Source organism: Paenibacillus andongensis, assembly GCF_025369935.1.
GTDB classification, from domain to species: Bacteria; Bacillota; Bacilli; order Paenibacillales; family NBRC-103111; genus Paenibacillus_E; species Paenibacillus_E andongensis.
In genome coordinates this window covers 6,395,269-6,452,939 of record NZ_CP104467.1, presented here as the reverse complement: position 1 = coordinate 6,452,939, position 57,671 = coordinate 6,395,269, and the positions used below count along the sequence as shown (strand labels likewise).

Genomic DNA, 57,671 nt, shown 5'->3' with positions numbered 1-57,671 from the left:
TTACTCGATGGGTGCCATGCTTGGTGGCCTAGCCGGTTCCATCTTTGCTGTCAAGATGACGGCGATCGCGCCGGAAAGCTTCAGCTTCATGCAATCGACGATGATTTTGCTCGCCGTAATTCTCGGCGGAGTCGGCCGCGTATCCGGTGTTATTATCGGAGCCGTCCTTGTTATCGCCATCCCGGAATTGCTTCGGGATTTCGACAAAGTTGTTCATTTGAACATCGGTGTCGATCGTTACCGTTACCTCGTATTTGGTGTCGCTCTCGTAATTCTAATGATTTTTCGTCCTAAAGGGCTCGTCCCCGACAAAGAAGATACTGAACAGTAACCGGAGGTGAATCCCTTTATGTCGATTATCCAAGTCAAAAATTTGCATCTGCAGTTCGGCGGATTGACAGCCGTGAACAATTTGAGTTTCGACATTCCGCATGAAACCGTGATGAGCGTAATCGGACCGAACGGTGCCGGTAAAACCTCGCTGTTCAACATGATCTCCGGCTTTTACCGGCCGACGCGCGGGGAAATTGTATTTAACGGGACGAATATCGTCGGAAAGCAGCCGCATCAGATTACAGCGCAAGGCATGGCGCGAACGTTCCAAAACCTCAGGGTATTCCCGAATCTGACGGTTCTCGAGAACGTCATGGCAGGGATGCATTCTCGAACGAAGCAGGGCCTTTACGGCGCTTTGTTTCATACGAAAGCGCAGCGGTTGGAAGAAGAAACGATCTTGAGTGTCGCGGAAGAATGTATCCGGTTCGTCGGCATTGAGAAGTACAGAAACCGCCGAGCCAAAAACCTGCCATACGGGGCGCAGCGATATTTGGAAATTGCTCGGGCGCTAGCCATTCAGCCGAAAGTCCTATTCCTGGACGAACCTGCCGCAGGCTTCAACTTTACCGAGAAGCAGGATTTGATCGATTTAATCGGACGAATACGCCGAGCTTACAAGATTTCTGTGGTCCTGATCGAGCACGATATGGGGCTTATCAATAAAGTATCCGAGCGGGTTCTCGTTCTTAACTATGGAGAAAAGCTCGCAGAAGGAACGCCGGACGAGGTATTAAATAACCCGCTTGTTATCGAAGCCTACCTCGGAAAGGAGGATGAAGCCGGATGAATCTGCTTGAAGTGAACGACCTGAAGACATACTATGGCAAAATCCAGGCGGTTAAGGGCGTATCCCTAACCGTAAAACAAGGTGAAATCGTTGCTCTGCTTGGCGCTAATGGAGCTGGTAAGAGCACGATTCTAAAAACGATTTCCGGACTTATCCATCCTACCGAAGGCACGGTTTCGTTTGACGGCGAGAACATTACGACGACTGATGCGCATAGCATCGTGGAAAAAGGCTTGATCCATGTTCCGGAAGGCAGACGGGTTTTTGCCGCACTGACGGTGACGGAAAACTTGGAGCTCGGCGCGTTTACCAAAAAAGGCGCCAAATCCAAGACGGCGCAAAAAATCGCCATGGTTTTCGACATGTTCCCCCGCTTGGCGGAGCGTCACAAGCAAATGGCGGGAACTTTAAGCGGCGGCGAGCAGCAGATGCTCGCGATCGGTAGGGCGCTGATGGCCGAGCCGAAGCTGCTAATGCTCGACGAGCCATCGATGGGGCTAGCCCCCATTATCGTCATTGAAATCATGAAGATCATTAAAAACATTAACGAACAGAACAAGACTACAATCTTGCTGGTAGAGCAGAATGCCAAAGCTGCACTCAAACTAGCTCACCGAGGTTATGTCTTGGAAACCGGTAATATTACAATGGAAGAAAGCTCGGAAGCACTTCGCAGCAATGACAACATCGTCAAAGCCTACCTCGGCGCACATTAAGCCAAATTTTTAGGCAGCGCCGTTTTGTAGGAACGATTTATTTCAAGTATTAGCAGGGGCTGTCCCAAAAGTCATCTATCTATGACATTTGGGACAGCTCCTACTGCTTATAAAATTAATTTTTTGAGATCAAAAAACGTATATAGAGAAGCAAAATCGTTCATGTTCATCAGGTCTCCATATATTATAATAATTATTATATAGTATCCGATCTAATTATTGACTTTCATCTAGTCGAATGTTACCATTTTATACGAATAAGATAGATTTTGAGGAGGAATCATACCCATGGCAGAGCGTTTAGTTGGTAAACAAGCTCCTGATTTTACAATGGAGACCGCTACAGGTGACGGTAAAGAATTTGGTAAAGTTTCTTTGTCTGATTACAAAGGAAAATGGTTAGTATTGTTCTTCTACCCATTGGACTTCACATTCGTTTGTCCTACAGAAATCACAGCACTTAGTCATGCTGCTGGCCAGTTCAAAGAACTGGACACTGAGATTCTTGGTGTTTCCATCGACAGTATCCACACACACAAAGCTTGGATTAATACTCCAATCAATGATAACGGTCTTGGCAAATTGGAATTCCCGCTTGCTGCTGACATCACGAAATCCGTAGCACGTGACTACGGCGTTCTGATCGAAGAAGAAGGTATCGCGCTTCGCGGTCTGTTCATCATCGATCCAGAAGGTGAATTGAAATACGAAGTTGTTAACCACAACGACGTAGGCCGCAGCGTAGAAGAAACACTTCGTGTGCTTCAAGCGCTTCAATCCGGCGGATTGTGCCCAATGAACTGGAAACCAGGCGACAAAAACCTGGTTGTAAAATAAGTTTAATATCAAGATGACGAAGCTCCTCTTGCCCTCATGCGAATGCGGGCGGAGGAGCTTTTTCTTAAGGTTTGGAGGAATTGGGCGTGACAGTGCCAGTGCAAATCAAATATACAAGAGATCACTACTGGATTCGGCTCGACGGGGAAAAAGCTGTTGTCGGGTTAACGGAATACGGCATCAGCGAGCTGGGTATGCTTGTTTTTATCGAGCTCCCGGATCAGGATACGTATGTGAGAAAAGGGGAATTCATTGGTTCTGTTGAGACTGTGGCGGATGAGGAACACGATCTGCTAGCCCCTTTATCCGGCAAAGTTACATCCGTCAATCGGCTGCTGGAAAGAGCAGTGATGCTGATTCACGAATCCCCCTATGACAAAGGCTGGCTATTCACGATTCAGTGGAGTCAAGAATCTGAGCTGGAGCAGCTATGGGAAGAGGAAACTTATGATCGGGAGTTTTCGCTAGCAGACTGAGTGCTGGACCTTAAATGTAAAGAATGTAAGACCACTTCATTGGGGTCCTGCATTCTTTTTTTTATTTAGCATATAAGCTAATTAGAAAAGCAAGTTTCCGATTTTAGAGTCATTCAGCTTTCGATAAGGAAGAGTTCAACTCGGATCTGGCTCTGTTTCAAGCTGAACCCAGGAGGTCTGGTTCATATCTTGCATGAAGCTAGTGATAAGCCTCAGTTGTTCAGGGGGATATTTGTTCATAAATCGGATAGCACTGGCTTCTATATGTTGATCAAGACGAGTATGAAGGTGGAACAGTTCCTGTCCCAAGGGAGTCATCCGGAAGATGATTTCCTTCTTGTTGCCTGGAAGAGCTTCGGTCCGGATAAGCTGCTTGGCAGCTAATTTCTTAGTGACTTTGGAAATGGTGCCTTTGGGGAAGCCAAATTGCTTGGAGATGGTGATGCCATTGACGGGTTCTAACTTTCCGATGGCATCCAGCACATGCAGCATCATGGCCGATATGTCCTGCAGAATAACGGTGAGGACTGGATTGGTACAATGCGCCAGAAGCCATTGCTGCTCTTCATCATTTTCAGCTTGAATCCGATGGGCCAGCTGCGTAAAGGATTCGATGACTTCTCGGATAAGGGGGTCGTTATGCTCATAGCTCATTAGCAGATACCTGCCTTTCTGTTGAAATAAGTATAACAAATTTCATTGCAAGAATAAAGTTTCCGTGAAACAATATTGACGTAAAACGAGATCTTTGTTATTATTGTTTCCAGGAAACAAAAATGAACGCAGGGAGATACCCCAAATCAAAGGAGTGTAGTGATCTATGAATGAAGTCATTGCTACCATGATGAACCACCGATCAGTCAGATGCTTTAAGGATGAATTACTGACAGATGAGCAAATCGTAAAGATTGTAGAAGCTGCGCAAATGGCGTCTTCATCCAGCTTCATGCAATCGTATTCCATTATTGGCATAACAGATAAGCAAGTGAAAGATGAACTGGGCGCGATAACTGGGTTGCCATACGTTGCTAATAATGGGCACCTGTTCATCTTTTGCGCCGATTTGCATCGAGTAACGGTGATGGGCTCCGAGGCGGAGCGAGAAGAGATGAAGTCGATGCTGGAGAGCTCCGCATTTTACCAAATCGCTGTCACGGATACAGCGTTAGCTGCTCAAAATGCGCTGCTTGCCGCCGAGTCAATGGGGCTTGGAGGCGTCATGCTAGGTGCAATTGCCAGAAATTTGACACGACTGGATGAGCTGCTGCAGCTGCCCCAATACGTCGTACCGTTGTTTGGGATGGCAGTTGGTGTACCTGATCAGCAGACGGATACGAAGCCGCGACTGCCTGTCCCTGCTGTTTATTTTGAAAACCACTATAGTACAAACTTGGAAGAGCAGCGTGAAAGAATTGAGGAGTACGATGAACGAATGCGTGCGTATTATTTGAACCGAAGTGAAAATGTGCGTGATGATACGTGGTCAAAGAAACATATCGCGGTTCTTCAGAGCAAGGCACCTGTTCAGCATTTTACGAGATATATTCAAAGTAAGGGACTTAACAGGAAGTAATCGAAGAAGGACGTGAGCCTCGCTGAAGTGAGTTCTTACGTCTTTTTTGCAATCGTAAAGAGAAAGTGAAAAGGACGACGCTTCCATAAAAAATTTTGGTATGATGGGAGGTGATTGAACTATGAACTGTCCAACAGGGAGGAAATGTGAAAAAACCAACAAAGCTGCCCAAATTGTACGTTTTTCAAAAAGTCATTATCGTATTCACCGCATTGATTATTCCTGTCTACCTGGTGAATCTGTTGATGAATATGATGGGGCAATCATTTATCAAACAGGAATTTTCGAATTCAATCCAGTCCAAAGTACAATTTTACTCGAGCCAGTTAGATGACCAAATTTCATTCATCCGAAACCAGCAGCTGCAGGTTATCAACGATTCTGATCTCCAGAAGCTAAACTTTTTATCAGGCACACTTGATGACTATGAAGAAATCCAACTCGTTAAAAGAGTAAAGGAACGATTGTCCACCATACAGAATTCCAGTGAATATTTGGTCAATACGGGAGTATATTTGAAATCCTTTGGAAGAACGATCTCTACGCAAGGCGGAATTAATAAACTGCCGAATCAGGAGTATGAGATGATTGAACCGTTTTTTAATGATTCGCCCAAACCAGCCTTATACTACAGCAATGGCCGATTGTTTTTTATCGAGTTTGCTAACAATTCAAGTGTCATCGTCTATTTGGAGCTATCTGTTAACAAATTGGAAAAGACACTGAACCAACTAGTCGGAAATTATGGTGATGCCGGTGCTGTTCTCACCAATGAAACGTTTAGTTTTGATATAGCACCTAAGCATGAAGATGCCATTGTAAATAGTATATACACTATTGTTTCAAAAGAGCAGAATTACAAAACCTTGGACAGTCATGTCCTTAAAGTCAGAGATCAAAGTTACTGGGTCGCCTACAACCGAATAAGTACGCTCGGATTAACACTTTTCTCCTATGTAAACCAAAATGAACTCACAGGGTCTCTCAAGAAATTCAATGTATGGTTAATTATTATGTCTTTGGTCTCGATGGCCATCATTCTTGTTTTTTCATTTTCAGTCAAACTGATGATTCACAATCCGCTGAGAGAGTTGATTGCAGCGTTCAAAACGCTGGAAACGGATAACCTGAACATTTCGATAAGACCGAAAAATGACATTGAGTTCGGTTACCTGTATAGAAGCTTTGACAAGATGATAGACAAGCTTAAGCAATCGATTCAGCAAAATTATGAACAAAAAATAGCGCTGCAGCATTCCGAATTAAAGCAGTTGCAGTCGCAGATCAATCCGCACTTCCTATACAATGGATTTTTCAATATTTACATGATGTGTAAGGCCAAAGACTACGAAACGGTTGCCACATTTGCTCAGAAGCTGGGCAGCTATTATCAGTTTGTTACAAGAAGTGGAGAGGATGAAGTACCGTTCGCCAAGGAATATCGACATGCTATGGATTATGTGGAAATCCAGCGTATTCGATTCTCTAATCGGATTCAAGTCATAGCGGATGAAATTCCCGATGCGTGCAAACATCTCATGGTCCCGCGTCTAATCCTGCAGCCCATCATCGAAAACACATTTGAGCATGCTTTTGAGAACGAACGCAAAGGCGGCAGTATCCATATCAAAGTTACGTGTGAGAATTATCGATTGTGCATATGCGTGGAAGATGATGGCAACAAAATCACGGATGAGTTTATTCATTCCCTTGAAGAGAGACTCGCTAATTCCTTCCATGTGCTTGAAAAGACAGGCATCATCAATGTTTGTAATCGAATCCGACTGAAATATGGCGAACACAGCGGGCTATTCGTATCCCGAAGTGAATATGGAGGGCTTAAAGCAGAAATCATCATTCAATTCAATTATGGGGGCGGCAGCGATGCATAGACTTTTAATTGTTGACGACGAGCCGGCAATTGTCGAAGGACTTGTACAGATGTTTCAGGAAAGAGAGGAGCTTGATCTCGACATATGTAAGGCTTATTCCGCGTTCGAGGCGATTGAAATTATCAAAAAAACGAAGATTGATGTCGTTCTCAGCGATATTCGCATGCCGGAGAAGAACGGTTTGCAGTTGATGGACGAGATATTATTTTACTGGCCTTCCTGCAAAATTATATTTTTAACAGGTCATAACGAGTTTGATTATGTGTACACGGCCATTCAAAAAAATGTGGAAAGCTACATTCTGAAAACCGAAGAAGATAAGGTTGTCATCGGTGCAGTTACTAATGCGTTAAAGAAAATAGAGGATGAACTTAAGAACAATGATCTTGTTGCTAAGGCTCGGAAGCAAATGCAGGTCATGGCACCGCTATTGAATAAGGAAATGTTCGAGGCTTTGCTTTTAGGCGAAAATGCAGCCGATCTTTTATCCGAAGACCTATTTGCTGGACCAGAATTAAAGCTGAAGGGGGATGCCCCAGTATTGATCCTTGTTGGCAAAATGGACTGTTGGCCGGAAGGCATGTCGTATGCCAATAAACGAAACGCGCTTTACTCCGTTAGGAACTTAGTTGAGCAAATCTTGCCTAGCACGATGATAAATGAAGATATCGTTTATGAAAATTCGACCATTGTTTGGTTCATCCAGCTGAATTCCGAAACGGACAGGTTTCGAAGTGAAGACGATGCCATCGATTGGGGAAGTCTTGTCACCTATTTAAAAGGAATACTGGAATCGGTTCAAAATGCGTGCCGCGATCTGCTTCAAATGGACGTTTCTTTCATCATATCAAGGGGAGCCGTCGAATGGGACGGCATTCATAAGGAATTTGAACTTATGAAAGCCATGATGAAGAAAAGATCCGCTGCTGGGCTCAAAATGACGATCATGGACCTCGGCATGACGAACGGATATTTCAAAGTGGAACCTGCGAAAGTTTCCGCTTACTCGGACGATTTTAACAAAAAACTGCGATTGCTTGAAAAAAGGTTGGATGAAGGGGACGAGCAGCAAGCTGAAATCGTCTGCAGGGATCTGATCAGCAGTTTGAAACAGGATATGGCTCAAAATTACCTTGTCGGTCTAGAGAGGTACTACATGTTTGTACTTGTCTTCTTAGCCTATATCAATGGTCAAAATAGTAGTGAAAGAATCAAGGATCATAGGCATTTCGAGAATTTTGCCATGATGGACATTCCCGGTGATTGGCTAATTACTGAAGCCTTTTACATAGAGCTTGGCAAACAGATATGTATGGAGAAAAAAGAGCAAGTTGACAAGGGCGAGAATTTGTTAGTTGAGCGAATTCACAGGTTTATCAACGAAAACTTAGGTGGAGACCTTTCCCTTGCGAGAATCGCTGAAGTGGTCTATTTTAATCCATCGTATCTTTCGCGTTTCTATAAGCAGCTTACTGGGAGGAATCTTTCCGACTATATCAATACAGCCAAAGCGGAAGCGGCGGTGAGCATGCTGGAGGACATGCAGGTGAAAATTAATGAAATTGCTTTGAAGCTGGGATTTGAATCTCCTTCTTACTTCACAGCATTTTTTCGGAAAATGAAAGAATTGTCACCACAGGAATTTAGGGATACTATCCTTCATAAAACGAGGAAGTAAACAAAACAGAACGATGTAAATAGTTTATTATAGCGATTATTCGCCCCCCAGCATTACAATAAATAGTGTAAAGCTCGAGCCTTTACCATAGATCATTAACAACCTAGTTCTCAATTTGCGAAAATATGGGGGGTAAAACATGAAAAGAAAGCTTGTCAGTTCCGTTCTCATGACTACACTGATGGTTACATCGTTAGCGGCTTGCAGCAGCAAGAATGAAAGCGCTTCAAGCACTACAAGTACGCCGCAGCATTCTACCAATACCCAAAAAAACGAAACCGTAGATCCGTTGGGCAAATATGCTCAACCGGTCACCGTTACCGAAGTACTAGGTTATCGTCCTCCAGAAGACCCGAAAACGCCAAAGGGAATTACGCCCGATCAGAATGCCTATCTGAAAGATTTGAAAGAAATGCTGAATATTGATCTGAAATACTTGTGGAGCGTACCGACAGAACAATACGAGCAAAAGTTTTCTCTTGCTGTTGCTTCCGCAGATTTGCCTGACATCTTGGATTTGGATGCGCTGCAATTTGAGAAATTGAAAAGTCAGGGCATGCTTGCAGATCTGACGGATGCTTATAGCAAATACGCATCTCCCGCTTTGAAGACCTATATGCAGGTGGACGGCGGGTTTGCTATGAAAACCACGACGACCGATGGCAAACTGTTGGGTATTCCTGGTTTCGAGGATCCGTACTTATCGACACAGCTATTGTGGATTCGGAAGGATTGGCTGAACAATCTCAACCTGCAGCCTCCGAAAACAATTGATGATCTGGAAAAAATAGCGGATGCCTTTGTCAAGAATGACCCTGGCAAAACCGGCAAAAATGATCGGTATGGCATTGCGATGCAGAAAGCCCTCATTGGTTGGGGATTTGATGCGAGAGGTGTTTTCAATGGCTATGGTACGGCTCCAAAAGCTTGGATTAAAGGGAAAGACGGCAAGCTTGCAGCGGGTGAAATCCAGCCTGAAACGAAAAATGCTTTGGCCAAGCTGCAGTCTTGGTATCAAAAAGGGCTTATTGATAAGGAATTTGCGCTGAAAGACGAGAACAAGGTTGTGGAAGATATTGTTGCCGGCAGGGTCGGTATTTCATACGGTGAATGGTGGTACCCGAACTGGCCGCTCAATATTAACAAGGATAAGGATCCAAATGCGGAGTGGGAAGCTTATCAAATTCCATCGCTGGATGGTCAGCCAGGGAAATCGATGGTGGGCAAGGTGCGGATGAGCCACATTATTGCTGTAAACAAAAAAACGAAAAATCCGGAAGCTGCGATTAAGATGATTAACTTCTACCTCGAAATGGGCAAAAAACAGTATTTGGAGAAAAACAAAGCGGAAAACGGGTATGTTTACAATTGGTTCGTACCTAGAATCTACAACCCTGCTCAAATTGAAACCATCTATACTGAGGTTAATAAGGCCTTGGATGCCAAGCAAGAGGCGATTACGCTTGATGATGATAACTACAAAAATGTCGCGGACGTGTTTAAGGCAACTAAGGAGTTCCTTGCTGGCGATACCAAGAACGCAACAAAAGGTTCAAACTGGGGGCAATACTACAGCCGTGCAGCCAAAAATGGCGGTTGGGGCATAACGCGCCAAATTCGTGACAGCAAGCAAGTGTTCTTCAACGAATTCTACGGTGTTCCGACGGAAACACAGGTCGAAAAGGGAGCGCAGCTGGATAAACTTCTCGACGAAACCTATACCAAAATCATTATGGGCGCACCTATAAGCGAATTCGACAAATATGTGGAGAGCTGGAAGAAGCTTGGCGGAGACGATATTACGAAGGAAGTCAACGAGTGGTACACGAAGAATGCCGTAAAATAAGGTGAACCATAGAACGGGGGAGAGGAGTGTCTTACAATCTCTCCCCCCTTTCATTAAAATGGGACGTTTAAATTTGTGTGTGATTGGAGGCTTCACAGTTGAGAATAAAAACAGAAATGCCGCTGCATCTGATGCTGCTGCCCGGCGTGTTGGTTACACTTGTATATGCTTACGGCCCCATACTGGGAGTCGTGATGGCTTTTCAAAAGTTTGAACCGGTGCTTGGTTTTTTTAAATCGAAATGGGTCGGGTTCAAAAACTTTAAATATGTATTCAATCTGCCGGACTTTCATCAGGTCATGTGGAATACGATACTCATTTCATCTTTAAAAATTGCCTTTTCCTTACTCGTTCCGCTTGTTTTGGCGCTTTTGCTGAATGAAATTACAAAAAAATGGTTTCAGAGAATGATCCAGACGAGCATTTTTTTACCGTTTTTTCTTGCGTGGACTGTGTTGGGCGGGGTCATTCTTGAGTTATTTTCTTTGCGGGGACCGATTAACGAGCTGATTTCAAGCTTTGGTCTGGAACCGATCATGTTCATGGGCAGCAATAATTGGTTTCGAGCCATCATGATCGGTTCTGATGTTTGGAAAGGTATGGGCTATAATATGATTATTTTTCTGGCTGCCATCACAGGCATCAACGCAAGTCTTTATGAGGCTGCAGAAGTAGATGGCGCTGGCAAATGGAAACAAATGATCCATATCACATTGCCGGGCATGATGCCTATCATTATTCTAATGAGCACATTAAGTTTGGGAAATATATTGAACGCAGGATTTGATCAAATCTTGATCATGTATAATCCAACCGTTTATCAGGGTGCTGATATTATTGACACGTTCACTTACAGATTAGGTCTATTCAGCCAACAGTTTGCGCCAGCAGCGGCAGTGGGGTTGTTTAAGTCATGCATATCCGTCGGATTGGTGTCGTTATCGTACTACCTTGCGTACAAATTCAGCAATTACCGAATATTTTAGACGGCTGGGGGACTTCATATGGTTTATAAACCATCGTTTAGCAGAAAGCTATTTGTCGTGATGAATGCCTTGGTACTGACATTCATTACTGTTATAGGTATTGTGCCTTTCATTCACCTTTTGGCTATATCGTTAAGTTCCAATACGGCGGCAATGGCCGGTGAAGTTAAGCTGCTGCCGATCGGATTTACACTCGATGCTTACGTTTATCTCGGACATAAGGTGGAGTTTATTCGATCTCTGCGTGTTTCACTGGAAAGGGTCGTGCTCGGAACGGCAATCAACATGTTTCTAGTTTTCATTACTGCTTATCCGCTTGCCAAAGAAACGGAGCAGTTTCGCTCCCGAACGGTGTATGTGTGGTTTTTTGCGATTACGATTTTTTTGGGCGGTGGACTTATTCCGACGTACATGATCGTGAAATCGACTGGGTTGATTAATACGATCTGGGCGCTTATTTTACCTGGAGCACTGAATGTATGGAATATGATTATGATGCTGAACTTCTTCCGAGGCATTCCGAAGGAAATGGAAGAGGCGGCTACGATCGACGGAGCCAATCATTGGACGCTGCTGTGGAAAATATATTTGCCTGTATCGTTGCCAGCGATTGCAACCATTGGGCTTTTTACCATAATTGGACACTGGAATTCTTGGTTTGACGGCATCCTCTACATGAACTCGCCGGACAAATATCCGCTGCAAACGTACCTCTCCACCTTAATAACAGCCATGAACGCACAAATGCAGTCCGTTAATGTCGAGCAGCTCAAACAGCTGGAGAATCTCAGTGAGAAAACGCTCCGAACTGCGCAGATTTTCATGGGTGCACTGCCGATTCTCATGGTTTACCCGTTCGTGCAAAGATATTTTATCAAAGGTATGACCGTAGGCAGTGTGAAGGAATAACAATAAGGCGGGATAGACAATGGGGACAATAACAATTGCATTAATCGGAGCTGGACAAAGAGGCGTTAATTATATGGGGTATGCGCTTGAACATCCGGATGAGCTGCAGGTAGTTGCCGTTGCGGAACCGAACCAGCAGAGAAGCCAGAAGTTTAAATCGATTCACGGAATACCTGATGAGATGTGTTTTGCGAGCTGGGAGGATTTATTGGCTAGACCTAAACTGGCGGATGCCGTGCTTATTTGTACGCAGGACAACATGCATTATGCACCGACGATGAAAGCGTTGGAAGCGGGATATCACGTGCTGCTCGAAAAGCCGATGTCCCCCGATCCGCTGGAATGTATCCGTATGGGTGAGCGTTCGGAACAATATGAGCGAGTATTTTCGATTTGTCATGTTTTACGCTATACGGGTTTTTTCCGCACAATCAAAACGTTGTTGAATGACGGAGCGATTGGCCAGCTCATGTCTATTGCGCATAATGAGAATGTAGCCTATTGGCATCAGGCGCACAGCTTTGTCAGAGGCAATTGGCGCAAAACCGCCGAATCGAGTCCGATGATTTTGGCCAAATCCTGTCATGACTTGGATATTATCCTTTGGTTGGCAGGGGCGGATTGCACCCATGTGTCATCTTTCGGATCGTTGTCTCATTTTAAAAAGGAAAATGCCCCGAAGGGAGCACCGCAGCGATGCTTGGACGGATGCCCTGTCTCGGATACATGTTTATATTATGCGCCAAAAGTGTACCTTACGGACGATATCGAATGGCCTACTTCTGCGATCAGTGATGATACTAGCTTAGAAGCCCGTACGAAAGCGCTGCAAGAGGGGCCGTATGGAAGATGTGTATACCATTGTGATAACGATGTCGTTGACCATCAAGTTGTCAATTTGGAGTTTGCCAACGAAGTGACGGCTGCTTTTACGATGAGCGCATTTACGTATGACTGCAGTCGAACCCTCAAGCTGATGGGAACGAAAGGCGAAATTCGCGCCGCCATGGAGAAAAATGAGATTGAAGTGATTGATTTTGAAACAGGTACGACAAAACAAATCTCACTTGAAACACCGGGAGGGCACATTGGGCATGGAGGCGGTGACTTCGGCCTGATCCGCGATTTTGTTAAGCTGGTTCGGCAGGGCGGACAAGGAAATGGGTTAACTTCAGCAGCTCACTCGGTGCAGAGCCATCTGATGGCATTTGCAGCGGAGCGGTCAAGGGTAGATCGAAGAGTGGTCAATATGAGAGAATTTAAACAGGACTGACTATAGGGGGGGAAGACGATGAAAAAACGACTAAAATTTCGAGACGATGGTACGTTTGTCATCGTACAATTTTCCGATGTGGAATTTCTCGATGAATTTGATTTTGACCCGGAAACACCTAAGTATGATTCAGAGACTAGAGCGCTTATGGAACGAATCATCGAAGCCGAAAAGCCTGATCTCATTGTGTTTGCCGGTGATGTAATTGCGAGTAACCGGGCGAGAGATCCGATTCATTCGTTCCGCCAAGCCGTTAAAGCAGCAGAGATGAGCTGCACGCCATGGGCGGCCGTGTTCGGCAATCACGACTCGGAGGGCGAAGTGCCGAGGAAAACGATGCATGAGCTGCAATTGCAGCATGAATATTGCGTGGCGGAACCGGATCCAGAAGGCGTTAACGGGGCCGGGAACTTTGTCGTAACCGTGGCGGGCAAGGACGAAGACACGGCGGCGGCGATATACTTTTTGGATAGCGGCGACTACTCTGCCATCGGCGATCGGGTTGGCGGCTATGACTGGATTCGCAGAGATCAAATCAATTGGTATGTGGGCAAGTCGCGAGAGCTGACAAGGCGAATCGATGAACAACCGCTGCCTGCGCTTGCCTTCTTCCACATTCCTCTACCGGAGTACAATGACGTGTGGGATTATCAAGTATGCTACGGGCATCGTTATGACTCTTGCTGCTCTTCTCCTGAAATTAATTCTGGTATGTTTGCGGCAATGGTGGAGATGGGCGATGTGATGGGGACGTTCGTCGGTCATGACCACGGCAACGATTTTTGGGGAACGCTTCATGGTATTCGTCTTTGCTACGGACGTTCGACGAGATATGTAAGCTACGTGGATGGTGTGCGTCACGACTTAGTGCCTACAGGAGCGAGAGTCATTCGACTAAAAGAGGGTGAGCGTCGGTTCGATACATGGATTCGTCAGAATGACGGAACTGTTGTGGAAGAGCAGCCGGAGCATCTGCCTGAGGGCAGGAAAGCCTAAAGAGTACCTGCTATTAATGAACTTCTAAGAGTGGCTGTTCCGGACTTTACACGTCCGGAACAGCCACTCTTTTATCTAATAACTAGTGTTAGCCGTTAGAAAGCTTATCAACAAAACCAGCAAGCAGCACATCCAACCCGAACGAAAACTCTTCTTCCCAGTTCACAGAAGTCGTATAAGCGGCTAGGCGGATAAAGTGGGGATATCGCTCCTTGGGTAATGCCTCAATCTCTTTGAATTTTGTCTCCGATTCTTTCTGGTTATCCTCCGAAAACTTCGCACGATCCCGCAAGCGGCATTCTTCATCGACGAAGCCGTAGATAAAGTTCTTGAGCATGGATGCAAGCCACGGCACTTGGTCATCCTTAAATCCAGCTTCGACGAGCGCACGAAACAGAAATTCGATATGCGCCAAACGGTTAGGGCTTGCCGCATGCGTCGCGTTCATGATGTGCACGGCGTCTGGGTATTGCAGCAGACTTCGGCGGAAGCTCATTGACCACTGGTGCAGCTGCATTTTCCAATCCAAACTGCTATCGGGAAAATCAATCTTGGTGCTGATCTCTTCTGCCAAGAGATGAAGCAGCTGTTCTTTGTCCTTCACATGGTAGTACAAAGATGAGGCCTTCACGCCTAGTGAGTCGGCGATTTTGCGCATGCTGATGCCATCTAAGCCCTCGGCTTTGAGCAGTTCCAGCATGATCCCGACAATCCGGGCTCGATCGAGAGGCGTGTGAAGCGGCTCACTCCGATTCGTTTCCTCATTTGTTGTTAAGGGATGAATTCGTCTTCTTGCCATGTCAGTTCACCTTCCATTTTATCTCTTGACAAGTATAACACAAGAGTTTAATCTAACGGTATTATATTATTATTTATCACTGTTAGATTAAATGAAAAGGAGTGCATAAACATGCAAACGACCACAATTGAATCTATTGCCCGTACCGCCGAGGACATTTTATCCCAAGCGTGGAAAGCCGTCTATGACGAAGAGAAGGAGGAACTGACCGAGATGTTCAAGAAGTTCGGTGACCGCGCCTACGGCGCGTGGATTCAACACTTTATGGCGCCGGTCGCAGAGCGTCTTGCCGCTGAAGGATTCATTATCAGAGGCGGATTCAACTTAAAGGATTCCATTGAGAACTGGGGACCGCCTGAAGAAAGGGAACGCTGCGTATGGTATGTCGTGAAGACATCGGAAGGTGAAGAGCTGGGCACATTGGTGCTGCAGGTCTATCATTCGCACCGCTCGTTCTTCATGCCAAGAGCACCGCGGCTGCTGGCACTTGAAGTTACGGATCGGGAGGCAATTCTCGCCGCACTCTCGGATGCTTCAACCCGAATCCGCTGGGATTTAAGGGAAGAACGAATCCCTCAGCCGCAATTACAATCCTTCCCAATTCAGCAATTCGAGTACGCGGCAGATACTTCAATCGGAGATGGACTAAAGCCCGCAGCAGACGGTCAGCTGTACAGCTGGAATTTAGACGATGCGCTGGGCCATTGGGGGCGATACGGCTGGGAACTTGTAACCGTCGTTCCAACTGGAGACAAAGTGATTGCGTACTTCAAACGCCCGCTGAGTGACTAAATCAAAAAAGAGAGTGCATTTAGAACGTGTGTTCTGATATAATGATTAAGCTACTGGAAGCAGAAAGGAAGGATGCTCATGAATGCTATTGAAATAATAGTATTGAATTTCGAAGAAGTTCGCCGTAGAAGTATAAAAGTGTGGGAAAGCATTCCTGAGATAAGTCTAGACTGGAAACCTGACCTCAATGCTTTAAGTATGAAAGATATGATCCGTCATGTTTTGGACAGTGAGCATTATTATCATCTTGCATTGCTTAACAAAGGAAGCTTAACTTCTTACGATTCGCCATTTGAAAAGCGTATATTTACAACAGTTAAAGATGAGCTAGCCTTTGCTCAAACATATAGAACACAATTTATTAATACGGTGAAGTCGTTTTCTGAAGAAGATCTATCAAATGTAAAGATTAATCGAAGCGATGCGGGGTATATTCGTACTTTAGGAGATATGTTGATGAGGATTGCTTATCACGAATCTGTTCACACCGGTCAACTACTGGATTATATGAGAACAGCTGGCATAGAACGTCCAAAGGTATGGGACTAGTTTTCGGCCGAACTGCGTATACAGAAACGATAGTTACATAACAAAGATCAAGCAGGCTGCCGGAGATAAACTCGGTGGCCTGCTGCACAGCATTTAGTTAGACCTTCCATACTGCTTGGAAAAAGACAAAATACGACGATACATGCTTTTATCCTTCATGTGCTTTAAAGGGTAAAACTGGGGTCTAGTGTTAACCTCAAGGATCCAAGGTTTTCCTTTAACATCTAAAGCAACATCCAAGCCTAATTCTCTAAAGCCGTTTTTATAACTATCGAAATGATTTCCTACAGTACATCCCAACCGTTCTAGTTTTGCTTCCTTTCTTCGGATAAATGCGCTTTTATATCCTGCGCCGGCCATTGTTTGAAAGAAATAACCAAGTTTTCCGCCTTGATGATAGTTCGTAGCGACCTTACCCGGCCTGCCTATTTTTGTGAATGTAGCGCTGCTTACCCATTTTCCTTTTCTCGTCTTCTGAACCATAACACGTACGTCAAATGGTCTCCCCTTCGTCGTGGCCAAGACTATACCCTGCTGAAGCAAAAATGATCTTCTTTTTGAAAATTGGCGAAGCTTGATGTATAAACCTTCCTTGCTTGAGTAGTACGATTTAACGGATTTAAGTTGAATTTGATACCCGCTATCTTTTCTTTTGATCCGAATAATGTCTGTTCCGCCTGTACCGTCGGTAGGTTTGAAATATAGGGTAGAAAAAGCCGACAGCATCAAATTAAGATTTTTTCTGTTGAATAGCATGGTTCGTGGGATGAATTTTTTTAGCTTTCTATGCTTAACTAACCATGTAGTTTTAATCCATTTGCTTTTAATTGATAGGCTCCTGTATTTCATTGCGATAACCTCCCATGTCACAGAATACGCTTTAAGATAATTGCTTGTCACTGCATTGGCCTAGACATGATTGGCACAACCCTTGAGTTTGTGAAATGGAAAAAGCATTCTGGCAAGGCAGGGCATATCCTCTAATCTATGATCTCCGCAAAATAATAGGCATTTGTTTGATACCAAACATCATCCAACTATCGATTCTCTCCAACACATGGGAGCGATCAAGGTGGAACTCAGGGAATCGATTAAGCAGCGTTTGAATAGCAATTTTACTTTCCAAACGAGCTAATTGCGCTCCTAAGCAGAAGTGAATGCCGTGACCAAAAGCTAGATGGGGATTAGGATTCCGGTGGATGTTGAAGATATCAGGGCGCTCGAATATGTCTTCGTCATGGTTGGCCGAGCCAATCCAGATGTTGACCATTTGTCCGGGAGTTAGTGTTTGCCCGCGTAGAACGGTGGTCTTTTTTACCGTTCGAATCATCGTTTGGACAGGTGAACAATAACGAAGAACTTCCTCAAGAGCCTGTGGAACCAAGGAGCGATCCGCCAAAAGCTGCTCTTTTACTTCTGCATGGCTATCGATGAGGAGCAGTGCCGAGGAAATCAGGTTGGTTGTGGTTTCATTTCCCGCTACAAGCAGAAGGATGCAGAACCCGATCACTTCCAGATCACTTAATTGTTCGCCATCTCCCTTCGCGAGGACGAGACGGCTAATCAGGTCATCCTGCGGTTCAAGCCGTCTCCGATCTGCAATAGCAGTAAAATAGACACTCATCTCTTGTTGACATTGATAATAACGCTCGGAGTTGTTACCGACCAGCGCATCCGACCATTCTTTGAAACGCTCTCGATCTTCCTGAGGAATACCGAGCATTTCGGCAATGACGATAATCGGTAGCGGACTTGCAAAATCATGAAGCCCATCCATCTTACCGCTTGCTTCCATCTGGTCACACAACGCACTCGCTATCGCCTCAATCTTTGGCGTCAGTCCTTCGATGACCCGAGGAACAAAAGCTTGAGAAACGAGCATCCGCAGTTGCCGATGTTTAGGCGGATCCTGTCTTAAAACACTCGCCTCAATCGGATCTTTCATCGTTTCTACACCTTGTGAAGAATAGTGCTCATGATCGGAAAAGATCGCTTTGACGTCTTCGTATTTGAAAACATCCCAGGAGTCGTACTCCTTTTTATACGATACGGGGGAGGAGGCGCGCATTTCTTTAAAATAAGACAAAGGGATCAATTCATTAACCGTTCTCCAATCCATATGGTTCACCATCGCTTCCCATCTTCATTGATTTGAACTGACTAGTCAGTTCGGTGACTTCAAAAAAAGAGGCGGTTACTCACCGCTTGTCATAAACAAACCTGACGTAATGATCGTATAAAAGAATTGTTCAATCTGATCACGAGACCCTTCATTGCTGTTGTTCAAAAAATAGTTACATGCACTGTCTAGCATGCCAACGATCCCCGCCGCGGCCAAATTGCAGTTAACATTGCGAAGCACGCCTTCTTGCTTTCCTTCCTCTAAGACGCTGGCAAGAAAATGAATGTAGTCAATCCTTAGTTTCTTCAGTTCTTCCAGCACTTCCTGATCAATGCTGTTAGATAGTTCATTGAAAACGATATGCGCTAAATGGCTTGATTCCAAAAACAGATCGAGATTGTGCCTGATGATCCTTTTGATTTGTTCTTCCAAAGTAAGATTGGCTTTAAGATCTGCTTGAACGTTATTAATAATTTCTTGAAGACCATCCTTAACAAGCGTCTTAAACAATTGGGCTTTTCCGGGAAAGTGATAGTACAGCGTACCTTTGGCGACATTTGCTCTCAAGGCAATTTCATCCATACTCGCCCGATGGTAACCGTTTTCTGAAAATACTTCAACTGCTGTTTGGATAATTTTCTCTTTACTCAAGGAGATCCGCCTTTCGATGCTCAACTTAAAACTGACTGGTCAGTACAACGAAAGTGTAACATATTGGAAAAAGAGATGTCAACATGAGAACTGAAAACGAGAACTGAGATCGAGAGGAGATTGTGCTCTTTTTGCTCTCAAAATGAAATGAAAAAAACCTCCCGGAATGAACATGTGTTCAATTCCATGGGAGGTTGAAATACGATACAACACCTTACTTGGTAAGCTGTTTATATTTGTTCAAGTACTTCACGACGGTCAGCACATAAGTGGCGTGGGACCAAGTGAGCGGAGCAACAGATACCGGTTCACCTGAGAAAGGGTCTAATTGTTCCGATAGAACGCCGCTTTCCATTGCATGTTTGACGACCCATTCAAGCGTTCGGCGCGGTGCTTCGAGATCCGCCAGTGACTTGGCGTACTCGATTTCCCATTCGGCAATCCACAATGTACAGATGATCCATGGGTTACCTGGTACGTTCTCAATATCCGTGGAGCGTTGGAAGTAATAGTCGTGATGATAACGAGCGGAACCTCCGACTTCGGTTTTGATCATGAGTCCAGCTTTGTTGGCTTTCATCGTGCTCACCACACGCTCATCGTCAGCAGGCAGAACGCCGAATTCAAAGATGCCGTAAACGGAGCTTTCGAGTGTCATATCCTTCACCCATTCGCCATCTTCCATATACAAGCCGCGAACGAATCGTTGTTCTCCTTCGTCCCATAGATGCTTGAGGATACCGGATTTGATTTTCTCCGCTGTATGCTTGTAACGATTGCTTCGTTCTTCGTCCCCGAACAGGTTGCTGAAATTGGAAGCGGCAATAAGTCCGCCATAAACCGCTGAAGCTGTAAACGTGAATATCCCGTAACGCTCTTCCCACAGATCATAACTTGGCTTCGGCAAGTTCAATTCCTGATCAATGTAAGTGGACATGAATCTGGCTGCTCTGCGAATGAGATTGCGATAGAGGGATTGGGCGAATTCAAGGCTTCCATTTTTCTGGAAATCCTGCCAAAGGGCATATAACACAAGGGCAGTCTCATCTTCTTGAATAGGAAGTTGTACCCGTCCGGAATGAATGTATGGATGCCAACTGGAGCCTACGGTGCCGTCCGGATTGTATTTATGATGCAAGTAACCTTCGGGTGACAGCACGTTCGCACAGAAGTTAAAGAAAGGAATAATCATACCTTGGTAGCCAGCCATGGACATGGAATAAGCAATTAAAGCACCGTCACGTGGCCACATATAACTGTAATGATCTCGGTTGCTTTGCATGATATCGGAATCGTTCGCAGCGATGATCGCACCGTTTACATCCGTTTGAGTCCTGACAAGCAGTAGACTTTGTTTGAAAAGCCGTTGGACTTCGAGCGGCAGATCGCCGTAATCGCGTTCAATTTTGTTTGCCCATCTTTGCCAGTACACAGTTACGCGGTCAAGGAGTTTACCAGGGTGGCTGTCTTTGACATAGGCATCGAGCTTCTTGACTTCCTCCAGCGTTTTGCCTGCACCCATCCAATAATAGAGCGTTTGGTGGGCGTTCGGTGGTACGAAGAGTCGGAAAGAAATGGTACTATCGACGGAGCCTTGAGCAATGGCATTGCCCATCAAATGTCCATCTTCCGCGTCGCGCCAAGTTCCTTCGGCATTATAGAACCTTTTGACACCTGTAGAGTATTGATAAATGCCTTCGGTTCCTGTACTGCCGTTAAACATAAAATATCTGTCTTTCTTATAATGGAATACCGTATTATTCGCTGGATAGTAAGCGGCTGTATCCCCAACTTCTGTCTCATTAATGAGCAAGTCTTGATTGAAGAACATCCGTACTTCGCTAACGGTACTTTTGTGATTCGTAATTCGGATACGTTTGAGGTAGATATCCTCGCGCTGATGAACCCCGTCATTCATGAGCAGAGTGACACCAAGACCGGGATGTGTAGCTGTCACTTCGGTGACGAGCGAATCCTCCACGTAGGCAAGTTTAAATTGCCATTCAGGGGCATTCAGCCAAGCGAAGGAACCATCTACCCATATACCAACTCTGCATTGATAACCGCCAATATGGTTAAGCTGGCCTACGAAAGGATAATACAGATCTCGCATGTAGGAATGCTGATCGAGGTTAATAAGAAATTTTCCGTTTCCGATGACCAGATGTCTAGGCAATAAAATCACTTCCCCACTCGTTTGTTTGATCGCGCGATTCAGAACCCGTCCTTGAGGTATCCAGCATGGGATATCGCGTCCTCGATTCGCTAGTGACTAGGACATAGTTAGCACAGGGCTTGCCAATAGGTTACCTAATTATTACCAAGGAATCAATGATTGTTTGAAAAAATTCTGAAAATTCCCACTGGTCACGCTTACAAACTGGCATAGTTATCCATATTATTTCATTATTTCCTTATGGTTGGGGAATATACCTGACCTCTGCGGGTGAAGGTGAATCAATTTTTCGTAAGTTTCTGTTGTCAACTTGCTAATAGGGTCCCAGTGAAAGGTCTCACTGACTTTGTTCAAAGCGGCCGCAGCGAGTTCGCTTGCGTAGTCGGGCTTTTCAAATAAATGGGCAATCTGAAAAGCGAGTGCATTAGCATCTCCGGGGGGCACTTTGCAGCCGTTAATGCCATGATCCACAATCTCAGCAAGACCACCCGTATCCGATACGATAAGTGGCGTGCCGCTTGCCATTGCTTCCAAGGCGACAAGACCGAAAGGCTCATAAAGGCTTGGAATTACACAAAGCTCCGCGGAAAGCAAAAGCTGATTTTTGTCGGTCTCATCTAGGAATCCTGTAAAGTTGACCCGGTCACCAAGCGGCGCGGCCAATCGCTCTAATCCTTCAAGCTCAGGTCCTGTACCTGCGATAATCAGCTTAGCTTCGGGGTAACGTTTGAGCACAAGCCGCATGGCGGCTATGAGGATATGCACGCCCTTTTCATAAACAAGCCTCCCGAGGAAAGCAATAATTCGATTCTGTTCATGACTACAAAGAGCATTAGAAAGAAGCGGATTAACATTCGCAAGGGAAACAGCAGTTGCGCGAAAAGGAATAACACCATTAGGTATATGTGCCGTTTTGTAGATAGGTACATGAAATAGGCGAATGACCTCTTGCTGCATATAAAGGCTGCAGACAACGAGCTGATCGGCTTCGTCGGCTAACTTATTTTCTATGGTATGGATCCGTTGCTGCACCGGGGTATCCAGCTTCCCTTGATTGCGGCCATATTCGGTGGCATGGATTGTTGCAAGGAGCGGGAGATGAAGCTCATTTTTGGATTCTTTGGCTGCATAAAAGACAAGCCAATCATGAGCATGAATAATATCGAATTGCATGCCTTGCAAAGTTAAGCGTTGGATGGCATCGATGAAAGCCATGTTCATTTGAAATACCCAATCTAGGAAGTGAACGGCTCCAGTGGACTGGAGAACTTCTACTCGATGAATATGCACCCCATCAGACCACTCATAAGGAAGACAATCGGGAGCAAGACACGTAATGACATGAACTTCATGGCCGAAGGCAGCCAGATGCTTAGATAAGTCGCAAACAGCTCTGGCGAGACCACCGATGACACGCGGCGGATATTCCCATGCGAGCATAAGAATACGCAGAGGTGTGGACTTGGGATTGGATGAGAAATTTAAAGAAGTACTATTTAAAGAGCGATTCAAACTTATGGAAGGGCTAGTTTGGAAAAGACGGTAGTGGAGCTCCGGTAGAAAAGGGGATCTCCGTTCTAAGGGAATCACGATTTCGGATAGCTCTTTGTCTGAAGCCGCTGTTTCTAGCCCGTTAAGTAATTTATGAAAATGGGATAAATGCGTTTCTATGCGGTTAGCCGCGTAGGTAGTCACTGTTTCCGCATCTAGGATGAATGTCCAGTCGCTGCTTTGCGCGAGCATAAGCTCTCTCGCGGCTTGGTTCAGTGCACGCTGCTGCATCTTCGTGAGCAGCTCGGGGTTCGGGTGCTTTTGCGCAGCAAGCACCATACGATCCTCCGCCGCGTGCAGCAGCGGATGTACCCACTGGCTGCGCGGCTGCAGCCAGACCTCGGCGTAGCCGCCTCGGCCCCAGCTCGACACAGGAAGCGAAGCTTCCGTGGTCGGCGCATGGGCGGCGGCATAGCCGCCTAACGTAGTCGTGTCCACGACTACGGTTTCAAGGCTGCGCGCGGCAGCAAGCCCGCGCAGCACAGCCTCGAGCCACTGGTGGCCTTCGTACCACCAGTGCCCGAACAGCTCGGCATCGTATGGACATACGATGACCGGCGGTTCCGCCGGCCGCGCTGCGCGGTCGCCGGCGGCCAGAGGCAGCGCCTCGCGCTCCTCTGCGAGGCGGCGCAGCTGCGCCGCCCGGCTGGCGACGAAATGCTCAGCATCCTGCTGAGCTTTCTGAGCGGCCCGCGCCGGGTGGTAGGGTGCTTTGGCGTCACCTGAGGCTGCGCCGGTGACGCTGTAGTACTTGAAGCCCGTATGAATGCGTGCGCCGTCCGGCAGCACATAGGGCTTCAAGTATTCCCACTCGGCCCCGCCGTCTTGGCCGAGGTCGTAGCCGATATCGCGATAATATTCGCGATAGTTGGCATCGCTCGGGTACCCGACTTCAGCGCTCCATACCTGAGCGCCGGCTTCGAGGTCCCGAGCAAAGGCGCAGGCGCCGCTCGGCGTGCGCAGCGGCGTCCCTGTCATTCCCTGTGCGTGCGCATGAGCGTCCACTACGAAATAGCGAAGGCCAAGTGCCTGCAGGTGGGGCTCCAACGCAGGCGTATAGCCGCACTCCGGCAGCCAGATGCCAGCCGGAGCGGACCCAAAATGCCGCCGAAATTCCGTTACGGCGGCTTCGAGCTGTGCGCGAAGATGAGCGTCGTTCTTGACTAGCGGCAAGAACGCATGTGTCGCGGCGCACGTTATTAATTCTAAGCAGCCCGTGCTTCTAAGGCTGCGGAACTTACCAATCAGATCGCCCCTTAGGCGATCGTACAAAGCTTTAAGCCGATGATACTGATCGGCATAGAGCTTCGCTGTAGGGCCGAAGTCGGCATGACCCCACAAACGAATAACCTCTCGCTGAGCCAGTTCACACAGCGAAGCCAGATGCCTGCGAAGCCTCTTTTTTAAGCGCGAATCCTCGAGCATGGCGAGCAGCGTAGGGGACAATGACAATGTGAGTTGAAAAGGCACTTCATCCTCGAGAAGCCGCTCCATCATTTCGATCAAAGGAAGATAGCTATCGACAACGGCTTCGAAGAACCATCGCTCTTCTAGGGTGATATTCTCCTCCTCATGACGAACGTAGGGGATATGGGCATGTAAAAGCAAAGCAACGTAACCTTGTACGTTGGAGTTGGCGTTAGGGTATGTGCTCAATCAGTATCGCCTCCAGATTCCGTATCTGCTGAGTATGCGGTCTTCGGTGAATACACCGAATAGGCAGAGAAATGCTCATTAGCTTCAGGCGTTATTAGCTGAAAGGAAACGGCAATAGGCCGATATGTAAGTAGTTGACCATTCGTCATTTGGTGAGAAGGAAATTCTTGATTCGTATCTATAGGGGGAGTCTGAATTGTATTGGAACGCAGTAGCGGGAGAAACTGCCCCTGTTCATTCACAATGCCAAGATCCGCAAAGTAACTTTGACCTGGGTGAAACCCGCTCAGAAAGCATGATCCTCCTTGGGGGAGATGAAGTTCTGATACACTGTGATGAGCTTGGTAGCTACCAATAGGTAAATTGGTTACATGATAAAATCGCAATGTAGGCTGAAGCGCTTTCCAGTCTTTATCGAAATGTTCCTGTACCATGTTCATTTTTCGGCCAGAGAGCTGCCAGTAGGCAAAAAGAACAGTCGGGGACTGGATAAGCAAGTGAAGGGTATCCCGATCCATAGGATCAACAAAGAGAGCTTGGGTTGGTATCGAACTCACCTTTTCTCAGGGTAGTTATGGAAAATAAGCTGCAAGGATCTTGAGCAACATTGTAGCATATGCACCATACAAACTAAAAATCTCCACCTTATGTAAAAGGGGGAGATCACATGTATATCCTTTACTTGGTTGGATTTTGCCCTTCCATGTACCGGTTTTCCGTAAGTCTCATTAAGGAATCGTACCGATTCACCGACGCAAATATCAAGAGGTATTCATCTTGCTTTACATTGGTATAAGATGCTTTGAAACCGGTATGATATTGCACTGTCATGCTGGAGGATTGATCATCATACTGCACAAAAGCGATCTGTCTAGAAACGCTTGGAATCATATTCACGCCGCTCTCCCCTTCATCATAAGCTTCGGAACCACGTATCGGATACATCTATACTATAATTATGCTTACACAAGTGCGTTTAGAATGTGTCCACGATAGGAATGGACAAGCTGCTCTGCAAGCTCAGGATCCGCCGATTGTGCGACGAGCTGAAACACAGGATCATCGGCATCAGGTAGCAGCAGGACCCACCCATTCTCATGATAAAACTTAATGCCATCAATGAGATCAACAGGTACATCTTTCGTCCGTTCCATCATGCTCCGCATAACCTCTCCTTTGGAATTCCAAGGACAATCGACACGTTCACGAAGAAGATGAAAGCTAGGAAACAAGGAAAGCAGCTCCGAGAGCGGAATGCCGGTTCTATCCAGATGCAAAATCACCAATCCGATGGCAAAGAGAGAATCGAACAAGGGATGGATCCTCGCTTCTTGTGTAGCTTCCATGACGGCTCGTGACCATTCTTTCGTACGAACGATCTTCCCGCCAAGCCCCTCGGCCATGCTTTCTAGAAGCTGTGGTGCACTGACGGGAGCTCCAATGGTTGCTCCTGGACGGCTGTGCAGGTAACACAGATAGAGGAAAACAGTTTGTAAATCGCTGTCTACGAGCTCGCCTTTTTCCGTTATTAACTGCATGGTTCGTCCATCATCGTGGACACGTAAACCGAAACTCGCACCAGAGAGCGGGATAAAATCGTGAAGCGGATCCTGCCTGCTTGTAGATGTAACATGGATAGCTTCAACCCCCAGTTTTTCGAAAAATGGAACAATGAAAGGCTGAAGCCAAGAACTCGCTTCAATGACGATCCGAAGAGGGGATACAGACAGAGGATCACGTTCATATGCGATTTCTTGGGCCAAAGCATGTATATATGTTTGCAACCAGTGCACTTCTTCTTTGTAGCTGCCAATCTTCTTCATAGAGGCCCGCCCATAATCCTCTTGCCAAAAACTGTTTTCTACTTTACGCTCTGCTGATTTCGGAATAGGCAGTCCTTCCGCATCCAAACAGATCAGACTGCAGACATCGTTCTCTTTGCCGGACCACTCGAGATGGATTCCACCCGCAGCACCCAAATGACGAATAGCAAAGATAGATGCAGGTGCAAAGCAATCCCCCAAATCAACGACATGCGTTCCAACGGACTGCAGGCTAGCTGTCAGTGTTCGCTTTAATAAACGAGTGAACGTATGGGGAGCACAGCTTACCATAAGCGTTTTGCCGGAGGCCAAGGTTGCTCCATATGCTGTGGCGAATTTAGCGACTAATTCCGGTGTTAGATCTAGATTAGGAATACCACTGACACCGCTAGTCTTGAATAACGTTTTGGTTGCATGATCTCCCCAAATATAGGAGGTATGAAGCCGGGTCTTATCACGAATTTGTTTATAAGGCCAAATTTTCACGTTTGGTTCAATGCGGCTTTTCGTACCAATGACCACATGATTGCCGACTACGGAGCCATCCCCCAAATAGGATGCCTCTTTGCAAATAATCCGACTAGTCAGTGTGGAACCGGCCAATTCGTTGTGCTCAGCAATATGGTTGTGATCCCACAGTACGCTTCGCGTTAATCTACTCCCTTTGGAGAGTCGATTGTTTTGCCCGATGATGCAGTATTCGCCGATTTCTACTTCATCTTCCAGCCTGCTTCCTTTCCCAATAAAAGCGGGTCCGATCACACGAGCAGTAGCGCTTGTTTCTACATCATCTGCGATGAAGACACCGGGACGGATCTGTGTTCCGTGAATGTCGAGCTTCACTTTTCCATCTAGCATGTCAAACTGGGTTTGACGATACTGCTGCAGGTTGCCGATATCCGTCCAATAACCGGAGCTGATAAATCCATAGAGCCCATTGTTTTCTTCGAGCAAGGCAGGGAAAAGCTGCTGGCTGAAATCAAATTCTTGCCCTAGCGGTATGCGTTCCAGCATCTCAGGCTCCAAAATATAAATACCTGTGTTTACCGTGTCACTGAACACTTCACTCCAGCTTGGTTTTTCCAGAAAACGAGTAATTTGCCCCTCTTCATTGGTGATCACAACACCATATTCCAAAGGATGGCTGACACGAGTCAGGATTAACGTAGCTTTGGCTTGCTTTTCTTTATGAAAAGCGAGTGCTTGCTGCAAATCGAAATCCGTTAATGCGTCCCCGCTAATAACAATAAAAGTATCGTCAAGAAACTCGTGCGCATGTTTGACACTCCCAGCTGTACCTAAGGGACTAGTTTCTTCAAAATAATGAAGATTGACGCCAAATGCTTGCCCATTGCCAAAATAGTCGCGTATCACTTCCGGTTTATATTGCATAGTGACTGCAATGTCCTGAATGCCGTGATTTTGGAGCAGTTCAATGATATAGGCCATGCAGGGCCTACCGAGAAGAGGCACCATGGGCTTGGGGAGATGACAAGTAAGGGGACGAAGTCGGGTTCCTTTGCCTCCGGCCATAATGACAGCCTTCATTGTGGTACCTCCTTAGAGTTTTCGTAAGAAAACTGGCATCGTAAGCATTAACTTTAGATTGTATTTTGACCTAAATGGCTGGTTGATAGTAACTAAGTAAGTCTAAATTGTTGCTTTAACCTGAATGACAGGTTGATAGTGGGTAAGCTTCTGGTACTCATTCTGGATATTTTGAGCGATATGGCTCCATTGGTAGTGCTGTTGCAGCAGTTGGTAGGCGCTATCAGCCATTTTGGCGGCTTGCTTTGGCTGCAGCAGCATATCCGTAATGTGCCAGGCTAATGAATCGACATGACCTGGGAGAGCTTTATAGCCGTCCACACCATGCCTAATAATTTCAGCTAAACCGCCTGTATCGGAGAGTACCAGAGGTTTCCGATTGGCCATGGCTTCCAGCGCCACAATACCAAAAGGTTCGTACAAGCTCGGAATCACACAAACATCCGTAGATTGATAAAGCTGTGTGCGATAAGCATCATCAACAAAGCCGGTAAATAAGACCCGATCTCCCAAAAAAGCAGCCTGGGCGCGCAGCTCACTTTCCATAGGCCCAGAGCCTGCGATAATGAGTTTAGCCTGTGGAACTTGTGAGATGATTTTCGGCAGGGCTTCCAGCAAGATTTGGATGCCTTTCTCATAAACAAGCCTTCCAATGAAGAAAATGACCTTATCTTGTTTTGCCACGAAATCAGGTCGATTCATTGTCTTTATGTTTGGTTTTGGAGTCCGAATGCCATTCGGATGTACACTCACTTTATCGGACGGAAGGTTAAATATACGACCAACTTCCTCTTTCATATAGGAGCTGCACACAAAGACACGGTTAGCCTCATAAGTCAGCTGCCATTCCAAATGATGAATCTTACGCTGCAGGTCGGAATATAGATTTCCTTGATTTCGTCCCCATTCTGTTGCATGAATCGTGGCTACTAAAGGGATGCCGTAGCTGGTCTTTATTTCTCTTGCCGTATAAGCAACCATCCAATCATGCGCATGCAAAAGGTCGATTCGCCCGCCGTTCTCTTTCCATCGGACAAGATGATCGATCATGGCAAGATTCATTTCGAACGTCCAGTGGTAAAAGTGAGTATCACCGGAATGGTGAATAGGGAGCCTATGCACGTAAACGCCATTCATCTTCTCGAAACTAGGCGCACCATCGTAGGAGGTTGTGATGATATGCACGATTTCCTCATGAGCGACAAGAGCTTCCGATAGCTCATGGACGGCTCTTGATAAGCCTCCAACATGCTTGGGCGGGTATTCCCAAGTCAGCATGAATATGTTCGGACGGTGTTTGGTTTCCTCCAGTAAGGTTTCCCATTCCTTCAAGTTTGGAATAATAGGGATAGGGGAAAGCTGCTCTATGCTTACGTAATCTTGAAATTGGATATCTGGAAAGCAGTTGTCTTTCTCCTCTAAATCGGAAAGCAATGCCTCATCAACCTGTTCCCGATCGACCTGATCACAGAGATGGTGGAAGCAGCCTAGATGATCCTTCGTTCGGCGAATGGCATGGTCGATGTCACTCTGCGCGTCCATCATGAACGCCCAATCACTGCTTTGAGCTAGCATGAATTCTCTTGCAGCTTGATTCAAAGCCCGTTTCAGAACGCTGGCGCTTAACTTACCATGGCGAGAGAGATGCTCATGTTTCGTTGCAAGCTCGATCATACGTTCTTCAGCTTGATGCAGATGACGATATATCCAGTCGTTATGTCCCTGCAGCCATATTTCGGCGGAGTGGTTACGGCCCCAACTAGATTCGTTCAAATTTCCGACAGCAGCCGCTGGATAATCCTCTAGATATTCACTAGGTGTAATCATCTTAATCGTTTGCTGATCGAGAAACATTTTGCGACAGAGCTGTTCAAGAAAGTGCGGGCCTTCATACCACCAATGGCCAAAAAGCTCCGCATCATAGGGTGATACGATGAGGGGTTTGCGATCCAGCCAGCGTTCCCAATGAGCAGCTTGCTTTTGGCGATTTAATAGAAAATGATCGGCATGTTCAGCAGCTTTTGCTAAAGCCAGATCTGGTTGATAAGGCTCCTTATGACTGCCTTTGCCTGTGTTGCGATCATATTTAATCCCCGTATCCTGCCCGATGTCACTGTAGTATTCACGGTAGTTGAAGTCTCCTGGGTAGCCGTTCTCGGCATTCCATACTTGATTCGTCGATTCCGGGTCACGAGGAAAGGCGGTGACCCCATAGGGGGTCATGAGCGGAGCTGCCAATTCTCGAGAGGGCTGGGGTGAAGCGAACGCGATAGCAGAGGAATCGGTGAAAAAATATTGGATCCCAGCCTGCTTCATAATGCGGTCAATACCAGGCGTATAGCCACATTCAGGTAACCAGATGCCGCGTGGTCTTTGATCGAAATAACGCTCATAGTCCCGAACAGCGGTCATTATCTGTGCTTTTATGGCCTCTTCTGTTTTCATCAGAGGAAGAAATCCATGCGTAGCGGCCGATGTAACAATTTCAATACGACCTAAATCTTGATAGTGTTTGAATGTCGCAATGACGTTTCCCTGGCAGCTTTCATAAAGCTTCTGAAGCTCACGGAATCGTTCGGCATAATGAGCCGCCAGACGAAGAAGAGAAGGATTTTTTTGTAACCGAACCTGTTCCTTATCTGCTAGCCCAATAAGCTTACTAAGGTAAGCGTGATAGTTGTCTTGCAAGTATGGATTGCTGAACAGGGACAAGATAGTCGGGGTTATAGAGAAAGTTATGCGGAAATCTATCTTATCGCTAGTCAGACGATTCATGACTTCAAGTAGGGGGAGATACGTTTCTGTCATGGCTTGGTAGAACCATTGTTCTTCCAAATTATCGTTATGGTTCTGATGACGAATATAAGGAAGGTGAGCATGCAGCACGAGAATGAAATATCCCTTGAGTTCTGGCTTCGGTTTGATGCGATTGATCAAGAGATAACGTCACCTCACATAGGGAGAATAGGCTTGTATATTTTCAAAAAAATAGGGTTTGATTCGATTGTTAATTCGTTCAGCTTCGGCTTCTGGTACAGTCGTTTGCACCGGTTCTCCCCATTTGGTTTCGGTATCTTTAGGTGTGGCAACACAATTGGAACGAAGAAGAGGAATGAACTCGCGCTCCCAAGTGTAGGTACCAATATCTGCAAGGTAAGTGCGGCCTGCACTTAGATGGTGAAGATACCAGTTGTTAGCTTCAGACGTCGTTGTTACATCCCAGTATCCATGTGCATTACTGCCATTGAAATATAGGCTGGTCACATCGTACAAACGTATCACTTTGGGCATTGACTCATAGCCGCACTCAAAATGCTGAGAAACAAGCCATCTCCGCCTATCGCTGATTTCCCAATATACATAGAGCGAATGTGCGTCCACTATCATAAGATGGAGTATGTCCTTGTGATATCGATCCGGAACCTCGAACCCTGCGATAGGTAATGCCTTCAAGGTGAATTCCTCTTTTCTAATTGCTATTTACTACCTTTTCACTGTAAAAGCATTCGCTTTTCCAAAGAAAAATATGCGTAGATTGCTAAAATCTAGCTGATCTAAAAAAAAGGAATTTCACACTTTTCCAGCGAATATATTGGACTAATCCGGGTTAAAAAGTTTATGCTTAAGATGCAGGCTTTCCTTACGGAAAGCTCTAAGGGAGGGATATCCATGAGTTTTTGTTGTGGAGCCAGTATGATTGGAACGAAAGGTACCTTGAAGCACATTCGCACACAAATTCACAATGTACCCATTCTTTTTTGCCCGGTATGTCACCGCATTGAAGTTCATTATCTGGTGGAGAACGAATACGAGATACTAGCGGAATATGCGCATGGAGACGGCGCTCCTGAAGTGGATTTTACGGAATATGTAGATGGTAAAGATCATCTTTTGCATGATAATTGTGTCAACCATGAGGGCGAAGAGCCCTTAGATATAGTACGCTCTCAAATTGATATGGCCCTTGATCTGCTTGGGGTTGCGAAATCAATTGGCGATAATGAATGGGAAGATCAACTGAAGAAACGATTGAAAATGCTGAGTGTACGCCGAGATAAACTGAAAAACAAAAAAACCTCCAAGCACACTTAGGCTTGCTACCCTAATTTAGTCTAGGCTGGCGGGGAACGAGGAGCCGCTATTTCAGCGATTATGCCGATACGGAGCTGGTATGTGGAACGTAGGAGCGCTATTTTGGTGTTTTTGCGGTTTTTACACTTCGAAAACGGGAAATAACGGCTCCTCGTTCCGCGAAAACGGGAAATAAGCGATTTCGAGCAAAATAGGGTCTCTACGTTCCGCGAGCATAATGGTAGGTGCCGGACTTGTAAGAAATCCTTAAGAAATCCCTAAGAATTCGATAAAAAAAGAAGACGGTTCGGGTCTATTTGTGCCCATAACGTCTTCTTTTTTTGTTAGACTCATCCCTAGCTCATCTATATGGTAAGCACTTGGTGTTTATTGAAGTTCCTGCAGAAGCTTCGCAAAATCCTTTTGTAGATTCCTGCTTAGTGGAACTTTAACGGGCGTATGGTTCAAATGGATTAGAAATCTTCTCGAAGTGGGGAATCCACTTTCTTTTACATACGATACCACATGACGCAAGTTGACCAGAAAACCTTTGAATGGACTGAACATATGAGGAGAGCTCTGTGCCAGTATATCCGTTAAATTCGTGCTGGATTCCATATGTGCTCCATTCATGAGATGGATCCTGGTCAATCTCTTCTCTTCCTTCTCAATGAAGAGGATGGAATCTTCGGAAATAGGCAATTCTGATTTTTGATTTTTGACAGTAATCCATGTTGTCGTTCTAGGCTTTGGGGCTTCTTCCAATTGACTGCGTTCTAGCTGTATCTCCGCGATGGCCTTCCGAATAGCCGCTTGAAACTTTGGCAGCATTACTGGCTTGGACAGGAAGTAGAGAGATCCTAGGTCATGAAAGCTTGTCAAAACATGGTCAATATTCGTCGTTCCGCTAACCATAATGACTTTCTGCCGATAGCCAGCGCTTCGCAAAGACTGAACCATCGTGATGCCATCTAATTTCCCTTCCAATCCTATGTCCACTAGCATAATGTCAGGCTGAAGCTGATCGTATACTTGTATGAGCTGTTCGCCTTCCGAAATGATGGAGATGACTCTCAATCCACATTGCTGGCAATAACTTTCGAGTAATTTGCCTGCCCAATAGTTATCTTCCACGATGGCCACTGTGAAACGGTGTCCCATACGTTCATCGCACTCCAATCCTCTCACCCATGGCTCATTGCATCCTGTCAACTTATGCTCAGAAACAGCCAACTTAGTCCACTTTGAAGGCAAAAGAACGGTTATCTTGTATAGTTCTAAGTGTGGATTCATTGGTAGGCTGCTTAAGAGAAGGCATAGAAATGAGGGAACGCGTATTTGTTTACATGGGTGAAATTTATCCTAACCTGCATTGATTTTGTACCTATGATTTTATTCGCATTATTACTATTCAGACAAAGAGTGAAACCCTATTGGATACAAATAACGCTCGCTGCACTCGCAGGAACGATGGTCGCTTATTTTGACAATTGGCCTTTATTATACGTTTGTATTATTTGTGCGCTGCTTATGATGGTTTGGAAATTTAGCCTAGTACCGGCTTTAATTATGGCATTATCCGGATATATTCTGTCGGTCATCGTATCTACGATTGTTCTCTTTTGTTGTGATTTAACCGATTTCGCTGCTTATACAGATATCAAAGATGACTCGTTAACGACTAATTTGATATTACTTTTGACTATTATCGCGAAATGCGGCGTTCTTCTTGCTATTCATAAACTTCGGCTCGGATTTACTTTTCTCTCGAATTATACGAGAATTCCGCTTACTAGGGAAAATGCAGGCTTCTATCTCTTCATTGTTGTTGTTATTATTGGCATCACATACCGTCATTCTTATCCGGATAGCGTGCTAAGCGCGCTGATGCCGATCCAAATGCTAAGTATGGCGACTGTGCTCTTCATCTACGTCATGCTAGGTAAGGAACTTGGCTTTCAAAGATGAATGCCGGGGGCTAGATTCAGCATCCACAACAAACCCTGTATTGCGAGCCTCATACTCAAGAAGAATCTGGTGATATTTCTTTTGCGGCATAGCGGCGATGGTGACACTAGGACCTTCTTCATAGTCATTAAAATAAAGTTTGCCTTCTGAGGGGGCATACTTTTTTATTTTGTTCAGATTGACGAATAGATGCATGTCCAGTTTCACAAAATGGTGATCCGTTAATGCTTCTATGAAACTCGTGAACGCCACAAGAGATTCTACGTTCTCTTCCATGATCCCATCAGGCGAAACATATTGTATCGATTTGATACCAAACTCAACATACCAAACGTTATCTAAATGGATTTGAAAAGAAGTTTGCGAAGACGCAGCTTCTTCTAAATAACCTGCTTTTATAAGTAAATCTGTGTAAGGATATTGGTATGCTTGTGATAGCTTTCTCAAAGTGTCAGGGGATGGCTTGATGACGTCATTCGTGGTACGATTACGACCGAGCTCTAGATCCCTAATATAGGCATGAGACAAGCCGCTTTTACTTGCAACTTTACGCAAGGACAATTTACCTCGTAACGTCTCGAGAAACTTGCCAAAGTGATTGCCGGGTTCCAAATGAAACACCTCCCATGCCTTTAATTGTATAGGATTCATGGTCAAAATGAAACCGTGCATTAGGTTTTATTTGCCATTAGGTGCCCAATTGGACATCTATGGTATAATAAATTTACTTTTTATTTGTGTATGCATATAATTGTACCCCCCGAATTGTTATACATAGAGACGAAACTACTATACTGTGAGGTGGAACGGTGCTACTGGTACTATTCAAAAAGTTCCTTGGAAAGAAGGAATCCCATGGACAAAGTGAACCGCATGCCTCTTCCCTAGAGGTAACCATACATCAAATTCAAGCAGGAGACCTACGACTTAGGAACCAATTTATTGCTGACTACCAGCCCTATGTGGCAAAAGTTACGAGTAGGTTCTGCAAGCGATATATCGACCCTGCACGAGATGACGAATTCAGTATCGCATTAGCAGCGTTTAATGAAGCGATTAATCAGTATTCTTCCGTTATGGGGAGGTCTTTCCTAGGCTTCGCAGAAACGGTCATGCGGAGGAGATTAATTGATTTCTTACGCAAAGAACAGCGTTTCAAAGGACAGATTCCTTACAGCTCGTTCGATCAAGAAGATGATGAAGATAACCTACTCAATCCAATTGAGGTTCATCAAGCTATCGAAGCTTATGAAAAGCAAAAGGGACTTGAAGAACGGCGAAGTGAAATTATGGATTTTAGCCGATGTTTAAGTGATTTTGATATCGATTTCTCTGAATTGACAGAAGCATCCCCTAAACACGACGATTCCCGGCAAATGCTGTTCGGTATCGGCCGCACGCTAGCACAGGATGCAGAGCTTATGCGTACTCTTCTGACGAAACGGCAGCTGCCGATTAAAGAGCTGCTGGAGCAAGTCCAGGTTTCCCGGAAAACATTGGAGCGAAACCGTAAGTATTTGATTGCGATAGCTCTTATTTTTAACGGACCCTACCCTTACTTGCGAGATTATTTGCATATTCGAGAATGAGGAAAGCATAAAGAAAGGAAGAACAGCGCATGAACAAGGGAATCGTAATGGAAATAAGCGACAGCTCCATTATTGTCATGAATCCAGAGGGTCGGTTCGATAAGCTTCCGAGGGGAACGCGAAATTGTGAAGTTGGGGAAGAGATATTATACGCGCCCGTAAAGCGGCGAATGCGTGTACCGCAAATGGCAATTGTATCGGGACTGGCAGCGGCAATCGTACTATGCTTTGTCTTAGTATCAACGTTGACAGGAAGCGTTCCGGGTGGTCAAGTGGTTGCCTACGTAACCATTGATATCAATCCTAGTGTAGAAATAGGAATTGATAATGATGAAGTTGTACAGGATTTAATTGGGTTAAATTCTGATGGTGTTGATCTCATTCAAGCGTTAGTCTATAAGGGGAAGTCGTTAGAAGCTGTCACATCTGATATTTTAGACAAAGCCGAGCAGGGAGCACTTGCTAGAGGTGAAGGAGATATCATTATCAGCTCAACGATTGTAGAACAAAAAACGGATGTGAATGATCAGGAGATTGCCACAAAGCTGAAAGCTCAGGTCAGTAAGCATATCGAGCAAACTCATCCGGATCAAGTGAAAAATTATGAAGTGACCGCGTTCGCCGCCCCGCAGGAAGTAAGACAAGAGGCGAAGGCCAACGGTGTATCGGCCGGGAAGTACGCGATCTATTTAAATGCGGTAGACAATGGTGCGAAAGTATCTCTCGACGACATCAAAACGGTGTCGATTCATCAACTCGCGAAGGATAACGGCGGAATTGATAAATTAGTTAAGCCGAATAAACCGATTGATAAATCGTCTCTGCAAAGGCTAATCGCAGATGAAAAATCCGGGAAGCTCAGCGAGAAAATTCAGCAAATTCAGGATGAGAAATCGTCCAAAGACAAGAACAACGATAAAAATGATAAGAACGATAAAAATAACAATGGGAAGAACGGTAATAATGGCAAGGCTACGGTGAAACCAACACCGTCTTCGAAAAATGACAGGAACGACAATAATAATAAGAATGACAACAAGAACAACAACAAAAACGATAATAAGAACGATAAAAATGGCAATGATCGTAATAATGACAACAAATCATCGCCTAAACCGAACCGCTCGGATGATGACAATGAGGATGATTCGAAGAAAGAATCATCCTCAAAACCTAGAGCGACATCAACGCCAAAGCCTACTGAAAAACCTTCCGGTAAGCCAACAAGCTCAAGCAAACCAACGGATAAACCATCTGACAAGCAATCGCAGAAACCAAAATCAGATGATAGAAGCACCATTTTCCCTTGGAGCTGGAGTGATCGGAACAAAGACTCAAAAAACCACGATGATAACAAGGATTAGCAGGAGTTAAAAGAATAGAACAAGTACATATACAACTTAGAACGATACATAAAAACCTTAGATAAACACCCTAGGTATACTTCACTTTTTACGTGAAGCGCTGCCTAGGGTGTTTATGTATGTTTTATTCGGCAGAACTCATCGTGGGAGCCATTGCTTGTGGCGGAGATGTGTTGATACGGGAAGAGCTTTTACTTCTTCGGCGCGCTCTGGCTTTGAATTGCCAAATGACCAAACCTGTAATCATGAGGAGCAAGGGCATCATACCCATGAGGAAGCTCCCAATTCTTACAGGTGCACCACCCCAAGCTGCGAAATGCAAACCTCTTTTCCAAGCACTGTAAAACGCCATCGGAGCATTTGGGTTGGTTTTACCTAAAATTTCGCCGGTATAAGGGTCTTCATAGACATTCACATTGCTGGAACCACTCGGACTATAGCCTTCTTTCATTGCTAACTGATAAGTTTGATCAGGCTTTGTGGGCAATTGAATTCGGATCAGCTTATGGTTAGGAAATCGTTCTAGCGCATTTTGAACGATGGTGTCAACCGAAAGCGGTGAACCGTTCATCTTTGTAGTTTTGCTCCAAGAGGTGGCTACTTCGGTTTTGGTCGACAATCCGAACCATCCAAGCACATATTTATCAAGTTGATATGCCGTACCTGTGAGGGCGAATACGAGAAGGAAAGGAATGGTTACAATACCTACTGTTTTATGTAGACCTAGATTCAGGGCAAGCTTACCTTTGTTTCGAATAATTCGGAAGCCAAGAGCGAATTTGCGAAGGCCGGGCCACCATAGATAAGCACCTGTGACTAGAATGATGATGAGACCAATACCTATGAAGCCGACGATGATGGAAGCATTAGCTTTACCAAGTACATCCTGAGCAAGTAAATAACGATGTATTTGCAGAACCTTCGTAAAGAAGACATTTCTATTAGGTCCTACAGGCCCAAGTACATGGGCGGAACCTGGATCAACGTAAACATTTTGCGTCGAAGCTTTGCCATTCACATCTTTGGATAGTCTTACCTGATAAAGACCATCTCCTGTTGGAAGATCGATTCGATCCATTTTGAACCCTGGAAAAGCTTGCTCCACACTCTGCTGAACGTCGAGCAGCAGGGCATGACCGGGCGTAGGTTTATAAAGCTGTGGATGTAGCCATTTCTCAACATCATTTTCAATGACAAGCAGACTGCCTGTCGTACAGATGACAACAATGAATAAGCCTAGAAGCAAACTTATCCATAGATGAATTTGTAAAAATAATTTACGCATAATGACCCCTTCCAACAACTGAGAATGATTATCAAAATCATGAATCTGTTTAGAATGATAATGATTATCACTTTCATTGTCAATACATTTATGGCTAGCAAAGTGCGATTGCTGGTTTTAATTTTGTGATAGCGGTTACAATTACCTACTTCATGGAATCTAGGACCGAGTTGTATTACAATAGTTGTAAGCGCAATTATGATTGATTTTCTTAGTTGGAGGGAGATTTTGGGTTTGAGATATTCAACTTTCGGTAAATCCGGTTACAACGTTTCATCACTTGGATTTGGTGCTATGAATCTTCCAGGTGTACCTCTAGAACAAGCAAGAGAAGCATTGAACTACGCCTTAGATCACGGCATTAATTATATCGATACGGCAGCAGCATACCGGAATAGTGAGGAAATTATCGGCGAATGCATCTCCCATCGCAGACAGGAGTATTTTCTAGCGACGAAGACAGGGGCACGTGATTACGAGACGGCGAAAGCAGAGATTGAACGAAGCTTGGTTCGTATGAAAACAGACCATGTAGATCTACTGCAAATTCACTACGTGAACTATGTGAGTGAGTTTAAGAAAGCGATGGATATTGGTGGTGCCTATGAAGCTGCTCTTGAGGCTCAGCGGGAAGGGAAAGTGCGATTTATCGGCATTTCCGGACACCGTCCGGATTTACTTGCGAAATGGATCGCCAAAGGACAATTTTCGCAGATATTGTTTCATCTCAATTTGGCACAGCCGTTTGCACTTGATGAGCTGATTCCCAAAGCGACGGAGATGGATTTAATGAAAGTGGCGATGAAGCCTTTGTCCGGCGGGTTCATTCAACCGGTTGATCGTGCCATTCGCTATCCATACAGTCAAGACGTGCATGTGACGATCTCTGGGATGGTGAGCATCAAGGAAGTGCAAGAGAACTTGGCTGCACAGGAGCAGGAAGTAGGAGACGAGGAGCGCCAGGAGCTGGAACAATTGGCTATAGAGCTAGGTCAACACGATTGCAGACGCTGCAATTATTGTTCATGCCCGCTCGAAATCTCAATACCAGATGTGATGATTGCAAGTAGATTCAGAGAGAAATTCGGGTTGCTGCCGAAGGGTGACGGATTTTTCCAAAGACAAAAGGATAGAATAATAGGCTGTGCAGACCATGATCCATGCAAAGAGAAACCGCTTTGCGAAGAGAAGTGTCCTTACCAGCTGCCGATGCAGTCGGTGGTGCAGAAGGCCGCATCTTTTTATTAAGTTGAGAGACGATAGATACTGCAGAAAAGAACAAAAATTACAGAAAAGAACAAAAACTACAGAATAGAACAGAAACTGCAGATACTACATGAAGGTAAGGAGAATTACTTATGTTTGTTAAAATAACAGATGTAACGACTGGCGTATTTACGTCGTTGATGGATAATGAAACGGGGGCAGACGCCATCCTCCTCTGCCTAAGTGAAGCTGAGCTGCGCCAGGACGATGTCCTGGGACTACCGCAGCTTGATCAGGCCCTTGAGCGCATGCGCGCAAAGGGCCTATTCACGGGCGCCTCAGGCGAGCTCGAGGCGCTGCCGACCCACGGGCTGCTGCCGTACGCGTACGTGTTCGTTGCGGGGCTCGGCCCCGCAGCGTCACGCGATACGCTGCGCGCAGCCGCGGTGTTCGCAGCGCGCAAAGCGCTCGCGCTGCAGTTCGAACACTTGGCGCTGAAGCTGCCAAGCGGGTTCGACAGCCGGTCAGCCGCCTCGGCGCTGACCGAAGGGCTGCTCCTCGGTACGTACCGCATCGCGGCGTACCGCAAGAACGAGCCTGCGCGCGCGGAGCTGCGCCAGGCGGTACTGCTGACAGAAGCGGCTGCGGATGCAGCGCTTCTGGAGGGGGCGATCGCAGCCGCTGAGGCGGTTGCGGAGGGCACGAACTATGCCCGGGATCTCACGAACCTCCCGGGCAATAGGCTCATTCCGGCTTCCATCGCAGAGGAAGCCGTTCGGCTCGCCCAGCACTACGGCTTCGCTTGCGAAGTGCTGGACGAGCACGAGATAGCCGCCCGCGGGATGGGCGGCCTTGCCGCGGTTGGCGCAGGCAGCGTCAACCCGCCCCGCATGATCACCCTGCAGTATAAGGGTGATCCGGACTCCGCCGACGTGCTGGGCCTCGTCGGCAAGGGCGTGACCTTCGATACCGGCGGGATCTCGATGAAGAAGCCCGACGGCATGGAAGAAATGATCAGCGATATGGGCGGAGCCGCCACACTGCTCGGTGCCCTGCATGTCGTCGGTCAACTGAAGCCGAAAGTGAACCTTGTCGTGGTTATCCCTACGGCGGAGAACATGACGTCTGGCTCTGCCTATCGCCCCGGCGATATCGTGACAATGCTCAGCGGACATTCCGTGGAAGTATTGAATACTGATGCAGAAGGCCGTATTATATTGGCCGATGGCTTGACCTACGCCAAGCAGCTGGGAGCAAATCGCCTGATTGATGTTGCAACACTAACGGGAGCCATCTTAATCTGCTTCGCCGATGTCGCGACTGGCGCTGTTACGAACGATGACGAGTTCCTGAAACCACTTCTCCAAGCAGCCTCGGCGGCTGGAGAAAAAGTATGGCAGCTGCCAAACTATCCAGAGTATCGCGCTATGCTGAAAAGTGATGTCGCAGATATCAAGAATGCGACTTCATCCGATCGCTGGGCAGGAGCCATTACAGCAGGTCTGTTCATCGGCTACTTTGCTGAAGAAACGCCTTGGATCCATCTGGATACAGGCGGAACGGCTTGGTTATGGTCGGCCAAAGGCATCGAACCCAAAGGTGGAACAGGTGTCATGGTTCGTACTTTAGCGGCTTATCTGTGCGGGGACGAACTTAACTAGTCTTTTGCTTGCAGCAAATAGAAGCTCCTAAAGGCTCTTATATACAGAAGAATGGAAGAAATCGGCATCATCTGATGAGGATAGAAGTCTTCAAAGACTCTTATTTGGAGGTTTTCACACGATTTTCTCTAAATAACAGCCTCTGGAGACTCCTAACTGGAAGCAACACAAAAAAAATCACCTGTCAATCGAGTTACCGCCAGCCAAATGATTGGCAGGTCATAACTCAAGACAGGTGTTTTTTTTAATCTTCCTAGGCGCCAATACTTTGTCCAGCCGAAGCTGATTGATTAACAGGCCCTTGAAGCAATTCATTCACGTCGGACATCCGAATGACCAGACGGTTGATTTCATCTGTCGTATAAGAGAGATGCTCGGTGCGCTGTTCAAGCTGCGCTAAGGAAATGCCGATCCAATTTTTCTTGCGTCGATGTAGAAATAGATCATATTTTAACACCGTCATTGTGGCGGCGAGGGGATCTGGCTTGATGTAGACATCTTTCATGATATCTTCCATATTGAAAAAGAGCTTCCCACGCTTCCATCTAACATACCCTGGCTGAAACAAGATAACTAGAAAATCAGAATCAGCCTTGTCCTTGTTCTCCATTGTAATCAATCTTACAGCACCTTTAGCTTGATTCGGCTTAATGAACTGATTAGAGCGAATATCGGGAAGGAAAGGAACAATGAGGAGCGGACATACGCTGGCGATATACAAATAAATGGTTGACTGGAACATAAGAGAGAGTACAATGAAAATCAAAAAGAGTAATGAGCTTGTGATAAGACCAAAATGTTTTGGTTTCATAATATTTGGGTGATCCCGCCTGACATGATAGATTAGGTAGTCAGTCCTATTTTACCATAAGCGCCCTATAGTTTGTAAACTTTAAGATCAGTCATTCATCATAAGAATTACATCAGGAGGCGAGTATGGTAATGAAAATTGCGGGTTATTTACGTAAACCAAGGAAGAAAGTATCCTCCTACCGTAGAAGTCTGCTCATCGCAACGTTGGAGGGATTTCCGGCGGTTATTATTTTCCAGCTCCTTGGCGGTCCGTTTCTAACGGGTTATTTGCTTTATTTAGGAGCGACTTCAACTGAAATTGGTTTGGTGTTGGCTATTACAACCGTCGTCAATATCATTCAAATCGGGATGGCTGTGGTCATGCAAAAATTCAGAAACCGCAAACGAATGCTCCTTATATTTGCTTCCTCACACCGATTGCTTTGGACCTCTGTGGGCTTGATTCCTTTTTTATTTCCCAAAGATCTGTGGGTTGTCATGTATATTGTGCTTTATACGGCTGCCCATTTGGGAAATGCCGCGGGTGGAATCGTTTGGACCTCATTGATTAGCGATGCCGTGCCGGGTCCGGTTCGAGGACGATATTTTGGACTTCGCAACACGATATTAGGCGGGGTAAGTTCACTTGCTCTTTTCATTGGCGGACAAATATTAGATCGTTATCCAGGCGGGCAAGGCTTTAACTATTTATTTATCATTTGCAGCGTTTGTGTGGTGTTAAATATACTGGCCTTCGGTTTATATCCGAATCCACCCTTCGAGCCATCTACGGCATCGAATCCGGTAGGGATGATTGGGAAGCCATTGAAAGATCGCGCTTTTCTTAAAGCGATTCTCTTTTTGGCTTTGTTTTTATTCGTGCAAGGGGTAACCGTGCCGCTCTTCTCTTATGTCATGCTCAAGCTGATGAAAATTAATTATGAAACCGTCTCGTTAATTACGGTCGTTCATACCGTAGTCATGATGGCTAGTTACTATGTATGGGGCAATCTAAATGTGCGATACTCGGCTCAAACCTTGCTGCTGTGGTCCTTACCGATCATTGCGCTAGCTTGTTTATTATGGGGAGCGATTGCTTTCATTCCAGCGGTTGTTGTTCTGTATGCCGTTCATATCGTTCTTGGCGTTGGGCTGGGTGGGTTTAATCAGATGGTGTTCACGTTTACGATTGGCGACACACCGAAGAGCGAACGTCCGATGTATATTGCTACTTATTCAGCTATTACCGGCTTTGCCGCTTTCTTGGGGCCAATTTTTGGCGGAAAAGTATATGCCCTGATCACGGATACCCCGATGTGGGTGCAAATCTATGGTGTTTCTACTCTGGTTGGCGCTGTTTTACTTGTACTTGGACTGGTGGTTGGACGTATGGTTCTGGGAAAACAAATGAGGAGTGAAGCATTGTGATGAAGAAAAGAATTGGATTAATTGGTCTAGGTGATATCGCACAAAAAGTGTATCTGCCTCTTTTATCAATCAACGAGCAAGTGGAAATTGCAGGAGTTATGAGCCAGGCCCCGGCGACGGTAGAACGGATGCAGGCAAAGTATCGCATTCCTTACGGGACAACGAATTTAGATGAGCTTCTTTCACATGAGCTGGATGCTGTTTTCGTACATAGTCCTACATCTACCCATTATGATATGGTGATGAAAAGTATAGAACAGGGTGTAGCTGTTTATGTAGATAAACCGTTATCCTACGATTGGGCACAATCCACCCAGATGGCTTCTTATGCGGAGCGAAAAGGCGTTTTGCTGGCAGCGGGGTTTAACCGCAGATTTGCTCCCCTTTATATCGAGGCTAAGCAATGGCTGCAGGAGGCAGGCGGCTTCGATTGGTGTTCAGCCGTCAAGCACCGTATCAAGCAGCAAGGTCATAGCGCCAAAGAGACGTTGTATGATGACCTGATTCACATGCTGGACCTATTGTTATGGCTTGGAGAGAGTCCGTATGAAGTGAGTACATACAATCAACAAGTCGATGAAGCAGGCAGATTGCTCCACGCGTCAGGGACGTTGGCATTCGGCTCTTCACTAGGCAATTACAGTATGGTTAGGCTTGCTGGTATTGATTTGGAAAAAGTGGAGTTGCACGGCAGCGGCCGATCGGTAGAAGTAACGAACCTGGAGTCAGCCGTTTTTTATGAAAAAGGTGCCGCGCCGCGCGTACGCTCCTTCGGCAGCTGGGACACGGTGCTTGAAAGACGGGGCTTTGCTGGTGTCGTTCAGCATTTCCTGAACAGCTTGGACAATCCGAATGCTTGCAGCATCCGTGGAGACCTTGTTCTCGAGTCGCATCAATTAGTGGAACGATTGTCTGTATAGATTGGAGGACTAATCGGCGTTTTTGTTTTGAAGCGTAGTTTTTCGTCCAAATAGAGGATCGACGTTCCCTCGCAGGAAATTTTTGGTTGCCGTAGCATCTTACAGCAAAAGGGAAAGAGGCATATCATCCAAAAATGACTTTGGATGATATGCCTCTTCTTATTTTCACTTCCCTAGCTTTTGCTGCAAGTATAGAACAGCATCCTGAAGCTGCTTGGCGGTCGTACTATCCATATACTTGCCATCTTTGATGACAGCATCAAAGATAGTCTGATCTTTAAGCTGACTTTGGTTTAGCAGTTTCTGAAACTGTGCAACCTTGTTCTGCAAGCTGTTATAAGTGCTTTGATTTGGAAAATATCCTAGATTCCATAATAAACGGAGCAGATCGTCCAAATGGTCGAGATCCATGACCACCTTCAATACAAAGGTACGTACCGTCGTATTGCCCGCGCTATCTGCTGCCGTTACTTCAATCGTGTGCTGACCAAGCCACAAGCTGAGCGGTTGGAGGTTAATGTTAGGGCTAACAACGGCACCGTCCAGTTTGACCACAGATGAGGCCACGCCACTTAAAGCATCTGTGATACTAACATTCAATACAATCGGATCCGTCCAAAATACAGTTAAAGGACCGGCAATGTTGATTTCAGGAGCTTGCGGATCGAAGCGTACCTCCGTAGAATGACCAGCTTCCTGATTGCCTGCCGCATCAACACTGTAATAGTGTATCGTGTTCACACCGTAAGTGTTTACCGTAACCGAGGTTCCGGGAGTGTCGGTTCCCCCATTTAGGATGTAAAAGGTCTGTTGTACACCGCTCAAAGCATCATAAGCGGCTAATGTGACGGTTTGCGGCGTGCGCTGCCACCCTGATAATGAATTATGCGTGGTAGCAGGAGCCGTTTTATCGATGCCTATAATCAAATCTTTGGGCACTTCTTCGTTATTCGTCACATCAATCGAGTGGTACTGAATTTGATGCACCCCTTCATCGGTGAAGGTGACCGGCTGAGTTGTGACTGGTTGCCATGTTCCACCCTGAATTCGGTATTCTGTCCGCTTGATTCCAACACCAATAGTCGGATGTACGGCTGTAAACGTAACATGCACATCTTGTTTGTTGAAGGTGCCTGCCCCCGTTGCACCGTCTGCTGTGGCTGTTGTTACTGGAGGGGTGACATTTCGCTTCTTCACTTCGAATGTAATCTCCTTGGTATTGTTCGTGCGATCCATCTCAGTGAAACGTCCGATATCATTGATATTGACGCTTAATTGGTAGGTGGCTTCTCCATTTGGCACTTCCCAATACCCATTTTCACCTCCTGCGTTCGTATAGAGTGTTGCACTGCCACCTACTGGGATGGATTGATTATACGTATCCGTGTAGCCGAAAGAACCGCCGTTCAAACCAAATACGGCCCCCGTTATTTTGCCGTCTGGGGTTGGGAGAATACCGACATTTTTCACCGTAACATAGAAACGAATTCCCGTTTGCCCCGCATACGGATTTGCTGGATCTGTTCCAAGGTCTGTTACTATAAGATCGGGGCCAGGTGTTAAAGGCTGGCGTTCCAAACTCAAAAACTCGAACGATTGATGGATGATCCGGCCGTTTTTAGCGACTACTTTGATGATATGGTTGGCCATAGGGAGACCCGTTTTTTCGAAAACAACCTTCTTCGCGCCTTGCGTGTTTGCTGTTTTCAAATCCACAGTTGCCTGTAGGACATCATCGATATACACATCAGCCTCGCCTAAAGTAGCCTCAATATCGGAATACCAACGGATTCCCGTCCCTTTAAAGCCCATAGCTGTGTAATCGCCCGGCGTTGTCGTTTCATGAAGATTGGCCCCATTGGCGCCGAGAGCGAAGGTAGGAGCGGAATAATACATATTCGTACTGGAATGAATGACATTCGTCCAGAGGGCTTGAGGCGTTTCATCCAAGATGCCTTCTTTCAGCTCGAACCAATCGAAGTAAGCGAACACATTATCGGTGCTCTTGACGATGGACAGCACCAGGTTGCTTATGTCCGCTGGCATCATGACGTTATATTCGATTGTTGTATAGACGTTAGGCTCTGTTCCCGGCAAATCCAGCGTTCGAATCAGCTGATTGTCGATAACAAGATTGACCTTTTTGTTCGCGGCCGAACTATATTTAAGCTTAAGAATATAATTGGTATTGGCTTTTACAGGCGGTTTCAGCATGTTCATTCGTCCTTGTGTAAAGTACATGCCGACGAATGTGCCATGATGGGTCACTCCTTCCAGCTCCGTTTGCTCCGCTTCAACATGCAAAGCTCCCGTAGGCGCAGTGGTAAAAGGAGAGGCCGGCAAGGTTAAGGAGGATATGGCTAAAGGATCGCTAGGTACGGATTCGTTGCCTGAGTCATCATAAGCAATCAGCGTATACAAGTGGGCGCTTTCCGGTCTAACATCTTGGTGCGAATAACGGGTTACGGCTTTCGGCAGCTTAGCGAGCAGTACGCCGTTATCATAGAGCTTATATCCGGTGACTTCTGAATTATCCGTAGAAGGCTGCCAAGTCAGCTTGATTTGTTTGTACGAAACGGCCCGTGCTTGCAGCGTAGGCTTGCTTGGTGCTGAATGTTCTAAAGGGGTCAAAATAAACTGCACGGCTTCACCGGGCTGGAGCGTTTCCGATAATTGTGCGCCCGAAGCGGCGTCAATGGTCGTAAAACTGCGAGCAGCCGCATACGTGTTGCCTGCGCCAAAGCGTTCTGCCGCATACTGGGCGTTAGTAGGCAGTGTAACATGGACGTTCATCGTGACCGGTGTCGTTTCAAAATTAACAAAATTGAGCAGAATTTTATTGGATTTTGCTCCTGTATTACTTACACCATGACTCGAGGTATCCACCGCACGGAAATAAGCTTTTTTCCCGGCAAGCTCGCTCTGATTTGTATACTCATAAGGAAGCGGTTTGCCATGCGTACTGTAGGCTAGCGCTAAGCGGCGAAAAACCTTCAAACGCGTTTCATCGGGATCACTCGTGTTGATCCACGCTTCGGCATCATCAGCGGATTTCATCACGATGTCCTCTTTGAGCAAGCTGTATTCTCGGAAGTAAGCCGCATGCTGCATGATGTAATCGAGGTAGCCGATGGTACTGCGCGTTTCCCGATCAAAGATGGATGCAAAACGGTGTGTGAATGTATCGTACCGGTTATTGTCGGTATGAAAATCATTAGCTCCCGTTTCACTCATCATCATCGGCTTTGCTAATCCGTCACCCTGATACTCAGGATAAGTCTTTAACGTCTCAACGAGAGCGCCTCCCTCACCGCTCGAGATTCCGCTTAAGGTATAGCTGTGGCCGTTCGTCATATCGGTATAGTCTTCAATCTGTCTGCGGTAGGCAGGATCACGCTCCCAACCATCGGGGATTCCTTTGGTGGGCCAGTAAGCCCAACCTGGGGAAACCGCTTTCAACCAAGGGTTTAGCAAAGGTTTCTGCTCACTAACATATTTGGCAAGAGCCAAGTCGGCGGCAAAGGCATTGTTGAACACGCCGGGTTCATTATCAAGCTCCAAGTATTCGAACAAATCCCCATTTTCTGCAATGAGATTGTTGTAGTACTCTTTGAGCTTCTCAGGGACAACCCCCGAAGAAAGTTCAGGATCCTTGATATAGGCTCCGAATGGCAGAAGAACGGGTGCCAAATTCAAATCACGCAAGGCAGTCAACCATTCCCGCGAGAATTGACTGGAACGAATGACGTTTCCGCTGTAGGCGAGTCCAAGCCATTTCGTTACTTCCATCGTTTGCAGATCGCGGTCTTTCAACACATGTGAAACAAGCGCTGTTCCTAGATGGGTATACCGCCCATGAATCGGTTCCGCAGCCGGAGCTCCTAATGCCTCAAGTTTGGCATAATCCCATTCAAACCAATGATAGTCATCACCTTCAGTTCCTGCATACAAGCCTCGATCCAAAGATAGCTTCAATTCATTAGATCCAACTTTCAGCATTTCCTTCGGGATATAAAGCTCGTAGGTTTCTTTAAATTTCCGAGTTGTATTTCCTCCGCTCAAGCCGACAATTTGGATTAAACCGGCCATGGTATCATTGGAAAATACAGCTAATTGCGGAACGGATACATACGCATCCAAGCTCCTGAAGCTGAACTGCACGCCATGCTCCGGGATCGCAGACAAGTTGTAAGTAATAACCATAGAACCGTTGCGGTTAAGCTTTAGTCCTTTAGATACCGAACTCCAATCTGTGCGAGTGGACCAGTCGGAAGGAAGGCTGAAGGACTCGATGGGTGTTGATTTATAATCGCTAAATTCAGTCGACAGCTGATTATCAAGCCCGATTTTCCAAAGCATCGTATAAACCGGCGCAGGCTGTTCCACGGTAGTTAGCGTGTAAAAGGCGGTTGAATACAGGATCTTTCCGGCAGGCTGCGCTGTCGTTTCTTTCAACCGAACTTGTATTTGTCCCGTTGTGTAATTGATATTGTCCAGTTGAAGCGGGTTCGTTATTACGGTTTGCCAAGTGTAACCGCGATCTGTGCTGTATTCATAGTCAGCGATATTCGCATAACCAGGAACGGGCGTCCACCCAAACGTATTCGCTGTGTCGTCCTGCACAGGATTTGTCGGTGCATCAGGCAGCACATAAGGTGTCAGGTAAGTGCCAGGTATCACCTGTTGGGCAATGCCCGGTCCTTGCCAGGCGACAGCCAAATTGTCATTCGAGGTGTTTTCTTTGTGCAGCGCCTCGATATAATATCTTTTCCCGCTGGATAGCGGAATGATCACAGATTTCTGAGTTGGGGATTTCTCCCACTCTCTGGGCTTGGCGAAGACGGTATTAGACGCTATCTTCTCTTTGTGCGCAGGATCGCCATCCGGACTCAGCCATAGCTCGGAGCTGTCATCTGCTGCAATCCAGAAGGTGTAGCCTCCGCTGACCGGCGGCGTCAGAAAACCGTAAATGCGAGAACCATAAAGATCCCCCGTATTGTTCGGTGTCTCGAAGTTAGCGAGTAACCTCGAACCCGTTGGAGGCGTCTTTAATGGAATCTGTTCTACTTTACCGCCAGGAATATTGTTCCAATAGTCCTGAGTAATACCTGTTCCCGCAGCCAAAGCACGATAAGCTGGAAAGAGCGGGAGCAGTGAGACAATGATTGCCGACAGAAGGATTGAAACAAGGAGTTTTGACTTGTGTAGGGATCTCATAATTACCTCCAGGTTAATGAGATTATCAATAGGATTCCCTAATCCTATCCGGGGTCCACGTCATGTGTAGACGGCGCTCCGCTCGCATCTAACTTGGAGCGCCGCTCCTCCTTCATTCTATTTCAACTCTTTCTGAGACTGTTCAGCAAATTTGTACAAATCATCGATACTAAATGCTTTGGTTTTGTTGTTCTCATACCATTTGGCGTAATAATCGTCGACTTGCTTGCCGCCTGCTTTTTCCCAAACATCCTTAGCATCCTTTACAGCTTGCTGTGCAGTATAGCCCGTGCCGCCGACCAAAGCTTTCAACCAAATATCGCCTTTATCGATGTTGTTGGATTTGCTTGTGCTTTTGACAATCGCTTGCAGATCATCAGGCAAGACCGGTAAGAAGTCGTAGCCGAGCGAAGGGATAGGACGATCTTTGTTAATATAGATTTCTTTGGATTTGAGGTTGATATCAAGCAATTCTTTCTGGGTGGGCACTTCAGGGCGCAAGTTCACCAGATACACTTCCGCGCATTTGCCCAGCAGCAAATCGGATCTCATCATATTCAGATCGTCGGTGTACAGTTCTTTCTTGTTTTTCTCTGTGTCGATAGGCTGCAAACAGCCATTCGAACCTTTTTGCGAATGTGTACCTTCAATACCGTTCTTGAGCAGGCTTGCATGCTCTGGATCCACCATCCAGTCAATATATTGCATAATCGCTTTCGGATCCTTCGCTTTGGCATTGACGACACCGACCATTTGCACAGGTGTGCTGATAATCGGGCTGAACTGCCCGAATTGGCTCTTCGGTAAAGCCATAGGAATGACCTTAGCCGTAGGGTTGTTCTTCTTCAAAGTTTCATAGTTCGAAATGGTAAACCATGCACTGTCGATCGCGAAAATTCCTAACTTTCCGTTCATGAAATCTTGAATGCCTTTTTGTCCGTTTTTATCAGTGAGAAAATCCTTATCGACTAAACCGTCGTCAAACAAACGTTTCTGGAATTCTACGGATGCCTGGAGGCGATCCCAATCATGTACGAATTGGCCGTTTTGCTCGGCCCAATCGATCGAACGGCCGAAGATGTGACTGATCACGGAGAAGCCGACGCCGCTCAGGTTGATACCGAAGGTATCCTTTTTACCGTTGCCGTCCGGATCCTGATTCACGAATGCTTTGGCCACGTTGTACAATTCTTCAGTTGTCGTTGGGACTTGGAGGTTCAGCTTCTGGAGCCAATCCTCACGGATTAAGAGACGATGATGCGGGGCCACGACATTCAAACGTCCGATTTCATACAATTTGCCGTCTTCCTTCGTTCCAATCTTGCGCAGCAGCGGGTATTTCTCCAGAATTTGCTTGTAATTCGTACTGTACTTGTCAATCATCTCATCGATCGGCATCAGCAGTTTCTGCGAATACCAGCTGTTTCTGTAGTTGGCATCATACTCCAGTATCAAATCCGGCGCGCTTCCCGAAGCCAGCAAGGCATTAAATTTAGGGAACGATTCCCAGCGGGGAACGGGGGTATATTTAACATCGACAGGACCGTTCTTGTTGATCCAATCCACCCAACGGTTTTTATCCCAGTTGCCTTCCTCAGGAGGAATGTTGCCCCGATCATAGACGGAAACGTTAATCGCTCCTCTTTTAGCAGGTTCGGTTGCCGGGGCTGGGGTCGCATTCGGACTTGTCGATGTCCCTGGATCGTTGACTTTGGCGGTGGAGCAGCCTGCCAATACGGCGATACAAGCTATTGTGGACACTAGAGCTTTCCAATGAACCCTGCGTAAAATAAACATGGATATACCCCCCTTAAATAATTCGTTTCCTAAAATAGTTCAAGTTAGCATGTTTTGCCCTTCGTGTTATCCTTTGATCGCGCCGATCATGACACCTTTAACAAAATACTTCTGCAAAAATGGATAAACGATCAGCATGGGTACAATGAGTACGATTACTCCCGCCGCTTTGATGGATTCGGGTGTCATTTGCTGCAAATCATCTGGTCTCACGGAATTAAGCTCTTGAAGAATCGATTGGCTGGCGACCATCTGTTGAATCATAACCGCCAAATTCATCCGTGTGCTGTCATTGATAAACATAAGTACATGTAAGAATGAATTCCAATAGCCGACGCCATAGAATAAAGTCAACGTAGCCAAGACCGGCAGGGATAAAGGGAGAATAATCCGTGTGAGAAGTCTCCATTCGCCACAGCCATCCATGCGTGCTGCCTCTTCAAGCTCTTCAGGCACATTCATAAAGAAGGTCCGAAGCACGAGCATATTAAAAGCGCTGATCAGTCCGGGCATCCATATAGCGCCGTAAGTATCCAGTAAGCCAAGACTTTTCACGATCAGAAACAGAGGAATTAACGGTGTTCCGAACAGCATAGTAAATACGATAGCCAGTGTAAAAAAGCGACGCGCATAGAAATATTTCTTGGCTAACGGGTATGCCGCCATGATCGTAAGCCACATGCTTAGCACAACACCTACAACAGTAATTACGACACTATTACGAAAGGCTTTGACCATATTCGTGCCAACATATAAGGCTTTGTACGCTTCTACAGTCCAGCCTTGCGGCCACAGGGTTACATGCCCTGAGACAATTGCCTGATAGCTGCTTAGAGATAAAGATACGATATGCATCAAAGGAAGAACGCAGCTTAGAGCTGCAAGGCCAAGGAACATATAATTGATCGTGTAAAAGATTTTCTCATCCCATGTTGGTTTCATGATGGGGAGGCTCCTTTCTTACCACAGTCCTTGATCGAATTTACGGGCAAGTTGATTCGCAAGGACGACGAAGAAGAAGCCGACCAGAGATTCAAACAACCCGACCGCCGTCGTTAAACTGAACTGTCCTCCCTGGACACCCACGATAAAGATATAGGTGCTGATGACATTCGAGACGTCCGAAACAGCTGCATTTTGGAGCGTGTACACATGGTCAAACCCGACTTCCATGACATTCCCCATACTTAGAATCAGCATGAGAATAATCGTGCTGCGAATGCCGGGCAGCGTGACATGCCAGATCTGCTTCCATTTGGACGCACCGTCGATGCTGGCAGCCTCGTACAGATGCGTATCGATTGAGGTAAGTGCAGCCAGATAGATAATCGCTCCCCAGCCGGCTTCCTTCCAAATCCCAGATCCGAGGAAGATAGCTATCCAGCTATGCTCCTGATACAAGAAGGCAGTGGTGTGACCCGTCCATAGCTCCAACAGTTTGTTAACGATACCGGATTGCTGGGAAAAGATCGTAACGACGATACCCCCGACAATAACCCAAGAGAAGAAGTGAGGGATATAGATCAGCGTCTGTACAATCTTTTTGAACCGCATGGCGCGAACTTCATTCAGTAAGATGGCAATGATAATCGGAAATGGGAATCCAGCGACAATGCTTAATAAGCTCAATGTGACGGTGTTGCGGATGATAGTCAGCGTCTGGGGTTGGGTGAAAAGGGCCTTGAAATGCTTTAGGCCGACCCATGGGCTTCCCCATATGCCATCCATCAAGTTATAGTTCTTAAAGGCAATAATATTTCCTAATATTGGAAAATATCGAAAGATAATAAAGTAAGTAATCACCGGTACAAACATAATCAACAGCGGCATATTTTGCTTGAAACGACGACGGGGCTGCGACTTAGCGGCATGGTGGGTAAATCTTCGTGTAGAAATCATGGGGGCTGATTGAATGTTGTCTAGCGGTGTATGTGGCATCGTGTGTCACCTCCTTTAGTGTAATTATTGAACCATCATTTGCTCCCTTGCCGTCGATGGAATCAATGTACCCTAGAGGTGCAATCCTTCTCAATATACATGAATTTGCGAATAAACTCTTTTGAAACTCCTTGCTGTACAAGGCTTTAGCGGATGTGATGCAGAGTGGAATAAACAACAATTAACGATATACTTTTCTTGAAAAATGGCATAATTACTCTTGCTTACGGTAATCGCCGGGCGTGACGCCGGTATACTTCTTGAAGGCGCGTATAAACGATATCGCATGCGTGTATCCAACCATGCTCCCGATATCCTGGACGGAGTCACGGCTGCTTTGGAGAAGCTTTTTCGCTTGTTCCATCCGGATCTTAACGAGATAATCGACGAATTTTTCGCCAAACTCCTCTTTGAAGGCACGGCTGACATGCGAGGCATGAAGCTGAAACCGCTCGCTTAGCGAGGTAAGCGATAACTCTGGGTCTGCATAATGGGTCTCCACGTAGGAGCGAACCTGGGTCATGACCGCATGTGTGCTTCTATCTTCGCGAATAGCTGCCATCCGCTGGGATACTTCCTCTAACATGTGAAACCACGCTGCATATAAGTCTTCGATCGTATCGAACTGTTCAATAACTTCATTCAGCTGAGGCAGCGCCACGTTCCACAATTCTTGGATGTCGGCTGAAAGCTCCATCATCTCCCGGTGTAAATGATAAACCAAATAATTCATTAGATTGCGGATCTCATCGTAGGAGAATAACCCGACTTTTAATTCGGTGAAAAGTTGCTCCAAGGCCGGCTTCCAACCCTTGTCCCCCAAGCGAAATGACTGAGCAAGTGATTTGACCAGGGGCAAGTGCTTATACATTTCCTTCTCGGCGGACGCTTCGGATTCCCAATGATACAGGACTTGATTCGTTCCTAAGGTCGATTTAAAACGAAGAACATGGATGGCAGCCTCGTAAGAATGAACGAGCTCTTGTACTTGTCCAACCACATGCCCGACACCGAGCGTAATGCGGAAATGCAGATGCTGCTCGACCCAGAAGCGTACATTCTCACACAAATTGGCCGCGAGCTTCTCGCTGTTTTTGGCATCTTGATCAGCAAATATCACGACACTTAGCCTGTGTGTAGCCGTCCATTCCGCCCATACAGTCAGGCCAAGCGGTTCAGCCGTTTCATAAACGACACGGCTTAGTACAAATTTGAGCAGTTCTTGATCCTTTTGAGAGAACATTCGGCATACTTCCATATACTTATCCATCTCGATGACCGCTGCAGCAAGCTGACCGAAGCCAGAAGGCAATTGCAGCCGATTCATCTCGGCTTTCCAATCTTCATAATCGACCGCCCGGCTGCCTTCCAGCCATTCTTTGAAAAAGTGCCGCCGCCGGAATACGATATCTTCCTCATGCTGCTTCTCATAGCGGCTGGATAACTCCATGAGGTTGCCTATGGCCCTGTCAATATATTGGAATTCGTCTTGTTTCTTGCCAGGGGCGCCCATCGACTTCAGTTCGGAATAAGCATGGATACGGGACATAATCAACTTAATCGGCCGATAATTGCGATATGTCACATAGGTCATCCAGATCCCGCCGAGAACAACCATAACTAGTCCCAATCCGATCCATACATAGGAGAATACTGAAGTGAAGGTAAATAAATAGTCATCCTTGAGACCGCTTCGGTATTCCCAGTTTGTATAAGTTGAATGGATTCGGGTCAGCTCAGACCCTCTTTTCCTAGATCCTGCTGCTCCATCTCCGTTTTCGGATGCCATCAGCTGTTTACCTTCGGGATCATATACCTCGATGAAACTGATCTTTGAATTGGACATATCACCGACCATTCTTGCAATAGAATCCATACTGATATTGACAACGACGATACCTTTTTGCCCGGATAACAGGGGAATCTTTCGTACTAAAGAAATGACGGCTTTACGCTGATCCATTTCCGCAAATTCTTTAAAGATCCGCTGATTCGTCAACTGATACTGAGAAGGGCTCTTCATCATTTCTTCAATAAATACTTTATCGCCGAAACGGTCTGACGTTATCATCGTGTTTGGACTAATGACCATTCGGTCAGAAACCCGGTAAAAATAAACCGAATCAATAAACTTGTTGTAATTCATCATCCCGCGAATCAATTCTGTGACTTCATAAGCCGAGTAATAAGGATTTCCCTCAAATCTGTTGTCAAAAAACTGGTCAATCCGCTGATTTGTCTGCAGCTCCTTGATCACATATTCGTCTATCGTCTTCAAGGCATAGTCAACCGACTGCATGATATGTAAAGCATACGTTTTATTGGCATTTTCAGCTTCTTTTTTGGACAGTTGGCTAATCGAAAGAATAATAAGCACAATGAGCACGGATGTGATCATGAAAAATACAGGCAAATAGGAGAATAAAAGCCGATAAAACCATGGTTTGGTCATAAAAACGCTCCTCTAAAATAATACATAAGCACAGTTCTGCCGCGCTTGTATTGCGACCGTTCACTGTCGTACGTTATATGCAAGATATTCAGGGATCATGCTTGTATAAGTGAATAGGATCGATATTGGCATTTCTATAACTTTAACCTTGCAGACACTATCCCTTTTGTTCAGGATAAGCTTGGTGAGGGGAGTTAGTCTTGATAGAGAGTGTCTATGTGCACTATCCCTTTGGTTCAGGATAAAGCTTGGTGAGGGAGTTAGTCTTGATAGAGAGTGTCTATGTGCACTATCCCTTTGGTTCAGGATAAAGCTTGGTGAGGGGAGTTAGTCTAGATAGAGAGTTTCTGTGTGCACTATCCCCTTTGTTCATGTTCGAAGAAGCTTATGAGAAAATTTTGTAGACTGCACAGAATCATGTTTCTGAGAGGACTGAAGGGGATCGAGAGAAGATAAGAAAAAATAATTGAATCAACGGAATAATAAGAACTTTCGTATCTGTACGGAACTACCCAAAATACAAAGAACTATCCTGACTCGAACAACGAGAACAAAACCGTTCCCGAAAGATACGATCCCGCCTCGCTACCGACTTCGTACTATATACATCTATAATAAAGCAGTGCGAAATCTTTTACTCTTTTTTTCTGAGTAAAAGGGATAGTGCAAATAGGAAGATAAAACAAACCCGCCACTTCAGCTGCTGAAACAGCTTGAAGGGCGGGTTTGTTTTATCTTGGCTATTTATCCGCAAGAACAGTTAAGGACAGGCTTGCGGGCAGCAAGCGCTTCGTCCATACGGCTGACGACGGTGGTATAGGGAGCATTTTTGACGAGTTCCGGGTTCTCCTCGACTTCTTTGGAGATGGCGATCATGGTGTCAATGAATTCGTCCAAGGTTTGTTTGCTTTCGGTTTCTGTAGGCTCGATCATGATGCATTCTTCAACGCTGAGCGGGAAGTAGATCGTTGGCGGGTGATAGCCGAAATCGAGCAATCTTTTGGCAATATCGAGTGTACGTACACCGAGCTTCTTCTGGCGGTTGCCGGAAAGCACGAATTCATGCTTACAGAAGCGGGGGTGAGGCACATCAAAGTATGGTGTCAGTCTAGCAAGCATATAGTTCGCATTCAAGACGGCATACTCGGACACTTTGCGTAATCCTTCTGGACCGAGTGTACGAATATATGTGTACGCGCGGACGAGGATGCCGAAGTTGCCGTAGAACCCTTTGACGCGGCCGATCGTTTGCGGGTAGTTGTAGTCGAAATAAAAGCTGCCGTCTTCGCGCTTTGCAACGAGTGGAGTGGGCAAGAACGGGATCAGCTTTTCTTTGACACCAACGGGGCCTGCTCCAGGTCCGCCTCCGCCGTGCGGGGTACTCATGGTTTTGTGCAGATTGAGATGCACGACGTCGAAGCCCATGTCGCCGGGGCGAGTGATGCCCATAATGGCGTTGGCGTTAGCGCCGTCATAATAGAGCAGTCCGCCTGCGGCATGCACGATCTCAGCAATCTCGATGATTTGTTCTTCGAACAAGCCGAGTGTGTTCGGATTCGTTAGCATTAAAGCGGCGGTATCGGGACCAACGGCTTTGCGAAGCTCATCAAGATTCACGAGGCCGCGCTCGCCCGATTTGATGGTTATGGTTTCAAACCCGGCAACAGTGGCGCTGGCAGGGTTAGTGCCGTGTGCAGAGTCGGGACAGATGACTTTGGTCCGCTTCTCGCCGCGACTCTCGTGGTAGGAGCGGATCATCATCAGTCCGGTCCACTCGCCATGAGCGCCAGCCGCAGGCTGTAGGGTTACGCGGTCCATGCCGGTGAGGGCTTCAAGGTCATTTTGGAGATTGTAGAGCAGCTCCATTGCTCCTTGTAGCGATTCTTCCGGTTGGTACGGATGTATTTTGGCGAAGCCAGGGAAGCGGGCTACGTCTTCGTTGATTTTTGGGTTGTATTTCATCGTACACGAGCCGAGTGGATAGAAGCCGTTGTCGATACCGAAGTTGCGA

The 57,671-nt window shown here is 46.1% G+C and carries 45 protein-coding genes (2 of these 45 only partly in view); 23 read left to right on the top strand and 22 right to left on the bottom strand.

Features of this window, described 5'->3' with window-relative positions:
- The 5 genes from NYR53_RS28770 to NYR53_RS28750 form a co-directional block, all read left to right on the top strand.
- Positions 1-331 carry the final stretch of a branched-chain amino acid ABC transporter permease gene (locus tag NYR53_RS28770; RefSeq protein WP_261302489.1) on the top strand. The gene continues 677 nt to the left of window position 1, outside the view, so 331 of the gene's 1,008 nt are visible here — the last part of the coding sequence; its start codon lies off the left edge, out of view; the stop codon is at positions 329-331.
- 18 nt (positions 332-349) lie between these two features.
- A complete protein-coding gene (locus NYR53_RS28765; RefSeq protein ID WP_261302488.1) occupies positions 350-1,123 on the top strand; it encodes an ABC transporter ATP-binding protein in 774 nt (257 codons plus the stop codon).
- Positions 1,120-1,839: an ABC transporter ATP-binding protein gene (locus NYR53_RS28760; RefSeq protein ID WP_261302487.1), complete on the top strand. Its 720-nt coding sequence runs from the start codon at positions 1,120-1,122 to the stop codon at positions 1,837-1,839. The genes NYR53_RS28765 and NYR53_RS28760 overlap by 4 nt, the downstream gene beginning before the upstream one ends.
- Positions 1,840-2,127: 288 nt before the next feature.
- Positions 2,128-2,676 (top strand): peroxiredoxin, encoded by a 549-nt coding sequence (locus NYR53_RS28755; protein ID WP_261302486.1) that lies wholly within the window; start codon positions 2,128-2,130, stop codon positions 2,674-2,676.
- A gap of 86 nt (positions 2,677-2,762) precedes the next feature.
- Positions 2,763-3,152: a biotin/lipoyl attachment domain-containing protein gene (locus NYR53_RS28750; RefSeq protein WP_261302485.1), complete on the top strand. Its 390-nt coding sequence runs from the start codon at positions 2,763-2,765 to the stop codon at positions 3,150-3,152.
- A gap of 135 nt (positions 3,153-3,287) precedes the next feature.
- Here the strand turns inward: NYR53_RS28750 and NYR53_RS28745 are convergent, their stop codons facing one another.
- Positions 3,288-3,806 carry a MarR family winged helix-turn-helix transcriptional regulator gene (locus NYR53_RS28745; protein ID WP_261302484.1) on the bottom strand — a complete coding sequence of 173 codons (519 nt, stop codon included), beginning with the start codon at positions 3,804-3,806 and terminating at the stop codon, positions 3,288-3,290.
- A 166-nt stretch (positions 3,807-3,972) separates the two neighbouring features.
- On the opposite strand from NYR53_RS28745, the gene nfsA reads away from it, so the two are divergent.
- The 8 genes from nfsA to NYR53_RS28705 all read left to right on the top strand — a co-directional run bounded on the left by nfsA (position 3,973) and on the right by NYR53_RS28705 (position 14,305).
- Positions 3,973-4,725: an oxygen-insensitive NADPH nitroreductase gene (gene nfsA / locus NYR53_RS28740; protein ID WP_261302483.1), complete on the top strand. Its 753-nt coding sequence runs from the start codon at positions 3,973-3,975 to the stop codon at positions 4,723-4,725.
- Between the two features lie 146 nt (positions 4,726-4,871).
- Positions 4,872-6,617, top strand: coding sequence for a sensor histidine kinase (locus tag NYR53_RS28735; protein ID WP_261302482.1), 1,746 nt, complete (start codon positions 4,872-4,874; stop codon positions 6,615-6,617).
- Positions 6,610-8,295: a response regulator transcription factor gene (locus NYR53_RS28730; protein ID WP_261302481.1), complete on the top strand. Its 1,686-nt coding sequence runs from the start codon at positions 6,610-6,612 to the stop codon at positions 8,293-8,295. Before NYR53_RS28735 ends, NYR53_RS28730 begins: the two co-directional genes overlap by 8 nt.
- A 139-nt stretch (positions 8,296-8,434) precedes the next feature.
- Positions 8,435-10,141 carry an extracellular solute-binding protein gene (locus NYR53_RS28725; RefSeq protein ID WP_261302480.1) on the top strand — a complete coding sequence of 569 codons (1,707 nt, stop codon included), beginning with the start codon at positions 8,435-8,437 and terminating at the stop codon, positions 10,139-10,141.
- A 116-nt stretch (positions 10,142-10,257) separates the two neighbouring features.
- Entirely contained in the window at positions 10,258-11,127 is an 870-nt protein-coding gene (locus NYR53_RS28720) for an ABC transporter permease (RefSeq protein WP_261306558.1), read from the top strand.
- An 18-nt stretch (positions 11,128-11,145) separates the two neighbouring features.
- The gene (locus tag NYR53_RS28715; RefSeq protein ID WP_261302479.1) at positions 11,146-12,036 is read left to right on the top strand and encodes a carbohydrate ABC transporter permease; all 891 of its coding nucleotides are present in this window, start codon (positions 11,146-11,148) and stop codon (positions 12,034-12,036) included.
- A 19-nt stretch (positions 12,037-12,055) separates the two neighbouring features.
- Positions 12,056-13,309 carry a Gfo/Idh/MocA family protein gene (locus tag NYR53_RS28710; protein ID WP_261302478.1) on the top strand — a complete coding sequence of 418 codons (1,254 nt, stop codon included), beginning with the start codon at positions 12,056-12,058 and terminating at the stop codon, positions 13,307-13,309.
- Positions 13,310-13,327: 18 nt separating this feature from the next.
- Positions 13,328-14,305 carry a metallophosphoesterase family protein gene (locus NYR53_RS28705; protein WP_261302477.1) on the top strand — a complete coding sequence of 326 codons (978 nt, stop codon included), beginning with the start codon at positions 13,328-13,330 and terminating at the stop codon, positions 14,303-14,305.
- An 88-nt stretch (positions 14,306-14,393) separates the two neighbouring features.
- Here NYR53_RS28705 and NYR53_RS28700 read toward each other — a convergent pair whose 3' ends face one another.
- Complete coding sequence (locus NYR53_RS28700; RefSeq protein WP_261302476.1) at positions 14,394-15,104, bottom strand: TetR/AcrR family transcriptional regulator C-terminal domain-containing protein; 711 nt, start codon at positions 15,102-15,104, stop codon at positions 14,394-14,396.
- Between the two features lie 111 nt (positions 15,105-15,215).
- On the opposite strand from NYR53_RS28700, the gene NYR53_RS28695 reads away from it, so the two are divergent.
- Positions 15,216-15,896 carry a DUF6022 family protein gene (locus NYR53_RS28695; RefSeq protein WP_261302475.1) on the top strand — a complete coding sequence of 227 codons (681 nt, stop codon included), beginning with the start codon at positions 15,216-15,218 and terminating at the stop codon, positions 15,894-15,896.
- A gap of 78 nt (positions 15,897-15,974) precedes the next feature.
- The gene (locus NYR53_RS28690) at positions 15,975-16,445 is read left to right on the top strand and encodes a DinB family protein (protein ID WP_261302474.1); all 471 of its coding nucleotides are present in this window, start codon (positions 15,975-15,977) and stop codon (positions 16,443-16,445) included.
- Positions 16,446-16,538: 93 nt separating this feature from the next.
- Here NYR53_RS28690 and NYR53_RS28685 read toward each other — a convergent pair whose 3' ends face one another.
- From NYR53_RS28685 to NYR53_RS28640, 10 genes are all read right to left on the bottom strand, one after another.
- Positions 16,539-17,294 carry a YheC/YheD family protein gene (locus NYR53_RS28685; RefSeq protein ID WP_261302473.1) on the bottom strand — a complete coding sequence of 252 codons (756 nt, stop codon included), beginning with the start codon at positions 17,292-17,294 and terminating at the stop codon, positions 16,539-16,541.
- Between the two features lie 136 nt (positions 17,295-17,430).
- On the bottom strand, positions 17,431-18,564 hold the full coding sequence (locus tag NYR53_RS28680; RefSeq protein ID WP_261302472.1) for a cytochrome P450: 1,134 nt from the start codon (positions 18,562-18,564) through the stop codon (positions 17,431-17,433).
- Between the two features lie 75 nt (positions 18,565-18,639).
- Positions 18,640-19,218 (bottom strand): TetR/AcrR family transcriptional regulator, encoded by a 579-nt coding sequence (locus tag NYR53_RS28675; RefSeq protein ID WP_261302471.1) that lies wholly within the window; start codon positions 19,216-19,218, stop codon positions 18,640-18,642.
- Between the two features lie 214 nt (positions 19,219-19,432).
- Positions 19,433-21,394 carry a glycoside hydrolase family 15 protein gene (locus NYR53_RS28670; protein ID WP_261302470.1) on the bottom strand — a complete coding sequence of 654 codons (1,962 nt, stop codon included), beginning with the start codon at positions 21,392-21,394 and terminating at the stop codon, positions 19,433-19,435.
- 222 nt (positions 21,395-21,616) lie between these two features.
- A complete protein-coding gene (locus NYR53_RS28665) occupies positions 21,617-24,601 on the bottom strand; it encodes a 1,4-alpha-glucan branching protein domain-containing protein (protein WP_261302469.1) in 2,985 nt (994 codons plus the stop codon).
- Positions 24,598-25,158 (bottom strand): DUF4912 domain-containing protein, encoded by a 561-nt coding sequence (locus tag NYR53_RS28660; protein WP_261302468.1) that lies wholly within the window; start codon positions 25,156-25,158, stop codon positions 24,598-24,600. Before NYR53_RS28660 ends, NYR53_RS28665 begins: the two co-directional genes overlap by 4 nt.
- Before the next feature lie 121 nt (positions 25,159-25,279).
- Entirely contained in the window at positions 25,280-25,546 is a 267-nt protein-coding gene (locus NYR53_RS28655; protein ID WP_261302467.1) for a hypothetical protein, read from the bottom strand.
- Positions 25,547-25,563: 17 nt separating this feature from the next.
- Positions 25,564-27,972 carry a sugar phosphate nucleotidyltransferase gene (locus NYR53_RS28650; protein ID WP_261302466.1) on the bottom strand — a complete coding sequence of 803 codons (2,409 nt, stop codon included), beginning with the start codon at positions 27,970-27,972 and terminating at the stop codon, positions 25,564-25,566.
- 102 nt (positions 27,973-28,074) lie between these two features.
- On the bottom strand, positions 28,075-30,909 hold the full coding sequence (locus tag NYR53_RS28645) for a 1,4-alpha-glucan branching protein domain-containing protein (RefSeq protein ID WP_261302465.1): 2,835 nt from the start codon (positions 30,907-30,909) through the stop codon (positions 28,075-28,077).
- A gap of 9 nt (positions 30,910-30,918) precedes the next feature.
- Positions 30,919-31,425 carry a DUF4912 domain-containing protein gene (locus NYR53_RS28640; RefSeq protein ID WP_261302464.1) on the bottom strand — a complete coding sequence of 169 codons (507 nt, stop codon included), beginning with the start codon at positions 31,423-31,425 and terminating at the stop codon, positions 30,919-30,921.
- Between the two features lie 216 nt (positions 31,426-31,641).
- Between NYR53_RS28640 and NYR53_RS28635 the strand changes: the two genes are divergently transcribed.
- On the top strand, positions 31,642-32,064 hold the full coding sequence (locus tag NYR53_RS28635) for a hypothetical protein (RefSeq protein WP_261302463.1): 423 nt from the start codon (positions 31,642-31,644) through the stop codon (positions 32,062-32,064).
- A gap of 366 nt (positions 32,065-32,430) precedes the next feature.
- Here NYR53_RS28635 and NYR53_RS28630 read toward each other — a convergent pair whose 3' ends face one another.
- Complete coding sequence (locus NYR53_RS28630) at positions 32,431-33,336, bottom strand: LytR/AlgR family response regulator transcription factor (RefSeq protein ID WP_261302462.1); 906 nt, start codon at positions 33,334-33,336, stop codon at positions 32,431-32,433.
- Positions 33,337-33,429: 93 nt separating this feature from the next.
- Between NYR53_RS28630 and NYR53_RS28625 the strand changes: the two genes are divergently transcribed.
- Positions 33,430-34,011, top strand: a complete 582-nt coding sequence (locus tag NYR53_RS28625; protein ID WP_261302461.1) for a hypothetical protein — start codon at positions 33,430-33,432, stop codon at positions 34,009-34,011.
- Here NYR53_RS28625 and NYR53_RS28620 read toward each other — a convergent pair.
- The gene (locus tag NYR53_RS28620) at positions 33,982-34,623 is read right to left on the bottom strand and encodes a helix-turn-helix domain-containing protein (protein WP_261302460.1); all 642 of its coding nucleotides are present in this window, start codon (positions 34,621-34,623) and stop codon (positions 33,982-33,984) included. The genes NYR53_RS28625 and NYR53_RS28620 overlap by 30 nt on opposite strands.
- Before the next feature lie 197 nt (positions 34,624-34,820).
- Between NYR53_RS28620 and sigI the strand changes: the two genes are divergently transcribed.
- Together sigI and NYR53_RS28610 are read left to right on the top strand one after the other, a co-directional pair.
- Positions 34,821-35,600 carry an RNA polymerase sigma factor SigI gene (gene sigI, locus NYR53_RS28615; protein ID WP_261302459.1) on the top strand — a complete coding sequence of 260 codons (780 nt, stop codon included), beginning with the start codon at positions 34,821-34,823 and terminating at the stop codon, positions 35,598-35,600.
- A gap of 29 nt (positions 35,601-35,629) precedes the next feature.
- Positions 35,630-36,964: an anti-sigma factor domain-containing protein gene (locus NYR53_RS28610; RefSeq protein WP_261302458.1), complete on the top strand. Its 1,335-nt coding sequence runs from the start codon at positions 35,630-35,632 to the stop codon at positions 36,962-36,964.
- A gap of 124 nt (positions 36,965-37,088) precedes the next feature.
- On the opposite strand, the gene NYR53_RS28605 is transcribed toward NYR53_RS28610, so the two are convergent.
- Positions 37,089-38,249: a PepSY-associated TM helix domain-containing protein gene (locus NYR53_RS28605; RefSeq protein WP_261302457.1), complete on the bottom strand. Its 1,161-nt coding sequence runs from the start codon at positions 38,247-38,249 to the stop codon at positions 37,089-37,091.
- Between the two features lie 234 nt (positions 38,250-38,483).
- Between NYR53_RS28605 and NYR53_RS28600 the strand changes: the two genes are divergently transcribed.
- Both NYR53_RS28600 and NYR53_RS28595 read left to right on the top strand, forming a co-directional pair.
- Positions 38,484-39,497 carry an aldo/keto reductase gene (locus NYR53_RS28600; protein ID WP_261302456.1) on the top strand — a complete coding sequence of 338 codons (1,014 nt, stop codon included), beginning with the start codon at positions 38,484-38,486 and terminating at the stop codon, positions 39,495-39,497.
- 110 nt (positions 39,498-39,607) lie between these two features.
- Entirely contained in the window at positions 39,608-41,116 is a 1,509-nt protein-coding gene (locus NYR53_RS28595) for a leucyl aminopeptidase (RefSeq protein WP_261302455.1), read from the top strand.
- Between the two features lie 253 nt (positions 41,117-41,369).
- Here the strand turns inward: NYR53_RS28595 and NYR53_RS28590 are convergent, their stop codons facing one another.
- Complete coding sequence (locus NYR53_RS28590) at positions 41,370-41,927, bottom strand: hypothetical protein (RefSeq protein WP_261302454.1); 558 nt, start codon at positions 41,925-41,927, stop codon at positions 41,370-41,372.
- Positions 41,928-42,052: 125 nt separating this feature from the next.
- Between NYR53_RS28590 and NYR53_RS28585 the strand changes: the two genes are divergently transcribed.
- Together NYR53_RS28585 and NYR53_RS28580 are read left to right on the top strand one after the other, a co-directional pair.
- Positions 42,053-43,336, top strand: a complete 1,284-nt coding sequence (locus NYR53_RS28585) for an MFS transporter (protein WP_261302453.1) — start codon at positions 42,053-42,055, stop codon at positions 43,334-43,336.
- Positions 43,336-44,256, top strand: coding sequence for a Gfo/Idh/MocA family protein (locus NYR53_RS28580; RefSeq protein WP_261306557.1), 921 nt, complete (start codon positions 43,336-43,338; stop codon positions 44,254-44,256). The genes NYR53_RS28585 and NYR53_RS28580 overlap by 1 nt, the downstream gene beginning before the upstream one ends.
- 165 nt (positions 44,257-44,421) lie before the next feature.
- Here NYR53_RS28580 and NYR53_RS28575 read toward each other — a convergent pair whose 3' ends face one another.
- From NYR53_RS28575 to gcvPB, 6 genes are all read right to left on the bottom strand, one after another.
- Entirely contained in the window at positions 44,422-49,473 is a 5,052-nt protein-coding gene (locus NYR53_RS28575; protein WP_261302452.1) for an OmpL47-type beta-barrel domain-containing protein, read from the bottom strand.
- Between the two features lie 117 nt (positions 49,474-49,590).
- Complete coding sequence (locus tag NYR53_RS28570; protein ID WP_261302451.1) at positions 49,591-51,270, bottom strand: extracellular solute-binding protein; 1,680 nt, start codon at positions 51,268-51,270, stop codon at positions 49,591-49,593.
- Between the two features lie 66 nt (positions 51,271-51,336).
- Positions 51,337-52,212 carry a carbohydrate ABC transporter permease gene (locus NYR53_RS28565; protein WP_261302450.1) on the bottom strand — a complete coding sequence of 292 codons (876 nt, stop codon included), beginning with the start codon at positions 52,210-52,212 and terminating at the stop codon, positions 51,337-51,339.
- 18 nt (positions 52,213-52,230) lie between these two features.
- Positions 52,231-53,169 (bottom strand): ABC transporter permease, encoded by a 939-nt coding sequence (locus tag NYR53_RS28560; protein ID WP_261306556.1) that lies wholly within the window; start codon positions 53,167-53,169, stop codon positions 52,231-52,233.
- Positions 53,170-53,422: 253 nt separating this feature from the next.
- A complete protein-coding gene (locus tag NYR53_RS28555) occupies positions 53,423-55,660 on the bottom strand; it encodes a helix-turn-helix domain-containing protein (protein ID WP_261302449.1) in 2,238 nt (745 codons plus the stop codon).
- Positions 55,661-56,404: 744 nt separating this feature from the next.
- Positions 56,405-57,671, bottom strand: partial view of an aminomethyl-transferring glycine dehydrogenase subunit GcvPB gene (gcvPB, locus tag NYR53_RS28550; protein ID WP_290428967.1) — the 3' portion only. Its footprint extends 215 nt past the window's final position; the window shows 1,267 of its 1,482 coding nt (coding positions 216-1,482); the start codon falls outside the window, past its right edge; its stop codon occupies positions 56,405-56,407.

What these genes read in the sequence shown, in the direction of transcription:
- NYR53_RS28765 (WP_261302488.1), top strand. Translation starts at nt 350, where the DNA reads ATGTCGATTATCCAAGTCAAAAATTTGCATCTGCAGTTCGGCGGATTG.
- NYR53_RS28760 (WP_261302487.1), top strand. Translation starts at nt 1,120, where the DNA reads ATGAATCTGCTTGAAGTGAACGACCTGAAGACATACTATGGCAAAATC.
- NYR53_RS28755 (WP_261302486.1), top strand. Translation starts at nt 2,128, where the DNA reads ATGGCAGAGCGTTTAGTTGGTAAACAAGCTCCTGATTTTACAATGGAG.
- NYR53_RS28745 (WP_261302484.1), bottom strand. Translation starts at nt 3,806, where the DNA reads ATGAGCTATGAGCATAACGACCCCCTTATCCGAGAAGTCATCGAATCC.
- nfsA (WP_261302483.1), top strand. Translation starts at nt 3,973, where the DNA reads ATGAATGAAGTCATTGCTACCATGATGAACCACCGATCAGTCAGATGC.
- NYR53_RS28730 (WP_261302481.1), top strand. Translation starts at nt 6,610, where the DNA reads ATGCATAGACTTTTAATTGTTGACGACGAGCCGGCAATTGTCGAAGGA.
- NYR53_RS28725 (WP_261302480.1), top strand. Translation starts at nt 8,435, where the DNA reads ATGAAAAGAAAGCTTGTCAGTTCCGTTCTCATGACTACACTGATGGTT.
- NYR53_RS28720 (WP_261306558.1), top strand. Translation starts at nt 10,258, where the DNA reads ATGCCGCTGCATCTGATGCTGCTGCCCGGCGTGTTGGTTACACTTGTA.
- NYR53_RS28715 (WP_261302479.1), top strand. Translation starts at nt 11,146, where the DNA reads ATGGTTTATAAACCATCGTTTAGCAGAAAGCTATTTGTCGTGATGAAT.
- NYR53_RS28710 (WP_261302478.1), top strand. Translation starts at nt 12,056, where the DNA reads ATGGGGACAATAACAATTGCATTAATCGGAGCTGGACAAAGAGGCGTT.
- NYR53_RS28705 (WP_261302477.1), top strand. Translation starts at nt 13,328, where the DNA reads ATGAAAAAACGACTAAAATTTCGAGACGATGGTACGTTTGTCATCGTA.
- NYR53_RS28700 (WP_261302476.1), bottom strand. Translation starts at nt 15,104, where the DNA reads ATGGCAAGAAGACGAATTCATCCCTTAACAACAAATGAGGAAACGAAT.
- NYR53_RS28695 (WP_261302475.1), top strand. Translation starts at nt 15,216, where the DNA reads ATGCAAACGACCACAATTGAATCTATTGCCCGTACCGCCGAGGACATT.
- NYR53_RS28690 (WP_261302474.1), top strand. Translation starts at nt 15,975, where the DNA reads ATGAATGCTATTGAAATAATAGTATTGAATTTCGAAGAAGTTCGCCGT.
- NYR53_RS28685 (WP_261302473.1), bottom strand. Translation starts at nt 17,294, where the DNA reads ATGAAATACAGGAGCCTATCAATTAAAAGCAAATGGATTAAAACTACA.
- NYR53_RS28680 (WP_261302472.1), bottom strand. Translation starts at nt 18,564, where the DNA reads ATGGATTGGAGAACGGTTAATGAATTGATCCCTTTGTCTTATTTTAAA.
- NYR53_RS28655 (WP_261302467.1), bottom strand. Translation starts at nt 25,546, where the DNA reads ATGTATCCGATACGTGGTTCCGAAGCTTATGATGAAGGGGAGAGCGGC.
- NYR53_RS28650 (WP_261302466.1), bottom strand. Translation starts at nt 27,972, where the DNA reads ATGAAGGCTGTCATTATGGCCGGAGGCAAAGGAACCCGACTTCGTCCC.
- NYR53_RS28635 (WP_261302463.1), top strand. Translation starts at nt 31,642, where the DNA reads ATGAGTTTTTGTTGTGGAGCCAGTATGATTGGAACGAAAGGTACCTTG.
- NYR53_RS28630 (WP_261302462.1), bottom strand. Translation starts at nt 33,336, where the DNA reads ATGAATCCACACTTAGAACTATACAAGATAACCGTTCTTTTGCCTTCA.
- NYR53_RS28625 (WP_261302461.1), top strand. Translation starts at nt 33,430, where the DNA reads ATGATTTTATTCGCATTATTACTATTCAGACAAAGAGTGAAACCCTAT.
- NYR53_RS28610 (WP_261302458.1), top strand. Translation starts at nt 35,630, where the DNA reads ATGAACAAGGGAATCGTAATGGAAATAAGCGACAGCTCCATTATTGTC.
- NYR53_RS28605 (WP_261302457.1), bottom strand. Translation starts at nt 38,249, where the DNA reads ATGCGTAAATTATTTTTACAAATTCATCTATGGATAAGTTTGCTTCTA.
- NYR53_RS28595 (WP_261302455.1), top strand. Translation starts at nt 39,608, where the DNA reads ATGTTTGTTAAAATAACAGATGTAACGACTGGCGTATTTACGTCGTTG.
- NYR53_RS28590 (WP_261302454.1), bottom strand. Translation starts at nt 41,927, where the DNA reads ATGAAACCAAAACATTTTGGTCTTATCACAAGCTCATTACTCTTTTTG.
- NYR53_RS28585 (WP_261302453.1), top strand. Translation starts at nt 42,053, where the DNA reads ATGGTAATGAAAATTGCGGGTTATTTACGTAAACCAAGGAAGAAAGTA.
- NYR53_RS28580 (WP_261306557.1), top strand. Translation starts at nt 43,336, where the DNA reads ATGAAGAAAAGAATTGGATTAATTGGTCTAGGTGATATCGCACAAAAA.
- NYR53_RS28575 (WP_261302452.1), bottom strand. Translation starts at nt 49,473, where the DNA reads ATGAGATCCCTACACAAGTCAAAACTCCTTGTTTCAATCCTTCTGTCG.
- NYR53_RS28570 (WP_261302451.1), bottom strand. Translation starts at nt 51,270, where the DNA reads ATGTTTATTTTACGCAGGGTTCATTGGAAAGCTCTAGTGTCCACAATA.
- NYR53_RS28565 (WP_261302450.1), bottom strand. Translation starts at nt 52,212, where the DNA reads ATGAAACCAACATGGGATGAGAAAATCTTTTACACGATCAATTATATG.
- NYR53_RS28560 (WP_261306556.1), bottom strand. Translation starts at nt 53,169, where the DNA reads ATGATTTCTACACGAAGATTTACCCACCATGCCGCTAAGTCGCAGCCC.
- NYR53_RS28555 (WP_261302449.1), bottom strand. Translation starts at nt 55,660, where the DNA reads ATGACCAAACCATGGTTTTATCGGCTTTTATTCTCCTATTTGCCTGTA.